This window comes from Pseudomonas sp. DWP3-1-3b3, assembly GCF_049896305.1.
Classification (GTDB): domain Bacteria; phylum Pseudomonadota; class Gammaproteobacteria; order Pseudomonadales; family Pseudomonadaceae; genus Aquipseudomonas; species Aquipseudomonas azotoformans_A.
Genome location: NZ_JAFCUA010000001.1, coordinates 491,280 through 546,011, shown reverse-complemented (window position 1 = coordinate 546,011; position 54,732 = coordinate 491,280). Strand labels below are relative to the sequence as shown.

Annotated in this window: 56 protein-coding genes and 1 tRNA gene (1 of these 57 cut by a window edge); 32 read left to right on the top strand and 25 right to left on the bottom strand. The window is 60.5% G+C overall.

Annotation, left to right across the window (positions count from 1 at the left end):
- Positions 1 to 143: 143 nt before the first annotated feature.
- The 8 genes from ACP7BX_RS02770 (at position 144) to ACP7BX_RS02735 (ending at position 8,246) form a co-directional block, all read left to right on the top strand.
- A complete protein-coding gene (locus tag ACP7BX_RS02770) occupies positions 144 to 1,217 on the top strand; it encodes a serine hydrolase domain-containing protein (RefSeq protein ID WP_426129700.1) in 1,074 nt (357 codons plus the stop codon).
- On the top strand, positions 1,214 to 1,528 hold the full coding sequence (locus tag ACP7BX_RS02765) for an amidase (protein ID WP_426129698.1): 315 nt from the start codon (positions 1,214 to 1,216) through the stop codon (positions 1,526 to 1,528). Before ACP7BX_RS02770 ends, ACP7BX_RS02765 begins: the two co-directional genes overlap by 4 nt.
- A 108-nt stretch (positions 1,529 to 1,636) precedes the next feature.
- On the top strand, positions 1,637 to 2,812 hold the full coding sequence (locus tag ACP7BX_RS02760) for a M20 aminoacylase family protein (RefSeq protein WP_426129696.1): 1,176 nt from the start codon (positions 1,637 to 1,639) through the stop codon (positions 2,810 to 2,812).
- Between the two features lie 59 nt (positions 2,813 to 2,871).
- A complete protein-coding gene (locus ACP7BX_RS02755) occupies positions 2,872 to 4,182 on the top strand; it encodes a citrate-proton symporter (protein WP_426129694.1) in 1,311 nt (436 codons plus the stop codon).
- On the top strand, positions 4,179 to 5,621 hold the full coding sequence (locus ACP7BX_RS02750; RefSeq protein WP_426129692.1) for an amidase: 1,443 nt from the start codon (positions 4,179 to 4,181) through the stop codon (positions 5,619 to 5,621). The genes ACP7BX_RS02755 and ACP7BX_RS02750 overlap by 4 nt, the downstream gene beginning before the upstream one ends.
- A gap of 64 nt (positions 5,622 to 5,685) precedes the next feature.
- Entirely contained in the window at positions 5,686 to 6,444 is a 759-nt protein-coding gene (locus ACP7BX_RS02745; RefSeq protein ID WP_071496842.1) for an IclR family transcriptional regulator, read from the top strand.
- 52 nt (positions 6,445 to 6,496) lie between these two features.
- Positions 6,497 to 7,087 (top strand): YceI family protein, encoded by a 591-nt coding sequence (locus ACP7BX_RS02740; RefSeq protein WP_426129690.1) that lies wholly within the window; start codon positions 6,497 to 6,499, stop codon positions 7,085 to 7,087.
- A 1-nt stretch (position 7,088) separates the two neighbouring features.
- Positions 7,089 to 8,246 (top strand): phospholipase D-like domain-containing protein, encoded by a 1,158-nt coding sequence (locus ACP7BX_RS02735; RefSeq protein ID WP_426129688.1) that lies wholly within the window; start codon positions 7,089 to 7,091, stop codon positions 8,244 to 8,246.
- 129 nt (positions 8,247 to 8,375) lie between these two features.
- Here the strand turns inward: ACP7BX_RS02735 and bglX are convergent, their stop codons facing one another.
- On the bottom strand, positions 8,376 to 10,667 hold the full coding sequence (bglX, locus tag ACP7BX_RS02730) for a beta-glucosidase BglX (RefSeq protein ID WP_426129686.1): 2,292 nt from the start codon (positions 10,665 to 10,667) through the stop codon (positions 8,376 to 8,378).
- 238 nt (positions 10,668 to 10,905) lie between these two features.
- Here bglX and ACP7BX_RS02725 point away from each other — a divergent pair, with 238 nt between their 5' ends.
- The 4 genes from ACP7BX_RS02725 (at position 10,906) to ACP7BX_RS02710 (ending at position 14,215) form a co-directional block, all read left to right on the top strand.
- Positions 10,906 to 11,517: a LemA family protein gene (locus ACP7BX_RS02725; RefSeq protein WP_314525716.1), complete on the top strand. Its 612-nt coding sequence runs from the start codon at positions 10,906 to 10,908 to the stop codon at positions 11,515 to 11,517.
- An 18-nt stretch (positions 11,518 to 11,535) separates the two neighbouring features.
- The gene (locus tag ACP7BX_RS02720) at positions 11,536 to 12,264 is read left to right on the top strand and encodes a TPM domain-containing protein (protein ID WP_426129684.1); all 729 of its coding nucleotides are present in this window, start codon (positions 11,536 to 11,538) and stop codon (positions 12,262 to 12,264) included.
- A gap of 28 nt (positions 12,265 to 12,292) precedes the next feature.
- Positions 12,293 to 12,910, top strand: coding sequence for a TPM domain-containing protein (locus ACP7BX_RS02715; protein WP_033902701.1), 618 nt, complete (start codon positions 12,293 to 12,295; stop codon positions 12,908 to 12,910).
- 87 nt (positions 12,911 to 12,997) lie between these two features.
- Complete coding sequence (locus tag ACP7BX_RS02710) at positions 12,998 to 14,215, top strand: class I SAM-dependent methyltransferase (protein WP_426129682.1); 1,218 nt, start codon at positions 12,998 to 13,000, stop codon at positions 14,213 to 14,215.
- Here the strand turns inward: ACP7BX_RS02710 and ACP7BX_RS02705 are convergent.
- From ACP7BX_RS02705 to ACP7BX_RS02680, 6 genes are all read right to left on the bottom strand, one after another.
- Positions 14,203 to 15,105 carry a DMT family transporter gene (locus tag ACP7BX_RS02705; protein ID WP_033902699.1) on the bottom strand — a complete coding sequence of 301 codons (903 nt, stop codon included), beginning with the start codon at positions 15,103 to 15,105 and terminating at the stop codon, positions 14,203 to 14,205. The two genes, ACP7BX_RS02710 and ACP7BX_RS02705, sit on opposite strands and share 13 nt — an antisense overlap.
- A 103-nt stretch (positions 15,106 to 15,208) precedes the next feature.
- The gene (locus ACP7BX_RS02700) at positions 15,209 to 17,767 is read right to left on the bottom strand and encodes a TonB-dependent hemoglobin/transferrin/lactoferrin family receptor (RefSeq protein WP_426129679.1); all 2,559 of its coding nucleotides are present in this window, start codon (positions 17,765 to 17,767) and stop codon (positions 15,209 to 15,211) included.
- 128 nt (positions 17,768 to 17,895) lie between these two features.
- Positions 17,896 to 18,867 carry a FecR family protein gene (locus ACP7BX_RS02695; RefSeq protein WP_269133129.1) on the bottom strand — a complete coding sequence of 324 codons (972 nt, stop codon included), beginning with the start codon at positions 18,865 to 18,867 and terminating at the stop codon, positions 17,896 to 17,898.
- Positions 18,864 to 19,403, bottom strand: coding sequence for an RNA polymerase sigma factor (locus tag ACP7BX_RS02690; RefSeq protein ID WP_314525734.1), 540 nt, complete (start codon positions 19,401 to 19,403; stop codon positions 18,864 to 18,866). The genes ACP7BX_RS02695 and ACP7BX_RS02690 overlap by 4 nt, the downstream gene beginning before the upstream one ends.
- A gap of 115 nt (positions 19,404 to 19,518) precedes the next feature.
- The gene (locus ACP7BX_RS02685) at positions 19,519 to 20,397 is read right to left on the bottom strand and encodes a dihydrodipicolinate synthase family protein (protein ID WP_426129677.1); all 879 of its coding nucleotides are present in this window, start codon (positions 20,395 to 20,397) and stop codon (positions 19,519 to 19,521) included.
- 28 nt (positions 20,398 to 20,425) lie between these two features.
- Positions 20,426 to 21,208, bottom strand: a complete 783-nt coding sequence (locus ACP7BX_RS02680) for an aldolase (RefSeq protein ID WP_033902694.1) — start codon at positions 21,206 to 21,208, stop codon at positions 20,426 to 20,428.
- 105 nt (positions 21,209 to 21,313) lie between these two features.
- Here ACP7BX_RS02680 and ACP7BX_RS02675 point away from each other — a divergent pair, with 105 nt between their 5' ends.
- Complete coding sequence (locus tag ACP7BX_RS02675; RefSeq protein WP_033902693.1) at positions 21,314 to 21,841, top strand: helix-turn-helix domain-containing protein; 528 nt, start codon at positions 21,314 to 21,316, stop codon at positions 21,839 to 21,841.
- Here the strand turns inward: ACP7BX_RS02675 and ACP7BX_RS02670 are convergent, their stop codons facing one another.
- On the bottom strand, positions 21,842 to 22,858 hold the full coding sequence (locus ACP7BX_RS02670) for a DUF4917 family protein (protein ID WP_426129674.1): 1,017 nt from the start codon (positions 22,856 to 22,858) through the stop codon (positions 21,842 to 21,844).
- A gap of 123 nt (positions 22,859 to 22,981) precedes the next feature.
- Between ACP7BX_RS02670 and yiaY the strand changes: the two genes are divergently transcribed.
- Entirely contained in the window at positions 22,982 to 24,130 is a 1,149-nt protein-coding gene (gene yiaY, locus ACP7BX_RS02665; protein WP_426129672.1) for an L-threonine dehydrogenase, read from the top strand.
- Here yiaY and ACP7BX_RS02660 read toward each other — a convergent pair.
- Entirely contained in the window at positions 24,097 to 25,284 is a 1,188-nt protein-coding gene (locus ACP7BX_RS02660; protein WP_426129670.1) for an MFS transporter, read from the bottom strand. The genes yiaY and ACP7BX_RS02660 overlap by 34 nt on opposite strands.
- 94 nt (positions 25,285 to 25,378) lie before the next feature.
- Here ACP7BX_RS02660 and ACP7BX_RS02655 point away from each other — a divergent pair, with 94 nt between their 5' ends.
- The 5 genes from ACP7BX_RS02655 (at position 25,379) to ACP7BX_RS02635 (ending at position 30,573) form a co-directional block, all read left to right on the top strand.
- A complete protein-coding gene (locus ACP7BX_RS02655; protein ID WP_426129668.1) occupies positions 25,379 to 26,053 on the top strand; it encodes an NAD(P)H-binding protein in 675 nt (224 codons plus the stop codon).
- A complete protein-coding gene (locus ACP7BX_RS02650) occupies positions 26,053 to 26,961 on the top strand; it encodes a LysR substrate-binding domain-containing protein (RefSeq protein ID WP_426129666.1) in 909 nt (302 codons plus the stop codon). The genes ACP7BX_RS02655 and ACP7BX_RS02650 overlap by 1 nt, the downstream gene beginning before the upstream one ends.
- Before the next feature lie 89 nt (positions 26,962 to 27,050).
- The gene (locus ACP7BX_RS02645; RefSeq protein WP_426129664.1) at positions 27,051 to 28,244 is read left to right on the top strand and encodes a CaiB/BaiF CoA transferase family protein; all 1,194 of its coding nucleotides are present in this window, start codon (positions 27,051 to 27,053) and stop codon (positions 28,242 to 28,244) included.
- Positions 28,241 to 29,182, top strand: coding sequence for a hydroxymethylglutaryl-CoA lyase (locus ACP7BX_RS02640; RefSeq protein ID WP_314525755.1), 942 nt, complete (start codon positions 28,241 to 28,243; stop codon positions 29,180 to 29,182). The genes ACP7BX_RS02645 and ACP7BX_RS02640 overlap by 4 nt, the downstream gene beginning before the upstream one ends.
- Before the next feature lie 59 nt (positions 29,183 to 29,241).
- Positions 29,242 to 30,573, top strand: coding sequence for an MFS transporter (locus tag ACP7BX_RS02635; protein ID WP_426129662.1), 1,332 nt, complete (start codon positions 29,242 to 29,244; stop codon positions 30,571 to 30,573).
- Here ACP7BX_RS02635 and ACP7BX_RS02630 read toward each other — a convergent pair whose 3' ends face one another.
- The gene (locus ACP7BX_RS02630; protein WP_038842331.1) at positions 30,574 to 31,062 is read right to left on the bottom strand and encodes a DMT family transporter; all 489 of its coding nucleotides are present in this window, start codon (positions 31,060 to 31,062) and stop codon (positions 30,574 to 30,576) included. It abuts the gene before it with no gap.
- A 77-nt stretch (positions 31,063 to 31,139) separates the two neighbouring features.
- Between ACP7BX_RS02630 and ACP7BX_RS02625 the strand changes: the two genes are divergently transcribed.
- The gene (locus tag ACP7BX_RS02625) at positions 31,140 to 32,048 is read left to right on the top strand and encodes a LysR family transcriptional regulator (protein WP_426129660.1); all 909 of its coding nucleotides are present in this window, start codon (positions 31,140 to 31,142) and stop codon (positions 32,046 to 32,048) included.
- 7 nt (positions 32,049 to 32,055) lie between these two features.
- Here ACP7BX_RS02625 and ACP7BX_RS02620 read toward each other — a convergent pair whose 3' ends face one another.
- Both ACP7BX_RS02620 and ACP7BX_RS02615 read right to left on the bottom strand, forming a co-directional pair.
- A complete protein-coding gene (locus tag ACP7BX_RS02620; protein ID WP_426129658.1) occupies positions 32,056 to 32,340 on the bottom strand; it encodes a type II toxin-antitoxin system RelE/ParE family toxin in 285 nt (94 codons plus the stop codon).
- Positions 32,330 to 32,569, bottom strand: coding sequence for a CopG family ribbon-helix-helix protein (locus ACP7BX_RS02615; RefSeq protein WP_426129656.1), 240 nt, complete (start codon positions 32,567 to 32,569; stop codon positions 32,330 to 32,332). Before ACP7BX_RS02615 ends, ACP7BX_RS02620 begins: the two co-directional genes overlap by 11 nt.
- A 104-nt stretch (positions 32,570 to 32,673) precedes the next feature.
- Between ACP7BX_RS02615 and fos the strand changes: the two genes are divergently transcribed.
- The 3 genes from fos (at position 32,674) to ACP7BX_RS02600 (ending at position 34,427) form a co-directional block, all read left to right on the top strand.
- Complete coding sequence (fos, locus tag ACP7BX_RS02610) at positions 32,674 to 33,084, top strand: fosfomycin resistance glutathione transferase (RefSeq protein ID WP_033902681.1); 411 nt, start codon at positions 32,674 to 32,676, stop codon at positions 33,082 to 33,084.
- 54 nt (positions 33,085 to 33,138) lie between these two features.
- Positions 33,139 to 33,780: a LysE family translocator gene (locus tag ACP7BX_RS02605; RefSeq protein WP_033902680.1), complete on the top strand. Its 642-nt coding sequence runs from the start codon at positions 33,139 to 33,141 to the stop codon at positions 33,778 to 33,780.
- Positions 33,781 to 33,899: 119 nt separating this feature from the next.
- Positions 33,900 to 34,427, top strand: coding sequence for a DUF4142 domain-containing protein (locus ACP7BX_RS02600; RefSeq protein WP_016975135.1), 528 nt, complete (start codon positions 33,900 to 33,902; stop codon positions 34,425 to 34,427).
- A gap of 55 nt (positions 34,428 to 34,482) precedes the next feature.
- On the opposite strand, the gene ACP7BX_RS02595 is transcribed toward ACP7BX_RS02600, so the two are convergent.
- The 5 genes from ACP7BX_RS02595 to ACP7BX_RS02575 form a co-directional block, all read right to left on the bottom strand.
- Positions 34,483 to 34,908, bottom strand: a complete 426-nt coding sequence (locus tag ACP7BX_RS02595) for a low affinity iron permease family protein (RefSeq protein ID WP_038842343.1) — start codon at positions 34,906 to 34,908, stop codon at positions 34,483 to 34,485.
- A gap of 81 nt (positions 34,909 to 34,989) precedes the next feature.
- Positions 34,990 to 35,490, bottom strand: a complete 501-nt coding sequence (locus ACP7BX_RS02590; RefSeq protein WP_033902678.1) for a methylated-DNA--[protein]-cysteine S-methyltransferase — start codon at positions 35,488 to 35,490, stop codon at positions 34,990 to 34,992.
- 104 nt (positions 35,491 to 35,594) lie between these two features.
- The gene (locus tag ACP7BX_RS02585; protein WP_033902677.1) at positions 35,595 to 36,005 is read right to left on the bottom strand and encodes a type II toxin-antitoxin system HicB family antitoxin; all 411 of its coding nucleotides are present in this window, start codon (positions 36,003 to 36,005) and stop codon (positions 35,595 to 35,597) included.
- 22 nt (positions 36,006 to 36,027) lie between these two features.
- Positions 36,028 to 36,210, bottom strand: coding sequence for a type II toxin-antitoxin system HicA family toxin (locus ACP7BX_RS02580; RefSeq protein WP_426129652.1), 183 nt, complete (start codon positions 36,208 to 36,210; stop codon positions 36,028 to 36,030).
- A gap of 169 nt (positions 36,211 to 36,379) precedes the next feature.
- On the bottom strand, positions 36,380 to 37,273 hold the full coding sequence (locus ACP7BX_RS02575) for a LysR family transcriptional regulator (RefSeq protein ID WP_061435651.1): 894 nt from the start codon (positions 37,271 to 37,273) through the stop codon (positions 36,380 to 36,382).
- Between the two features lie 95 nt (positions 37,274 to 37,368).
- On the opposite strand from ACP7BX_RS02575, the gene ACP7BX_RS02570 reads away from it, so the two are divergent.
- From ACP7BX_RS02570 to ACP7BX_RS02560, 3 genes are all read left to right on the top strand, one after another.
- On the top strand, positions 37,369 to 38,532 hold the full coding sequence (locus ACP7BX_RS02570) for an MFS transporter (protein ID WP_426129650.1): 1,164 nt from the start codon (positions 37,369 to 37,371) through the stop codon (positions 38,530 to 38,532).
- Positions 38,529 to 39,695, top strand: a complete 1,167-nt coding sequence (locus tag ACP7BX_RS02565; protein WP_426129648.1) for an MFS transporter — start codon at positions 38,529 to 38,531, stop codon at positions 39,693 to 39,695. Before ACP7BX_RS02570 ends, ACP7BX_RS02565 begins: the two co-directional genes overlap by 4 nt.
- A gap of 322 nt (positions 39,696 to 40,017) precedes the next feature.
- Positions 40,018 to 40,257, top strand: coding sequence for a DUF6124 family protein (locus ACP7BX_RS02560; RefSeq protein WP_426129646.1), 240 nt, complete (start codon positions 40,018 to 40,020; stop codon positions 40,255 to 40,257).
- A 68-nt stretch (positions 40,258 to 40,325) separates the two neighbouring features.
- Here the strand turns inward: ACP7BX_RS02560 and ACP7BX_RS02555 are convergent, their stop codons facing one another.
- The 6 genes from ACP7BX_RS02555 to ACP7BX_RS02530 form a co-directional block, all read right to left on the bottom strand.
- Positions 40,326 to 40,619: a DUF6482 family protein gene (locus tag ACP7BX_RS02555; RefSeq protein ID WP_426129644.1), complete on the bottom strand. Its 294-nt coding sequence runs from the start codon at positions 40,617 to 40,619 to the stop codon at positions 40,326 to 40,328.
- A gap of 23 nt (positions 40,620 to 40,642) precedes the next feature.
- Positions 40,643 to 41,167, bottom strand: coding sequence for a DUF3833 domain-containing protein (locus ACP7BX_RS02550; protein WP_426129642.1), 525 nt, complete (start codon positions 41,165 to 41,167; stop codon positions 40,643 to 40,645).
- 185 nt (positions 41,168 to 41,352) lie between these two features.
- A tRNA-Gly gene (locus ACP7BX_RS02545) sits at positions 41,353 to 41,426 on the bottom strand.
- Between the two features lie 110 nt (positions 41,427 to 41,536).
- Positions 41,537 to 42,421: an alpha/beta fold hydrolase gene (locus ACP7BX_RS02540; protein WP_426129640.1), complete on the bottom strand. Its 885-nt coding sequence runs from the start codon at positions 42,419 to 42,421 to the stop codon at positions 41,537 to 41,539.
- Positions 42,422 to 42,726: 305 nt separating this feature from the next.
- Positions 42,727 to 43,419 (bottom strand): 16S rRNA pseudouridine(516) synthase, encoded by a 693-nt coding sequence (locus ACP7BX_RS02535; RefSeq protein WP_426129638.1) that lies wholly within the window; start codon positions 43,417 to 43,419, stop codon positions 42,727 to 42,729.
- Positions 43,419 to 43,631, bottom strand: a complete 213-nt coding sequence (locus tag ACP7BX_RS02530; protein ID WP_426129636.1) for a cysteine-rich CWC family protein — start codon at positions 43,629 to 43,631, stop codon at positions 43,419 to 43,421. The genes ACP7BX_RS02535 and ACP7BX_RS02530 overlap by 1 nt, the downstream gene beginning before the upstream one ends.
- A gap of 185 nt (positions 43,632 to 43,816) precedes the next feature.
- On the opposite strand from ACP7BX_RS02530, the gene ACP7BX_RS02525 reads away from it, so the two are divergent.
- Positions 43,817 to 44,179: a hypothetical protein gene (locus ACP7BX_RS02525; protein ID WP_426129634.1), complete on the top strand. Its 363-nt coding sequence runs from the start codon at positions 43,817 to 43,819 to the stop codon at positions 44,177 to 44,179.
- 48 nt (positions 44,180 to 44,227) lie between these two features.
- Here the strand turns inward: ACP7BX_RS02525 and ACP7BX_RS02520 are convergent, their stop codons facing one another.
- Positions 44,228 to 45,340, bottom strand: coding sequence for an enoyl-CoA hydratase/isomerase family protein (locus ACP7BX_RS02520; RefSeq protein WP_426129632.1), 1,113 nt, complete (start codon positions 45,338 to 45,340; stop codon positions 44,228 to 44,230).
- A gap of 136 nt (positions 45,341 to 45,476) precedes the next feature.
- On the opposite strand from ACP7BX_RS02520, the gene ung reads away from it, so the two are divergent.
- From ung to ACP7BX_RS02495, 5 genes are all read left to right on the top strand, one after another.
- Positions 45,477 to 46,169, top strand: a complete 693-nt coding sequence (gene ung / locus ACP7BX_RS02515; protein WP_426129631.1) for a uracil-DNA glycosylase — start codon at positions 45,477 to 45,479, stop codon at positions 46,167 to 46,169.
- Between the two features lie 213 nt (positions 46,170 to 46,382).
- Positions 46,383 to 48,404: a hypothetical protein gene (locus tag ACP7BX_RS02510; RefSeq protein ID WP_426129629.1), complete on the top strand. Its 2,022-nt coding sequence runs from the start codon at positions 46,383 to 46,385 to the stop codon at positions 48,402 to 48,404.
- 193 nt (positions 48,405 to 48,597) lie between these two features.
- Positions 48,598 to 50,562: a hypothetical protein gene (locus tag ACP7BX_RS02505; RefSeq protein ID WP_426129627.1), complete on the top strand. Its 1,965-nt coding sequence runs from the start codon at positions 48,598 to 48,600 to the stop codon at positions 50,560 to 50,562.
- 258 nt (positions 50,563 to 50,820) lie between these two features.
- Entirely contained in the window at positions 50,821 to 53,052 is a 2,232-nt protein-coding gene (locus ACP7BX_RS02500) for an autotransporter outer membrane beta-barrel domain-containing protein (protein ID WP_426129625.1), read from the top strand.
- A 119-nt stretch (positions 53,053 to 53,171) separates the two neighbouring features.
- The gene (locus ACP7BX_RS02495) at positions 53,172 to 53,468 is read left to right on the top strand and encodes a carbohydrate-binding module family 14 protein (protein ID WP_426161324.1); all 297 of its coding nucleotides are present in this window, start codon (positions 53,172 to 53,174) and stop codon (positions 53,466 to 53,468) included.
- A 110-nt stretch (positions 53,469 to 53,578) separates the two neighbouring features.
- On the opposite strand, the gene ACP7BX_RS02490 is transcribed toward ACP7BX_RS02495, so the two are convergent.
- Positions 53,579 to 54,732, bottom strand: the end of a protein-coding gene (locus ACP7BX_RS02490; RefSeq protein WP_426129623.1) for a hypothetical protein. The gene runs 1,999 nt beyond the window's last position; 1,154 of the gene's 3,153 nt are visible here — the last part of the coding sequence; its start codon lies off the right edge, out of view — the gene reads right to left on this strand; its stop codon occupies positions 53,579 to 53,581.

Sequence of the window (54,732 nt, the reverse complement as noted above, 5' to 3'; positions counted from 1 at the left end):
GTTGTCCAAACTCAGGCTATGGAGGCCCGGTGTCATCTCCATGAAGTTATGGTGACGCTTGGATGACAGCCCTCTGTGTCGCAAATCTGTCATCAGCCTCGGCTAGGCTCGCGGGCTTGAATGCCCCCCTTGAGTTTGCGTCCATGGTCAGAGGCCTGCTGTGTGTTGCCCTGCTGTTCGTCACCGTTGCCGCTCACGCTGAAACCTGGCCCGATAAAGACTGGGCCAAGGGCATACCGCTTTCTGGTCCCGCTGTTGATGCCCTGGAGGCCTACGCTTTCCCGGCGCGGGACGACACCACCCGCCAAGGCATCCGCACCGATGCGTTGTTGGTGATTCGTGACGGTGAAGTGATCTACGAACGCTACGCCGCGCCCACCACCGCCAGCACCCCACATCTCACCTGGTCCGTCAGCAAAAGCCTGATGGCAGCCGTGTTGGGCGTGGCCTATGGCGAAAACCGCTTCAAATTGACCGACCCCGCCGCGCGTTTTTACCCGCCGATGAAACAGCACCCAACCGTGACCATGGCCGACCTGCTGCACTGGGCCTCGGGCCTCGACTGGCAGGAGGACTACGAATACGCGCCGCTGAAATCCTCGGTGGTGGCGATGCTTTACACCCGTGGCCGCGGCGATATGGCCGACTTTGCTGCCGACACCGAGGCTGCCAATGCACCGGGCCAAGTGTTCCGTTATTCCAGCGGCGACACCAATATCCTGTCCGCCACCCTTAAAGGCATGCTCGGGCACAAGGCTTATATGAGTTACCCGTGGGATGCACTGTTCAAGCCTTTGGGCATTCGTAATGCCACCTGGGAAACCGACGCCGATGAAACCTTCGTCGCGTCCTCTTACGTCTACCTCACCGCTCGCGACCTGGCGCGTGTTGGCCTGCTGATGGCGCGGGAGGGTCGCTGGGGCGATCAACAACTCCTGCCGAAAGACTGGGTCGCCTTTAATCGCCAGCCCTTCGACAAGTACAAAGCCGGTCAGGACGAAGCCGTCCCCGGTGGTCATTGGTGGCTCAATAAAGGTGCTCCAAGGCCCTGGCCCGACGCCCCCGCCGACACCTTCGCCGCCCTCGGTCACTGGGGCCAGGCGCTGTACGTGATACCTGACGAACACCTGGTCATCGTGCGCTACGGCGACGACCGCGACGGTAGCTATCGGCATAACGAACTGCTCAAACGCGTGCTCGCGGCGGTGCAACCATGATCCGCCGTCGGCCGTTTACCAGTGTGTTTCTGCTGCTGTTGTTCGCCTTACTGGGTTGGCTCTGGCACGAACGCGTCAACCTGCAAGCCTTCCCCGACATCATTGCGGCCTACACCGCCAAGGAGTACTGCTCGTGCCGCTATGTGGCGAACAACCCGGCGGAGTATTGCCGGGGGTATGTGAAGCAGTACGTGCCGACCAGCGCGTTCAGCGACAACCCGGAGCGTAGTGAGGTGACGGCCAGCGGTTTGGGGCGTACGCACACGGCGAGGTGGTTGGGCGACCGACAGGGGTGTCGCCTATTACCCTGAGGTTCCACAGGGTGGAACCACCTTTGATTGTCCTCTTGCCCACATCGCGGTTAGCTGGCGATGTGCAGCAAACAAGAACGGGAACACCCGCCTGTGAGGAGAATCACCATGCGCCCACACCAGCACATCCTGGATTGGCTCAGCGACGTTGCCGGCGATTTGCACGCCGTGCGCCAAGACATCCACGCCCATCCTGAACTCGGCTTTGAAGAGAATCGCACCAGTGCGCTCGTTGCCAAATCGCTGCAGGACTGGGGCTACGAAGTGCACACCGGCATCGGCAAGACCGGCGTGGTGGGCGTGCTGCGCAATGGCGGCAGCCCGCGCACCCTGGGCATTCGTGCCGACATGGATGCGTTACCCATCATCGAAAACACCGGCGCGTCCTATACCAGCCAGCACGCCGGTTGCATGCACGCCTGCGGGCATGACGGCCACACCACCATGTTGCTCGGCGCCGCGCGCTACCTGGCGGCGACGCGGCAGTTCGACGGCACCTTGAACCTGATTTTCCAACCCGCCGAAGAAGGCCAGGGCGGCGCCGAAGCCATGCTGGCCGACGGTTTGCTGGAGCGTTTTCCCTGCGATGGCTTGTTTGGCATGCACAACATGCCGGGGCTGCCGGCGGGGCATCTGGGCTTGCGTGTCGGGCCGATGATGGCCTCGCAGGACTTGCTCACCGTGACCCTCGAAGGCGTTGGCGGCCATGGCTCCATGCCACATCTGACGGTGGACCCGTTGGTCGCGGCGGCGAGCATGGTCATGGCGTTGCAGACGGTGGTGTCGCGCACTATCGACACCCAGGAAGCCGCCGTGGTCACGGTCGGCGCGCTGCAAGCGGGCCAGGCAGCCAATGTGATCCCCCAAGAGGCGTTGTTGCGTTTGAGCCTGCGCGCGCTCAATCCCAAGGTGCGTGAGCAGATGCTGGAGCGCGTGTTCGCCATCATCCAGACCCAGGCCGCCAGCTTTGGCTGCACGGTGCAGATCGAACACCGCCCGGCCTATCCGGTGTTGGTCAATCACGCCGAAGAAACCGAATTCGCCCGCCAGGTCGGCGTCGCCTTGCTCGGCGCCGACGCGGTGGACGGTAACACCCGCACGCTGATGGGCAGCGAAGACTTCGCCTGGATGCTGCAACGCTGCCCCGGCAGCTACCTGTTCATCGGCAACGGCGTGTCGCGGCCGATGGTGCATAACCCCGCTTATGACTTCAACGACGACATCCTGCTGACTGGCGCCGCCTATTGGGGCGCGCTGGCCGAGAGCTGGCTCAAGCCTGCCTGACGACCTTCTTTTTCTGCCGCTGGACCCTTTCCCACTTTTGGTTGAATGGAGTGTTCCTCATGCAGACTGCAAAACCAGGTGTGTCCCGCACCCGCCAAGTGGTGGCGGCCGTGATCGGCAATGCGCTGGAATGGTATGACTTCATTGTTTACGGCTTTCTGGCGAGCATCATCGCCCGGCAGTTTTTTCCTTCAGATGACGAGTACGCCTCGCTGCTGATGGCCTTGGCCACTTTCGGCGTGGGCTTTTTCATGCGTCCGGTTGGCGGCATCCTGTTGGGGATCTATTCCGACCGCAAAGGCCGCAAGGCTGCGATGCAGTTGATTATCCGGCTGATGACCGTGTCCATCGCGTTGATCGCGTTCGCGCCCAATTACGCCGCCATCGGTATGGGCGCGCCGTTGTTGATCGTGGTGGCGCGCATGCTTCAAGGGTTTGCCACCGGCGGTGAATACGCGAGCGCCACAGCGTTCCTGGTGGAAAGCGCGCCGGCCCATCGCAAGGGCTTATATGGCTCCTGGCAATTGGTGGGGCAATGCCTGGCCGTGTTCGGCGGCGCGGCGATGGTGGCGGCGGTCACGCATTTCTTTTCGCCGCAAACCCTCGACCTGTGGGGCTGGCGCTTGCCGTTCGTGTTCGGTTTGTTGATCGGTCCGGTGGGCCTGTGGATTCGTCGACACATGGAAGATCCAGAGGAATTCATCGAGGCACGCAAACAGGCAACCGGCACGGCGCCGAGCCTGATGCAGGTGGTGCGCGAGCATCGGCGCAGCATCCTCGTCTCCATGGGCCTGGCCTGTGGCGCGACGGTGTCGTTCTATGTGGTGCTGGTGAACATGCCGACCTTCGCCCATAAAAGCCTCGGTCTGCCGCTGGATCAAGTGCTGATGGTGCAGATGTTTGCGGTGGCACTGATGACCGTAGTGATTCCACTGTCTGGGCTGCTCTCGGATCGCCTGGGGCGGCGGCCGGTGTTGATGGCGTTCACCTTGGCGTTTTTTGTGATGGTCTATCCGCTGTATGTGTGGGTCGCTGCTGCACCGTCCATCGAGCGTCTGCTGGTGATGCAGGTGATGCTGTGCACCGCCATCGGCGGCTTTTTCGGGCCGGCACCGACGGCATTGGCTGAGCAGTTTCCCATCGAAGTTCGCTCGACCGGTGTATCGGTCGCCTATAACGTGGCGGTCATGGTGTTCGGCGGTTTCGCGCCGTTGATTGTCACTTGGCTGACCCAAGTGCTGGGCACGCCCGTCGCGCCATCTTTCTATGTATTGTTCGCTTGCGTGCTGACGCTGCTGGGCACTTACTGCATGCATGAGGCGCCGCGGGCCAAGCAACCGCAGCCGTTTTCCAAAGAGGTGAAGCCTTGAGTATTGTTGATTGGGATGCCACTGAACTGTCGCGGGCGATCCATGCGCGGCAGGTGTCGTGCGAAGAGGTGATGCAGGCCTACCTGGCGCAGATCCAGCGCTTCAATCCGACGGTGAATGCGCTGGTGTCGCTGCGCGATGCCGATGACGTGTTGGCCGAGGCGCGGGAACGTGATCGCGAGCTGGACCAAGGCCAGTCACGCGGCTGGATGCACGGCATGCCCCAGGCGATCAAGGACCTCGCGGCGACCCAAGGCTTGCGCACCACCCTGGGTTCGCCGCTGTTCGCCGAGCACGTACCCAGCGAAGACGCCATCAGCGTGGCGCGGGTGCGGGCCAGTGGCGCGATCATCATCGGCAAGACTAACGTGCCGGAGTTCGGCCTGGGTTCGCAGACCTACAACACGCTGTTCGGCACCACCGGCAATGCCTACGACCCCAGCCTCGTCGCGGGCGGCAGCAGCGGCGGGGCGGCGGTGGCCCTGGCGCTGCGCATGCTGCCGGTGGCTGACGGCAGCGACATGATGGGCTCGCTGCGCAACCCGGCGGCGTTCAACAACGTGTTTGGCTTGCGTCCGTCCCAAGGCCGTGTGCCTTATGGGCCGACGCCGGAACTGTTCGTGCAGCAATTGGGCACCGAAGGCCCGATGGGCCGCAGCGTCACGGATGTGGCGCGGTTGTTGAGTATCCAGGCGGGTTACGACCCACGGGTGCCGTTGTCGTCCAAGGAGGATCCGGCGGTGTTCGGCCAGCCCTTGCAGCGCGATTTCAAGGGCGCGCGCCTGGGCTGGCTGGGGGATTACAATGGCTATCTGCCGATGGACGACGGCGTGCTGAGCCTGTGCGAATCGGCCCTCGGCGATTTCACTGCGCTGGGCTGCACGGTGGAAAGCTGCCAGCCGGACTTTTCCATGGCGCGGCTGTGGCGCAGCTGGTTGGTGCATCGCCACTGGCTGGTGCACGGCAACCTCGGCGCGGCCTACGCCAACCCGCAGAAACGCGCACTGCTCAAGCCCGAAGCGCAATGGGAAGTCGAGGGCGGCCTGGGTTTGACGGCCCAGCAGGTGTACCAGGCGTCGGTGGATCGCAGCGAGTGGTATCGCGCGCTCGCCAAGCTGTTCGAACGTTACGATTTCCTGCTGTTGCCGACTGCCCAAGTGTTCCCTTTCGATGCACAACAGCCCTGGCCACGCCTTGTTGGCGGGCGCGAAATGGACACCTATCACCGCTGGATGGAGGGGGTGATCGGCCCGACCCTGGCCGGGCTGCCGAGCATGAACGTGCCGGTGGGGTTCAACCCCCAGGGCCTGCCCATGGGCGTGCAGATCATCGGCCCGGCCCAGGCGGATCGCGCGGTACTGCAATTGGCCTATGCTCATGAGCAACTGACGCAATGGGTGCAGCGTCGGCCGCCGACGTGCCTGGCGTCGGCGGATTGATCCGCGACCGGGCCTGTATCTTGCTGTGAACAATGATCATCCATCGGCAACAGGGAGATCGAACATGGAGACAGGCACCGTACGCTCGGTCGAGCGCGCACTGGCAATCGTCGAGTTGCTGGGCGAGCACCAGGCCCTGGGGCTGGAGGAGTTGCACTACCTCACACGTCTGCCCAAGGCCACGGTGTCGCGCATGTTGCTGACGTTGCAGGAGCAGGGCTGGGTCTATCGTGGCCTGAGTGATCGCCGTTACCGCCTGCGCGCCCAACGCCTGTTTGGTGACACCCAGCAACGCTTCAAACGCCAGGTGGTAGAGAGCGCGGCGCCGTGGCTGCTGGAACTCAGCGAGCGCACTGGGCTGGTGGTGGATTTATCCTGTTTTGATGGCGAGCGCCTGGAAGTCATGGAAAGCGCGATCCCCAGCGTGTTGCGCAAGCTATACCCCAACAATTGCCAGATCGTCGGCCAGCACGCCAGCCTGTTTCATTCGGCGATGGGCAAGGCCTGCCTGACCCAGTTACCGGCCGAAGAGGTGCAACGGTTGGCGGGGCGCGACCAGGTGGCGGCGGACGAGCAATACCAGGCCTGCGAGCAAACCCAGCACCAGGGCTTCGGCCAGCGCACCGAGGGGTATTGGGAGTATCCGGTGCGCCTGCCGTTTCTGATTCGCGCCGTGGCCCTGCCGGTGCGCGCCAACGGTCGCCTGGTCGGCAGCATGGCGTTGCATTGGCCGATGCATCAGGCGCCGGTGGAGCGGGTGTTGAACCTGCACATGGCCAGCCTGGAAGAGACGGTGCGCGAAGTGCAGCGCGCATTGGCGTAACCCTCGCGATCCGGTTAAGGTTCGTTCAGGTTTTTCGCCCCATGAGTCTTCAATGTTCAACGCTTCTGTGATCAAACCCCTGGCCTTGGCGCTGTTGGCCGCCGCCGCTGTGCCTGCCCATGCCGACTGGTACCTGGATAACGAGTCCTCGCGTCTGTCCTTCGTCACCACCAAGAACACCGAAATCGCTGAAGTGCAGCGCTTCCTGGTGTTGCACGGCAAGGTCGACAGCAAGGGCGCGGCGCAACTGGAGGTGGAGCTGGAGTCGGTCAACAGCGGCGTCCCGCTGCGCGACGAGCGCATGCGCAACCAGTTGTTCGAGATCAAGACCTTTCCCGATGCGTTGATCAACGCGCAGATCAACCTGCAGCCGATCAACGATTTGGCCCCTGGCGCGCAACTGGAATTGCGCCTGCCGTTGTCCGTGACCCTGCACGGCAAGACCCAAACCTACAACGCCGAGCTGTTGGCCACGCGCTTGGATGACCGACGCTTCCAGGTGGTGACCCTGGAACCGCTGGTGATGCATGCCGAGGACTTTGACCTGGCGCCGGGTGTGGCGGCGTTGCGCAAAGCGGCGGGGCTCAAGTCGATCAGTCTATCGGTGCCGGTGGGTGCGGTGCTGATCTTCACGGCGCGCTGACATGAGCGGCGCGGTGTTCCCTTGGCGCAGCGCCAACCGTTTCGAATTGCTGATCGACGGGCCGAATTTCTTCCCGCAGATGCTGGTGGACATTGCCCGCGCCGAGCGGCAAGTCGAGCTGGAGTTGTACCTGGTGGAAGCCGGGAGCTGTGCCGAAGCCATGGTGCAGGCGTTGGTGCTCGCCGCCGAACGTGGCGTGCACGTGCGCTGCCTGTTCGATGATTACGGCAGCCTGGCGTTTACCCTCGGGCTGCGCAAACGCCTGACCGACGCCGGTGTGGAGCTGCGTTTCTACAATCGCCTGAGCTGGCGCCGTTGGATGCGCAATCTGTACCGCGATCATCGCAAACTGTTATTGATCGACCAGAGCATCGCCTTTGTCGGCGGCACCGGCGTGACCGATGAATTCTGGACGCCGGGCGATGACAGCGCCGACTGGCATGAAGTCATGGTGCAGATCAGCGGCCCGTTGGTGCAGGACTGGCAGGCCCTGTTCGACCGCCAATGGCACGCCAACAACGCGCGCCGCGCCTGGAAACCCGCCACCCATTTCGGCTTGCCACGCTTGCCCAGGATGCCGGCCACCGGGCCGGGGCTAGGCCGCGTCGCCTACGCCGACGCCCGACAACACCGGGATATTCTGCAATCGCTGATCCGTGCGCTGAACAGCGGCAAACAGCGGATCTGGTTGGCGACCCCGTATTTTTTGCCCACCTGGGGCGTACGCCGTGCGTTACGTCGGGCCGCAGGGCGTGGCGTAGACGTGCGTTTGCTGCTCACCGGCCCGCGCACCGATCACCCGTCCGTGCGCTATGCCGGCCACCGTTATTACCCGCGCTTGCTGCGTTCGGGCGTGCAGATCTTTGAATACCAACCGTGTTTCCTGCACCTGAAAATGGTGCTGGTGGATGACTGGGTCAGCGTGGGCTCGTGCAATTTCGACCACTGGAACCTGCGCTTCAACCTGGACGCCAACCTGGAGGCGTTGGACCCTGAATTGACGCGGGCGGTGGCGGGCAGTTTCGAGCGGGATTTCGCGCAGAGCCAGGCCGTGAGCCTGGAAACGTGGAAGTCGAGGCCGCTGTGGCGGCGGGTGAAGCAGCGGGTGTGGGGGTGGATTGATCGGTTGGTGGTGAATTTGCTGGATAGACGCGGCTAGTTAAGTCAACTCGATCTAAATGTGGGAGCGTGCTTGCTCGCGAAGGCGCAGTGTCAGCCACTGAATAGTTGACTGATCTACCGCTTTCGCGAGCAAGCCCGCTCCCACATTTTTTGACCGCGTCAGGCTTTACAGCAGTTCGAACGTCTGCTGCTGCACATCCTGGGAATCCAACCCGATCTGCACATTGAACTCACCCGGTTCCGCGGCGAACTTGAGCTGGGTGTTGTAGAACTTCAAGTCTTCCTCGGTGATGGTGAAGTGCAACGTGCGCTCTTCACCCGCCTTGAGCATGACCTTCTGGAAGTTCTTCAGCTCCTTGATCGGGCGGATCATCGAGCCGGCTACGTCCTGGATATACAACTGCACAACCGTTTCGCCATCCACCTTGCCGGTGTTGGTCACGGTGACACTGGCGTCGAGCTTGCCGGTCTTGTTCAGGGTGGTGGACGACAAGGCCATGTCCGACAGGCTGAATGTGCTGTAGCTCAAGCCGTAGCCGAACGGGAACAGGGGACCGGTGGTGTCATCGAAGTACTGCGAGGTGTAGTTGCCCGGCTTGCCTGGGGTGAACGGCCGGCCGATGGTCAGGTGGTTGTAGTAGGTCGGAATCTGCCCCACCGAGCGTGGGAAGGTGATCGGCAGTTTGCCCGACGGGTTGTAGTCACCAAACAGCACGTCGGCAATCGCGTTGCCGCCTTCGGTGCCGGCGAACCAGGTTTCCAGGATCGCGTCGGCCTGTTGGTTCTCTTCCAAAATCGACAATGGGCGGCCATTCATCAGCACCAACACCAGCGGCTTGCCGGTGGCTTTCAAGGCCTTGATCAGGTCGCGCTGGCTTTGCGGGATGTTCAGGTCGGTGCGGCTTGAGGATTCATGAGACATGCCACGGGACTCGCCCACGGCAGCCACCACCACATCGGCATCCTTGGCGGCCTTGACGGCCTCGTCGATCATCACCTGGGCTGGGCGGGTGTCATCCACCACTTCCGGCGCATCGAAGTTGAGGAAGTTCAGGTAGTCGACCACGGCCTTGTCGTTGGTGATGTTGGCGCCACGGGCGTAGATGATCTTGCCTTTCTCGCCGATCACCGCGTTCAAGCCGTCGAGCAGGGTGACCGATTGTTCCGGCTTACCGGCGGCAGCCCAACTGCCCATCATGTCGATCGGCGCCTTGGCCAGCGGGCCGACCAGGGCGATGGTCGCGGATTTCTTCAGCGGCAGCGTGTTGTTCTGGTTTTTCAGCAGCACCAGGCTGCGGCGGGCGATGTCGCGGGCTTCGGCGCGATGCAGGCGGCTTTCGGCGTAGGTGTCGGCCGGGTCATCCTCGGCCTTGCCGATGCGCAGGTACGGGTCTTTGAACAAGCCCATGTCGTACTTGGCGCCGAGCACTTCGCGCACGGCGTTGTCGATGTCGCTTTGCTCGATCTCGCCGGACTTGAGCAGGCCGGGCAATTCCTTGCCGTACAGCGAGTCGTTCATGCTCATGTCGATGCCGGCCTTGATCGCCAGCTTAGCGGCTTCGCGCCCGTCCTTGGCCACGCCATGCTTGATCAGCTCGAAGATCGCGCCGTGGTCGCTCACGGCCAGGCCCTTGAAGCCCCAGTCCTTGCGCAGCAGGTCGTTCATCAGCCAGGTGTTGGCGGTGGCGGGCACGCCGTTGATCGAGTTCAGCGCCACCATCACGCCGCCGGAACCGGCCTTGATCGCCGCGTGGTACGGCGGCAGGTAGTCCTGGTACATCTTGACCGGGCTCATGTCGACCACGTTGTAGTCGCGGCCGCCTTCCACTGCGCCGTACAGGGCGAAGTGCTTGACGCTGGCCATGATGCTGTCGGCATTCGCGGGGCTTACGCCCTGGAACGCCTTGACCATCACTTCGGCGATGCGTGAGACCAGGTAGGTGTCTTCACCGAAGCCTTCGGAGGTGCGGCCCCAGCGTGGGTCGCGAGAGATGTCGACCATCGGCGCAAAGGTGATGTCGAGGCTGTCGGCGGCGGCTTCCTGGGCGGCGATGCGCCCGGAGCGGCCGATGGCGTCCATGTCCCAGCTGGAGGCCAGGGCCAGGCTGATCGGGAAAATCGTGCGGTGGCCGTGGATCACGTCGTAGGCGAAGAACATCGGGATCTTCAGGCGGCTGCGCATGGCCGCGTCCTGCATCGGACGGTTTTCCGGGCGGGTGATGGAGTTGAAGGTGCCACCGATGCGGCCGGCGGCGATTTCCTTGCGGATCAATTCGCGGGGCATTTCGGGGCCGATGCTGATCAGGCGCAATTGGCCGATCTTTTCATCGAGGGTCATCTGCTTGAGCAGGTCGCTGACAAAGGCGTCCTTGTCTTTAAGCGCAGCAGGCTTTGTTTCTGCCCATACGGGGTGACTGGCCAGAGTGGCAACAAGGCCGAGCAAACACAGCTTCTTCATGAATATCCTTTTTCGGCTCACTGCACAGCGATAACGCTGATCGGCCAAAATGTGGGGAGCGTCTATTGTTGTTCGGGTGTTGTTCAGATAAATGCAGCACACTCTGAACTCTTTTTTGCGCTGGGCATCTTTGTAGCTGATTGGCTCGATGCAATCCAGTGGTGGCGGATTATGCCCCAAGCGCGCGGTGTATAGGGTCAGTTGTAACATTCCATCAAGATTGGGCAGGAGAAACACCATGCAAGCAGCACAGGGTTACCGCTGGGGCTTGAAAGCCGCAGCTTTGCTATTCATCAGCACGGTGCTGAGCGGTTGCGGCATCAACAACATTCCCACACTGGATGAACAGGCCAAGGCGGCCTGGGGCCAGGTGCAGAACCAATACCAACGCCGCGCCGACCTGATCCCCAACCTGGTGGAAGTGGTCAAGGGCTACGCCGCCCATGAGCAAGATACCCTCACCGCCGTGATTGAAGCGCGGGCCAAGGCCACCTCGATCCAGGTGGATGCGAGCACCCTCGACAACCCGGAAAAACTCAAGCAGTTCCAGCAGGCCCAAGATGGCTTGAGCGGCGCACTCAGCCGCTTGATGGTGGTGTCTGAGCGCTACCCGGACCTGAAGGCCAACCAGAACTTCCTGGCCCTGCAATCCCAGCTTGAAGGCACTGAGAACCGTATCGCCGTGGCTCGCCGCGACTTTATCCAGGCGGTGCAGGCCTACAACACTGAGATCCGCACTTTCCCTGGCCGTCTGTGGCACAGCGTGATGTACAGCGACTTGCCGATCCGCGCCACGTTTGAAGCCACCAGTGCCGATGCCGATAAAGCGCCGCAAGTGAAGTTCAAATAAGGCTGCACTGAGGTGTCGATGCGTTTATTACGGATAGGCCTGGCGTTGTGGCTGTTGGCCTGCGTCGGTGCGGCCCAGGCAGCGCTGACCTTCCCGGCGCTGACTGGGCGGGTGGTGGACAACGCCCAGATGATCGACCCGGCCACGCGCCAGCAACTGACGCAGCAGTTGCAGGCGCTGGAGCAGACCTCCGGCGACCAGATCGTGGTGGTCACCGTACCTGACCTGCAGGGCGTGCCCATTGAAGATTTCGGTTATCAATTGGGCCGCGCGTGGGGGATCGGCCAGAAGGGCAAGGACAACGGTGCGCTGTTGATCGTCGCCCGCGATGAGCGCAAATTGCGCATCGAAGTCGGCTATGGCCTGGAAGGTGTGCTCACCGATGCGCAGTCGTGGGTGATCATCAACCAGGTGATTGCGCCGGCGTTCAAGGCCGGCAACTTCAGCAAAGGCATCAGCGACGGCGTGGCCGCGATGGTGCAGGTGGTGGGCGGCGAGCCACTGGCCGTGCCGGCGCATGTGGCGGATGCCAACTTTGCCAAGGATAATCCCGGGTTTTCCATTGGCCTGTTTATCCTGCTGATCGGCGTGTTGTGGCTGTGCAATCGCATGGGGCTGCCGGTGGGCGCTATCTTGCTGGCGATTCTCAGCAGCAGCGGCCGTGGCGGTGGCGGCGGGGGAGGCGGCGGTGGTTTTCGGGGCGGCGGTGGCGGCTTCGGCGGCGGCGGGGCTTCAGGCGGCTGGTGATGATAATAATGAGAGAGCAAGCACAACCATGGCATTACTGACTGAACACGAGCAGCGCCAAGTCGCGGAAGCGATCGCCCGCGTCGAGAAAACCACCGACGCGGAGCTGGTGACCGTGCTGGCCGCCCGCGCCGACGACTACGCCTATATCCCGCTGTTATGGGCCAGCCTGATCGCGTTGGTGGTGCCCGGCGTGGTGCATTACTTGTCGGGTTACCTGACCATGTACACCTTGTTGTTGGCGCAATGGGCGACATTCATCGTGTTGTGCCTGGTGTTCCGTTTGCCCAAGGTGACCACGCGGTTGATCCCCCGTTCGGTGCGCCACTGGCGTGCGTCCAACCTGGCGCGGCGGCAGTTCCTGGAGCAGAACCTGCACCACACCCTGGGCAGCACCGGCGTGCTGATTTTTGTCAGCGAGGCGGAGCGGTACGTGGAGATTCTGGTGGATGACGGCATTTCCAAACGGCTGGATGACGGCAGTTGGGATGTGATCGTCAAGGCGTTTACCCAGCAGGTGAAACAGGGGCAGACGTTGGCGGGGTTTATCGACTGCATCGAAGCCTGCGGCGAGTTGTTGAAGGTGCATGTGCCGGTGACGCAGACCCGCAATGAACTGCCCAATCGATTGGTGGTGCTGGAGTAAGGCGTACCGCTGGTCAAATAACTCCGTGCCCTGGCGGGCTATCCCCCCTAAAATGCCCGGCATTCCCTGCCCGAGGCGTTTTTGTTCATGTCTGTCACCGCTCAACCTGCCCGCCCTGCGCCGGATCATCACGCCCAATTCATCGAACTGCTCAGCGCAAGCCTCGCGCAAAACGCCTTTATCAAGCTGGTGCTGGCCAAGTATGTCGGTGAGGAAGCCGAGTTGCAGCGACTGATCATCAAGCCGGTCACGGTCAAGGAGCAGGCGTGCCTGTCCTTCGTCTACCGCTACAAGACCCGCGACATCACCAAGAACTTCCCGCAGGCCGAAGGTGTGGCAGCGATTGCCGCGTTGCTGCCGGCGCAGTTCAAGAACGCGCACCTGCTGTCGCTGACTGACGAAGCCCAGCTGGAATACAGCAAGAAGAACAAAAGCTCGCTGTTCAAAAGCAAGCCGCAGCAACTGCGTGAAGCGCCCTCGGCCGAGCATAACCGCGAGAAAAACCGCTTCCTCGACCTGAGCCGGCCATTCCTCGCCGACCTCGGCGTGACCGACGCCAAACAGGCGCTGATCCCGTCGATGTCGCGCAAGTGGAAGCAGATCAACAAGTTCATCGAAGTGTTCAGCCATGCGCTGACTTCATCACCCTTGAAGCTGGACCAGCCGGTGCGTGTCGCTGACTTCGGCTCCGGCAAGGGCTACCTGACGTTCGCGATTCACGACTACCTGCGCAACACCCTCAAGGCCGAGGGCGAAGTGACCGGCGTCGAGCTGCGCGAAGACATGGTGACCCTGTGCAACTCAGCGGCCGCCCGCCTGGAGCATCCGGGGCTGGTGTTCAAGTGCGGCGATGTACGCAGTGTGGCGCCCAGCGAACTGGACGTGATGATCGCCCTGCATGCCTGCGACATTGCTACTGACTACGCGATCCACACCGGCATCCGTTCCGGCGCGTCGATCATCATGTGCTCGCCGTGCTGCCACAAGCAGATTCGCCTGCAGATCCAGAGCCCACTGCTGCTCAAGCCGATGCTGCAATACGGCCTGCACCTGGGCCAACAGGCGGAAATGGTCACCGACAGCTTGCGTGCGCTGTTCCTCGAAGCCTGTGGGTATGAGACCAAGGTGTTTGAGTTCATCTCGTTGGAACACACCAACAAGAACAAGATGATTCTGGCGGTCAAGCGCGCCGAGCCGTTGGACAACGTGCAGTTGCTGGAGAAAATCCAGGCGCTTAAAGCGTTCTACCACATCACCGAACATTGCCTGGAAACCCTGCTGCGCGCGGATGGCTACCTGGCCTGATCGGCCACAGCCACGGGCGCAGGCTGCACCGCCGTCTTGCGCCCCAGCATCACCGTCACGATCACTCCACAGGCAAACAGCCAGGTGATTGGCTCGATGTGTTCGCCAAAGAACAGCGCCGAAAACGCGATGGTGAAGAAGATCTGCAACAGCTGGATCTGGCTGACCCGCGCAATCCCGCCCATGGCCAACCCGGCGTACCAGGCGAAGAACCCCAGGAACTGCGAGAACAGCGACACGTAGCCAAACGCCCACCAGGCGCGCATGGAAATCGCCCCTTGATGCTGAGCCGCCAGGTACCACACCGGCCCGATCAGCACGGGCGTCGACAGCACCAGCGCCCAGCAGATCACCTGCCAGCCGCCCATCTCCTTGGCCAATCGGCCGCCTTCGGCATAACCCAGGCCGCCCACCGCGATTGCACCGAGCATCAGCAAATCACCGGCCTGGATACTGCCGGCGCCGGTGATCAACGCGTAGCTCAACACCAGGCCACTGCCCAGCGCCGCACAGGCCCAGAAGGCTTTCGACGGCCGCTCATGGGACAGCCACGCCGCGTACAGCGCCACGCACAGCGGTTGCAGGCCGTTGACCAGCGCGCCATGGGACGCTGGCAAGGTCTGCATGGCCCAGGCCGACAGCACCGGGAAACCCAGGATCACGCCCGCGATCACCAGGCACAGCCCGCGCACCTGGCGCCAAGTCGGCCAGCGTTCGCGGCGCCACAGCAACAGCGCCGCCGCGGGGATCGCCGCGAACAACGCGCGGCCCAGGCCGTTGAGCAACGGGTGGATTTCCTGCACCACGATGCGGGTGAAGGGCAGGGTCAGGCTGAAGATGATGACGCCCAGCAGGCCGAGGGCCATGCCGGTGTTTTCGCGCGAGCTCATGAGGTAGAACCGAAATCTAGAGGGCTTCAAGGGAAGCCCATCTAGCCACATCCCCCGCTGATTGCGGGCCTACAGCTGGGTGCGGATTTATCCGTACAGTTTTTCAGAAGAAGCGGGTGATGCTGATCTTGGCATCACGGCCCTTGGTGTAGGCACGGTCGCCGCTCAGGGCCGGACGGAAGTTCTCGTTGAACAGGTTGTCCACCGTGAAGTTCACTTCGGTGCCTTTCAGGTAGGCCTGCTGTGGTTTCCATTTGGCGAACAGGCCCTGGGTGTTATAGCGCTTGTTGCCGTACTGGTCGTAGAACAGGTCGCCCACGCTGCTGCCGGGGCCGCCGGAATATTTGTCGCTGGGCAAACGCGAGGTCGCGCCGATGAACTGACCGGTCCAGCCCACTTGGGCATCCCAGGCCGGAATGTTGGTGCCGAGCACCAGTACCCATTTGGTCGGCGGAATATCCCGTGCCGCCACATCCGGGCCCCAGGGGTTGGTGTAGGCGCCTTCATGGTCACCCTTGGCATAGGCGAAGGACACCGAACCGAACAGGTAGGTGGAGTTGTAGAAGGATTCGAGTTCGAAGCCCTTGATGGTCAGGCCGCCGATGTTGCGATAGTTGGACATGGCGCCCGGCGGGCAAGCGGTGGAAATGGTGCCGCCGTTGATGGCCTGGTTCTGGCAACCGACGCCGGTGGCCTTGAAGATTTCGTCTTCGACTTTGTTGTGAAAGAAGGTGGTGCGTAGTTGCAGGTTGTCGTCGTGGGCGATCAGGTTGTCGAAGCTGCTGACCGTGCCCACGCTGATCGAGGTGATGCGTTCCGGGTCTAGGTCAACGCTAGTGGCGGTGCGGCTGCCTAGGCCTTGGACTTCGTACTGTTCGTCGATCACCGGCGCGCGCCAGGTCTTGCTCCAGTTGGCGAACAGGCCGAGGTGCGGGTTGACGGTCCAGAACACCGCCAGGCGCGGCGACCAGCCGGTGTAGGTGCGGTCGCTGTAATCGTGGCCGAAGGACGGATCGGGGTTGCTGTAGTACGGCGCATCGTTGGCTTCGCCGCGGTTGCGCACGTGGTCGTAGCGCATCGATGGGGTGATGGTGACATCACCCAGGGTCACCGCATCCTGCACGAAGAAACTGTTGGTATCGACCTTGCCGTGGGGCATGAAGCCCGGTTGGAAATGCCCGTAGTTGTAACGCGGGGTGTTGTAGGTGGTGCCCGGCATCCACATTTCAGTTTCGCGGATGTGCTTGCGGATTTGCCCGCCCACGGTGACGGCATGTTGCAGCGGACCGGTGTCAAACAGACTGACGTTGCGTACATCGAGGTTCTTGTCGGTGTAGGCGGTGTCCATTTTGCGTCCGCCGGTGGCCAGTTGGAAAAACGCCGTGGCGTCGCGTTCGTCGGTCTGGTCGGTGTTGGACTGGGAGTATTTGACGGTCAGGTCCACCAGCGGGTTGTCCAGCGGTGTGTATTCGTATTTGCCCGACCACGTGGTGTCGACCGTGTCGCGATGGGCCAGAAACCGCTTCAACGCCGCTTCGTAGCCATAGCGGTCAATGTTGGCCTGGGTGGGCGGCGTCGGGTAGCTGGCCGCCGAGAACGGTGTCCAGCGGTCGCTGTGTGAACGCGAGTAGGACAAGCCAACAGCGTGCTCTTCGGTGAAGTGGGCGTTGACCTTGAACAGCTTGCCGTCGACATTCTGCGCGGAGTTCGGCAGACGCTGGGGGTTGATCGGGTACTGATTGTTCTCGTTGGGCAGTTTGGCGGCGACCTTCATGTCGTCGCCATCGCGTTGAGTCAAATAGGCCAGTGCATCGAAACGGCCATCGTCGGTACGCCCGTACACGGCGCTGCTGTAGACCTGCTCATGGTCGTTGCTGGAGTAACCGTATTTGAGCATCGCGCCACTGTTGCGACCGTCCTTGAGCAGGTCGGGGGCATCCTTGGTGGTCATGTTGACCGTACCGCCAAACCCGCCGTTGCCGGTGAACGGCGAGTTGGGGCCTTTCTCCACCTCGATGTTTTTGATCAGTTCGGGCTCAATGAACACCGTGCCTTGCTGATAGCGCTCAAAGCCACTCTTGGTAGCGCCATCGACGGTCATCAGCACGTCTTCGGCGTCGCCGAAACCGCGAATATTGATGGTCTGGCCGCCAGGTTTCAGCGAGCCGCCCTGGCTGATGCCGGGGAGGGTCTGCAACAGGCTGGGGATGTTATTGGACTGGTAACGGTCGATGTCTTCCTGGCTCAGGGTTGAACGGCCCACGGTGCTGGAGTTGACCTCGGTACCGGTGCCAATCACGCTCAGGGCGTCCAACTGGATCACGCCGCTGTTAGTGGTCTTGCCCTCATCGGGGCGCACGACGTAGGTGCTGCCGACCTTGATCAGGGTGAACTCGCCGTTTTTCAGCAGGGTACGAATCGCCACTTCCGGCGTGAAGTCGCCGTTGAGCGCCGGCGCCTGTACGTTCTTGAACAGTTCTTCATCGAACAGCAGCTGGATTTTCGCCTGTTGCGCCACCTGGCTCAGGGACGTGGCCAGCGACTGCGCAGGCAGTTGCAGCGTGAGCGATTCGGCCTGGGCACTGAGGCTGAATACCAAACAGCTAGCGATGAGCGTCGGTCGAAGAAACAGGTGCGAAGCGTGGCAAGGCGCGCGAAACATGAAATCCCCCGGTGTGGCCAAATGGCCGAAAAGGTGTGCGTATCAAACGCAGACCGGGGGAAGACGGGGCTGCGCGAAAAAACCACACCTGCGAATGCAAAATATTCTCAAATAAGAACTTTGCAGGGTTATTTGCTTGGTTCGATCCTTACGATGCCATCGGCCGACGCCACGGTTTTCACCGGCAGCAGGGCAGGCAGGGCGTTGAGCAGGGCGTCGGGATCATTCACATCCAGATTGCCCGAGACCTTCAAGTGCGCCACGGCGTTGCTGACTTGCAGTGGTGCCTGTGGGCGATACAGGCTCAGCTCATCGATCAGGCTCGCCAACTCGCGGTTGCGAAACGACAGGTGGCCGCTGCGCCAGTCGGCGACCTCCTCGGCGGTGAGGGTCTGCTGCTGCAACGTGCCTTTGGCGTAGCTGAAGATCGCACGTTGCTGGGCGCCCAGCAGGGTGACCGGGCTTTTGGCGTCCGGCTCGAATGCGACCTGCCCATGGGCGACGCTGACCACCAGTTGCTGCTGGCTGCGGCGCACATCGAAGCCGGTGCCGACCACGCGTACATTGGCCTCGCCGGCTTGCACGAACAGCGGTCGTTCCTTGTCGGCGGCCACTTCGAGGTACAGCTGGCCCTTGTCCAGGTGCACGATGCGTTGGTGCGCGGTGAAATCCACGCGCACGCGGGTGTTGGCATTCACATACAAGGTGCTGCCATCGGGCAGGTTGAGGGTGCGCGTGCCTTTGGCGTGGGCTGCGACCTGGGTGTGATACAGCTCGCGGGGTGCGCCGATAGGCGTGGCCATGATTGCGCATAACAGGGCGGCGGCCACGGCCAGGGCAGGGCGCCATGCCGACGGTTTGCGCTTGGGCAATGCCACGGGTTTGTTCAGTTGCTGCAACTGGGCCAGGTCTGCCCACAGTTGCTCGAATTCGGCATAGGCGCGGGCGTGTGCGGGCTCGGCTTGCCAGGCGGCGAAGGCCTTGCGGTCGGCACGCCCCGCGTCATTATTGCGGTTGCGGGCAAACCAGCTGGCGGCTTGGGCATCGATGGCGTCGCTGTCTTCGATGTCGAGCACGTCGGTGTCGCTCAGGCGGTTCATTCTGGCTGCTCCGTGCCGGGTTCGTGTTGAAGGCGTCGCTTGCAATGCAGCAGGGCAAAAGCGATGTGCTTTTCCACCATGCTGGTCGAAATGCCCATGCGCTCGGCGATCTGCGCCTGGCTCAAGCCTTCGAAGCGGTGCAGCATAAGGGCTTCTCGCCTGCGGGGCGAGAGTTCGGCGAGGACTTCTTTCAACTGTTCCAGGCGTTGCAAGCGCTGCACGGCGGCCATGGGATCGTTTTGCTCGTCGGTGACCGGCTCGGCGTCCATTTCGGCCTGATCGGAGTGGGCGGTGTGCCGTACCTTCTGTTTGCGCCAGTGATCACGCAGCAGGTTGCGCGCCATCTGGAACAGAAACGCCCGTGGCTGCTCGACCTTGGCCCGGTCGCGGTAGTCCAGCCACTGGGTGAAGACATCCTGGGTCATGTCCGCCGCGTCGCTGGCGTTGTCGGTGCGCTTGCGCAGGAAATACAGGATGTCTGTATAGAACCCGCGAAAGGCATCGGCCGACAACGGGTCGGGCTTGGGACGAGACATGGATATCCTTCTTGACGAAGCACGACGTGGAGAAAGTCGTGAATGGTATCGAGAACCATTGTCATTTGTCTCGTTTATTTTGTCGGAGCCGGATATCCGGCTCCTGTCGCCTTTTTCAGACGGTTGTCAGCAGTTTTCCCAACTGTTCAATCCCGGTTTCGCCCAGTGGGAACACCGGCATACGCGGGTCACCCGCTTCCAAGCCGGTCAACCGCAACCCGGCCTTGATCGTCGCCGGCAACCCACCCTTGAGGATGAAGTCCAGCAACGGCAACTGGCGGTAAAACAGCTCCCGCGCCTGGGTCAGGTCATTGGCCAACACCGCCTCATACAGCGCTAGGTTGAGTTGTGGGATCAGGTTCGGTGCCGCGGTGCACCAACCCTTGGCGCCCGCCGCAAAGGCTTCCAGCGCCAGCGGGTTGCAGCCGTTATAGAACGGCACGTCGCTGTGGCGATGCAGTTGGTGCATGCGCTGGATGTCCCCGGTGCTTTCCTTGACCATGGTCACGTTGGCCACCTGCTTGATGATGCGCAGGATCAGGTCCACCGACATGTCCGTGCCGCTGGTGGCCGGGTTGTTGTAGAGCATGATCGGCACGCCGATGCTGTCGCCGATCGCCGCGTAGTGCGCGATGATTTCCGCTTCGCTGAGTTTCCAGTAGGAGGTCGGCAGCACCATCACCACATCGGCGCCATTGGCCTCGGCGTAGCGGGCGCGGCGTACGGCTTTGGCGGTGGTGAGGTCGGACACGCTGACGATGGTCGGCACGCGCCGGGCGATTTTGGCCAGGCTGTAGGCGCTGACTTCGTCCCACTCGGCGTCGCTCAAGTACGCACCTTCACCGGTGCTGCCCAGTGGCGCGATGGCGTGTACGCCGCCGTCGATCAGGCGGTCGATGGAGCGGCCCAGGGCGTCGAGGTCAATGCGTTGGCCGTCGGCGCTGAACGGGGTGATGGTGTAGCCGATGATGCCGTGAATGTTAGGGCTGGACATGGGAAGTCTCCGGTCGAAAAAGGGCAAGTCAGTTCAGGCAATCGGCGTGTTGACGCAGGTTCTGCCGGGCGTAGTAGTTGAACGCGGCGCCGTGGCGCTTGGGCCGGGAGATCCAGTCATGGGCCTCGCGCCCCAGTTCCGGCAGGATCGGCTTGATGGTGCCAGCCGCCATCGCCAGCAACTGCAATTTGGCCGCGCGCTCGATCAACTGCGCGATCACGCAGGCTTCCTCGACGCTCGCCCCGGTGGACAACTGGCCATGGTGCGAGAGCAGGATCGCGCGTTTGTCACCCAGTGCCGTGGTGATGATTTCCCCTTCCTCATTGCCCACCGGCACACCTGGCCAGGCCTCCAGGAAGGCACAGTCTTCGTACAGCGGGCAGAGGTCCATATGGGACACCTGCAGCGGCACTTCCAGCATCGACAGCGCGGCGATGTGGGTGGGGTGAGTGTGGATGATGCAGTTCACATCCGGCCGCCCACGGTACACCCAACTGTGAAAACGGTTGGCCGGGTTGGGGATGCCGTGGCCTTCCAGTACTTCAAGGTCCTCGTTCACCAACAACAGGTTGCTGGCCGTGATCTCATCAAAACCCAGGCCCAATTGCTGAGTGTAATAGGTGCCTTGCTCCGGCCCGCGCGCAGTGATCTGCCCGGCCAGGCCGGAGTCGTGGCCGTTTTCGAACAGGATGCGACACGTGAGCGCCAGCTTTTGCCGGACGGTCCACGTATTATCCGCCAGGGTGTTTTGCATCTGGACCAGTGCTTGCTTGACCAGTTGGTCTTTTGGGAGTGCTAATGTCTTGGCCATATCGGGTGCCCTCGGTGGCTGCAAATGACACTAACGATGCTATATGACACTTTGTGTCATTGGCAAGCACAGCTCATCGCTTACTGCATGGATTAATCGCAGCGCATGTCTATCCGTTTGAAATTATTGAGAAAAAAACTTGGCGTGACCTTGGATGTCCTGGCCGAAAAGTCCGGGATGACCAAGAGTTACCTGTCCAAGGTCGAGCGCGGGCTCAACACGCCGTCGATTGCCGCCGCGCTGAAACTGGCCAAGGCGCTGAACGTGAAGGTCGAAGAACTGTTCAGCGAAGACAGCGTCAGCCTCGACAGCTACAGCCTGGTGCGCAGCCATGAGCGGCCGGATACGTCACCGGGCTATGCGGTGCTGGCCCATCAGGTCAGCGAACGCAGCCTGCTACCGTTCATCATCTACCCGCCAGCGGAGTTCACCGACAAGACCTTCAAGGAGCATGTGGGAGAAGAATTCCTGTTTGTGCATGAAGGCCAGGTGGAGGTGGATTTCATGAACGAACGGGTGATCCTGGAACGCGGCGATGCGCTGCACTTCAATGCGCAGAAGCCCCATCGATTGCGCTCGGTGGGGCCGGTGCAGGCACAGCTATTGGTGGTGGTGCACAGCAGCGAAGCGTGATCAGCGTTCGACAGGGACGGACAGGGCAGGATGACCCAATGGATGCGTGCGCGCCGCAAAGAACTTCAGTTCTACACCCGTCCCATCGAACAACTGCGAATACCGCCGCTTCTGCTGGCGGATAAACCCCTCACTGCGCCCCGACACCGAGATCGCCAGCGTCGTCACGTTGGCCTGGCGAATCGCATCCACCAAGTGTTTATCCTGCGCTCCCAGGTCATGGCCAAAGATGCACAACGCACCTTCGTGGCTGAGCAACTGCTCATAGCAGAATGACAGGTAATCCGAGCTTCGGATTGTCTTGAGCTTCTCCTCAACCTTGCCCTCGCTGACAAACAGCGGCACATCATCGAGGGTCTTGATCGTGTTGTTGATCGCAAAGCTGCTGAGCAAGGTGCTGTCGGTGGTCGGCAGTTTGCGCGCAGTACCATCCAGGTTGCGCACCAGGTGCAGGCCGCCGTGCAGGTAGAGGATGCGCGTGGCGTCGGTGCGGGCATTGCGCAGGTCGAAGCTGGCGTCGGCGCTGCGGAACAGGTCGTCGATGCCCGGCGCGTGCAGGATGGCCCAGTAGTTGAGCAGGTCGTAGTTGCTGGTGAACACCGTCGAGTATTGCTTCAGCTCAGCGTTGATCGTCGCCAGCGTCGACGGCTGCACCAGGCGCCACGGGATGTGCACGGCATGGATGGTATTGATCAAGGCTTCCTTGATCGCGTAATAACGATTGCGCGGCGCCGCCGAGCTGACCGCCAGGGCCTTGTTGACCCGGCTGGTGGTCTTCAACGCGCCCAGGGCTTGCTCGAAACTGCGGGTTTGCAGGGCGTCGAACACGCTGAGTTCGGATTGGCTGAGGGGTTTTTCCTCAACGGTGCGGGCGTTTTCGAACAGCGAGTCGTAGGCGAAGTCTTCCCAAATGGCACGGCTCGCGCCATTGCCGATCAGAATCCCGCTGAAGTCCGTGCTGCTGCGCAGTGCGCTCCAGTCTTCAAGGTGGGCGTCAATATCCTGGAAATCCTTCATTGCGGCGGGTCTACTCGAAATCGGCTGGACGGAGACTTTATCACGGCTCGGCGTTGATCCTGATCAAGATACGGAGGCTGGCGCAGGTTGATGCTGTAGGCATAAAGCCTCTGAGGATTGACCATGAGCAGCACCTTCTTCATCCCCGCCGTCAACATCATGGGCATCGACTGCCTCGACGAAGCCATGAAAGCCATTCGCAACTACGGCTTTCGCAAGGCGCTGATCGTCACCGACGCCGGCCTGGCCAAGGCCGGTGTGGCGAGCATGATCGCCGAGAAACTGGCGATGCAGGACATCGACTCGGTGATCTACGACGGCGCCAAGCCCAACCCGAATGTGGAAAACGTCGAGAAAGGTCTGGCGCTGTTGCAGGAAAGCGCCTGCGATTTCGTGGTGTCCCTGGGCGGTGGATCGCCCCATGACTGCGCCAAGGGCATTGCACTGTGCGCCACCAACGGCGGGCATATCGGCGACTACGAAGGCGTCGACCAGTCCGCCAAACCGCAACTGCCGCTGGTGGCTATCAACACCACCGCCGGCACCGCCAGCGAGATGACCCGTTTCTGCATCATCACCGACGAAACCCGCCACGTGAAAATGGCCATCGTCGACCGCAACGTCACGCCGCTGCTGTCGGTCAATGACCCGGCGCTGATGGTTGGCATGCCCAAGGGCCTCACTGCCGCCACCGGCATGGACGCGCTCACCCACGCCATCGAAGCCTACGTGTCCACCGCCGCCAACCCGATTACCGACGCCTGTGCCATCAAGGCCATCGAACTGATCAGCGCCAACCTGCGCTTGGCGGTGCGCGATGGCAGCGACATGGCCGCGCGGGAGAACATGGCCTATGCACAATTCCTCGCCGGCATGGCCTTCAACAACGCATCCCTGGGTTTTGTGCACGCCATGGCGCACCAATTGGGAGGTTTCTACGACCTGCCCCACGGCGTCTGCAACGCGGTGTTGCTGCCCCATGTGCAAAGCTTCAACGCCAGCGTCAGCGCCAAACGCCTGAGCGACGTAGGCCGTGCGTTGGGTGCCGACGTCAAGGGCGTCACCGATGAAGAAGGCGCCCAGGCCGCCATCGCCGCGATTCGCAGCCTGGCCCACGATGTCGAGATCCCGGCCGGACTGCGCGAGCTGGGCGCCAAGTTGCAGGACATCCCCTTGCTCGCGACCAACGCGCTGAAGGATGCCTGCGGGCTGACCAACCCACGGCGGGCGGATCAGCGTCAGATCGAGGAGATCTTTCGCAGCGCCTTCTGATCTGCGTGGCAGCGGGCGACGCACACGCATGCAGCGCCCGCCAACACCAGGCATAAAACCGCCAACGGCCACGCCTGCTGACTCACCAGCAGGCTCGCCACACCGCCGATCAACGCGGCCATCAGCTGATGCATGAATCCGCTCAGGGCCATGGCGTAGGACCCGCTCACCGGCGCTTCATCATTGGCCACGGACAGGCTGATCGGATAACTCATCGATTGCCCGAACACCGCCAGGCAATATGGCAGCCACAGCAACATGGCGAGCCCGCTGGCGAACAGACTGCCGAGCAGCATCACCGCCGTTCCCAGCAATACCAGGGTGACGCCCCAGCCCATCATCCTCAGCCGACCCCTGCGAGCAACGAAGCGATTAACCATCAACGCCCCCGCGAGATACGCCGCGCTGATCGGCCAGCCCAGCCAACCATATTGCGCCGCGCTCCACTCGAAACGGCCCTGCAGGATCAGCGGCGCGCAGGTGTTGAACGCGATGATCACCCCGTAACCCAAACCACCGGCCAAGGCGGCGTGCAGAAACGGCGGATGCCGAACGATCGTGGCGTAGATGCGCCAGGCGCGGACCCGTGAGTCGACTTTCACCAGCGTCGGGAACGTTACGCGGTGCAGCACCAGCATCAACCCAACCGCGCCAATCGCCAACCCATAGAAGATCGCCTCCCAGCCGAACGCCACCTGCAACAATGAACCGGCGAACTGCCCGATACCCAAGGCCACCACGAAGGTCATGCCCAGCCACGACAAACCCTTCGCCAACAGCGCACCCCTGAAACTGTCGCGCACCAATACCCGCGCCATCACCGAAACACCGCCAGCGCCCAAGCCTTGAACCAGCCGCAATGACAGGAAGGTTTCAACGTTGAACGCCAAGGGGATTGCTGCACTGGCCAGCGCATACACGGTGAGTGCAGCCAGCAGCACGGGCTTGCGCCCAAAACGCTCACCCAGGCTGCCCCATAGCAACATCGGTAAAGCCATGCCGACCAAGTAAATCGCCAGGGCCAGGGCAACATGGTCTTCGGCGGCGGGGAGGGCGTGGGCAATGGCCGGGACGGCAGGCAGGTAACTGCTGATGCCGACCTGGGCGAGGAAGGCGGCGCTGCAGGCCAGGGCAAGGGTGGTGGTATTGTTCAAGGGCCGACTTTTCCTTTTTCAGCGGTAAGCTACAAGCTGATAGTGTGTTTGTCTCTAACGTGCGGCTAATCGTTTGTAACCAAGGAACCAACCCATGAGAGTTCTGTTATTCGGCGCCACCGGCATGGTCGGCCAGGGCGTGCTGCGAGAGTGCCTGTTGGCCGCCGACGTGCAGGAAGTGGTCGCGGTCGGCCGCACGGCCCTGACCCAGGAACACGGCAAGCTGCATCAGGTGTTGCACAGCGACATGCTGGATTTCCAGCCGCTGGAAAACCTGTTGCAAGGCTTTGATGCGTGTTTTTTCTGCCTCGGCGTTTCGTCGGCGGGGATGAATGAAGTCAAGTACACCCACCTCACCTATGACCTCACCCTGGTCGCCGCCAGCACCTTGGCGCGGCTCAATCCGCAGATGACGTTTATCTATGTGTCCGGCGCCGGTACCGACAGCTCCGAGGCGGGCAAGTCGATGTGGGCGCGGGTCAAGGGCAAGACCGAGAACGCGTTGCTGCGCCTGCCGTTCAAGGCGGTGTACCTGTTCCGTCCGGGCGTCATCCAACCCTTGCATGGCGTGCGTTCGAAGACGCCGCTTTACCAATCCTTCTATTCGGTGCTTGGCCCCCTGTTGACGTTTGTGCGACGGCTGAAACCGGGTTGGGTGGTGAGCACCGAGACGGTGGGCCGGGCGATGTTGCAGGCCGCGAGCCAAGGCGCGCCGCAGCCGGTGGTGGAGCAGGCCGAGATCAATCTGCTGGCCAGCGAGCGTCGCTGATGCTGCACAAGAGCCTGGTGCGGCGGCTGGACCTGATCACGCTGCAGCTGTTCGTTGCGGTGTTTGAGGAAGGCACGCTGACCCGCGCCGCCAACCGTGAAGCCATTGCCGTGTCGGCCGCCAGCAAGCGCTTGATGGAGTTGGAGCAGGTGCTGGGCGTCAACCTGTTCGTGCGGCGGGCCAAGGGCATGGACCTGACGGCCGCTGGCGAAACCCTGTTGCACCATGCGCGGCAAATGCTGTTCAACGTCGAGAAAATGGGCTTGGAGCTGGGTGAGCACAGCCACGGCGTACGGGGCTACGTGCGGATGCTGGCCAACCTGTCGGCAATCATTCAGTTCCTTCCGGAAGACTTGCGGGATTTTTCCGAGCGGCATCCCGAAGTGAAAACCGACCTGGAAGAGCGCCCCAGCAATGGCGTGGTGCAAGGCGTGCTGGACGGCGTGGCGGACCTGGGCATCTGCTCCAGTGACACCGACACCAAAGGCCTGCCCAGCGTGACCTATCGCCACGACAAACTGGTGGTGCTGATGCCGGCGGATCACCCGTTGGCGGCGCGCAAAACCCTGGCGTTTGTCGAGACCCTGGACAGTGATTACGTGGGCCTGCACGCCGCCAGCTCCATCAACATGCGCACCCACGCCGCCGCGCGCGAGGCGGGCAGGATGTTGCGCCTGCGCATTCATGTGCCGGGGTTCGATGCGATGTGCCGGATGGTCCAGGCGAACATGGGCATCGGTATCCTGCCGCAGAAAGCCTATGAACTGTTTGGTCGTGCACTGGGTTTGCATGCCGTGCCGCTGACGGATGACTGGTCGGATCGCAGCTTGATTTTGGTGGTGCGTGATGAGGCGCAGTTGTCGCCGGTCAGTCGGTTGCTGTTCGATTATCTGAGTGTTCGCGTTTAGCGAACGCTCCTTGCCAACTGACGGTTGGATTTCTCCTGCACCTGGCCTCTAGTCTTGGCATCACATTCCAAGAATAAGAGGTACACCCCATGACGGCTCCCCTGAGCGGTATCAAGGTGATCGAGATCGGCACCCTGATTGCCGCGCCGTTCGCCGCCCGGCTGATGGCCGAGTTTGGCGCCGAGGTGATCAAGATCGAAGCCATGGGCCAGGGCGATCCGCTTCGCAAATGGCGAAAGCTGCATGAAGGCACGTCGCTGTGGTGGTACCTGCAATCGCGCAACAAGAAGTCGCTGGCGCTGGACCTCAAGTCGCCGGAAGGCCTGGACCTGATCAAGCAACTGCTCGGCGACGCCGACGTGCTCATCGAAAACCTGCGGCCCGGTGGCCTGGAGAAGCTCGGCCTCGGTTGGGACGTGCTGCATGCCCTCAACCCCAAGCTGACGCTGGTGCGTATCTCTGGTTATGGCCAGACCGGCCCTTACCGCGATCGTCCGGGCTTTGGTGCGATCGGCGAGGCCATGGGCGGCATTCGCTACACCACGGGTAACCCGGATTCACCGCCGGCGCGAGTGGGCGTGAGCCTGGGTGATTCCCTGGCGTCGTTGCACGGTGTGATCGGCGCGCTGATGTCGCTGCTGCGGGTCAAGACGGGGCAGGGCGATGGGCAGATTGTCGATGTGTCGCTGGCCGAAAGTGTGTTCAACCTGATGGAAAGCCTGGTGCCGGAATACGACATGCTTGGCCATGTGCGCGAACGCAGCGGCGGCGCCTTGCCGGGCATTGCGCCGTCCAACACCTACCTGACGGCCGACGGTGCCTATGTGGTGATCGCCGGCAACAGCGACCCGATCTACAAGCGCCTGATGACCACCATCGGCCGCGCCGACCTGGCTGACGCGCCTGAGTTCGCCCACAACGATGGCCGCGCCGCCAAGAGCGGATTGCTCGATGCCGCGATCACCCACTGGACCAGCAGCCTGCCCATCGAGCAGGTACTCAGTGCCCTGGAAGCCGCCGAAGTACCGGCCGGGCGTATCTACTCCGTGGCCGATATCGTCAGCGACCCGCACTACCAGGCACGCAACATGTTGCTCACTGCCCAACTGCCCGGCGGCGTATCGGTGAAGATGCCCGGCATTGTGCCCAAACTCTCGGAAACCCCTGGCGGCGTGAACTGGCCGGGCCCGACGTTGGGCCAGCACACCGACGACATCCTCGGCAGCCTGGGTCTCACCGGCGCCGATATCCAACGCCTGAAAACCTCGGGGGTGGTGCAATGATTGCTGATTATTCAGACGCACTGATCGTGCAGGAAGTGTCGCCGCGCGACGGCCTGCAGATCGAGCCGACCTGGGTCGAGACGGCCGACAAGATCGCCCTGGTCGACCAGCTGTCCCTCGCCGGTTTTTCGCGGATCGAAGCCGGTTCGTTCGTCTCGCCCAAGGCCATTCCGGCGTTGCGTGATGGCGAGCAAGTGTTCCAGGGCATCGAGCGCAGGCCGGGGGTGATCTACGTGGCGCTGATCCCCAATCTCAAAGGCGCGCAGCGTGCCATCGCGTCCCGCGCCGATGAACTGAACCTGGTGATGTCTGCCAGCCAGACCCACAACCTGGCCAATATGCGCATGCGTTGCGAAGCGTCATTGGCGGCGTTTGACGACATCGTCAGTTTTGCCCGCGATTACCCGGTAAGGCTCAACGGCAGCATCGCCACCACCTTCGGTTGCCCGTTCGAAGGCAAGATTGATGAAGACCGCGTGTTGCAGATTGTCGAGGCGTATCAAGCGCTGGGCATCCAGGGCATCAGCCTGGCGGACACCACTGGCATGGCCAACCCGCGTCAGGTGGCACGCCTGGTCAAACGCGTGCTGGAGCGTGTGTCCGCCAGCGATCTGACCCTGCATTTCCACAACACGCGGGGCCTGGGCTTGTGCAATGTGCTGGCCGCCTATGAAGCCGGCGCCCGGCGTTTTGACGCGGCGCTGGGGGGCTTGGGCGGTTGCCCGTTTGCGCCGGGGGCGTCGGGCAATATCTGCACCGAAGACCTGGTGAACCTGTGTGATGAAGTCGGGATTCATACCGGTATCGACCTGCCGCACTTACTGCACATGTCTCGCCGCTTGCCCGCCTTGTTGGGACACGAACTGCCCGGCCAGGTCGCCAAGGCCGGACGCAACTGCGATCTGCATCCACCGCCTGCCTACATCGCCACGCTGTAACACTGCACCAGACAACAAAAACAATCGGGCGCCTGTGAGCAGCCCGCTGGAGAGAAACCATGAGCACTAATACGTTGGAGGCCGGCGCGCGCCCGGCCGCTGAAATCGATGCCGAAAAAGCCCTGGTCAGCAAGGTCGCCTGGCGCCTGATGCCGCTGATCATGGTGTGCTATCTGTTCGCGTTTTTTGACCGGATCAACATCAGCTTCGCCAAGTTCCAGTTGCAGGCTGACCTGAGCCTGAGCGACACCGCCTATGGCCTCGGTGCCGGGTTGTTTGTGGTGGGGTATGTGATCTTCGAAGTGCCGAGCAACATGATGCTGTACAAGGTCGGCGCGCGGCGCTGGATTGCACGGATCATGATGTCGTGGGGGCTGGCGACGGCGGCCATGGTGTTTGTCACGGCCGAATGGCAGTTCTATGCGCTGCGCTTTCTGATCGGCGCCATGGAGGCGGGTTTCGCGCCTGGTGTGCTGTATTACCTGACCCTGTGGTTCCCGCAGCATTTCCGTGGGCGCATCACCTCGATGCTATTCCTGGCCTCGGCCTTTGCGGGCCTGGTGGGCGCACCGTTCTCCGGCCTGGTGCTGGAACACCTCGACGGCGTCTTCCAGATGCGCGGCTGGCACTGGTTATTCCTGCTCGGTGGTTTGCCGTGCATCGGCCTGGGTTTCCTGGTGCTGACCTTGCTCAAGGACCGCATCGAAGACGCCCATTGGCTGACGGCGGCGGAGAAGACCTTGCTGGCGAGCCGCATCGCCAAGCATGAGCCGAACCAGCACGGTGGCTCTTTGCTGTCGGCGATCCGTATTCCTGGGTTCCTGATGCTCGGCTTCATCTACTTCCTGATCCAGGTGGCGTCCTACGGCCTCAACTTCTGGGCGCCGCAGTTGATCCGCAGTGCCGGCACCCAGAGCCCGGTGACGATCGGCCTGCTCACGGCGATTCCCTATGTGTGTGGTGCCATCAGCATGGTGGTGATCGGGCGGCTGTCGGATGCCACGGGCGAGCGGCGCAAGTTCGTCTGTGGCCTGGTGGTGCTCGGCGCGGTGGGCTTCTTCAGTGCCGGTATTTTTGCCGATCACACCACCTTCCTGATCATCGCCCTGGGTATGTTGGGCGCGGGCATCATCGCTTCGATCCCGACCTTCTGGACCCTGCCACCCAAGTTGCTGGCCGGTGCTGGCGCCGGCGCGGCGGGTGGTATTGCGGTGATCAATACCCTCGGCCAGTTTGGTGGCATTGTCAGCCCGGTGATGGTGGGGCGGATCAAGGACCTCACCGGCAGCACCACGCCGGCGCTGTATGTGATTGGCGTGTGTGCACTGTTGGCGGCAGCCTTGCTGCTGTGGGGCTTGCCGCAAAAACTGCGCACCCTCGATAAGGGCTGATCAGCCAGCGGTTGCCAAGGCGCGAGCGGGCGTGGCGCTGAACTGAATCAACACCACGCCGCCGATCAACAACAACGCCCCCAGCACGCGGGGCGTTGTCAGTTGGCGCTCCACCAGGCCGAACAGGCCGAAGTGATCCAGCACCAGCGACGCCAGAATCTGCCCGGCCATGGCCAGTGCGATAAATCCCGAGGCGCCGAGCTTGGGCAACAGCATCAACGCCAGGGAAATAAAACACACGCCAAACGCGCCACCGGCCCACATCCACAACGGCGCCTTGCTGATAAACGCCAGGCTCGGCAACGGCAGGCGCAGCGCCAGAATCACCGGCAGTAACACGATGATACTCACCAGCAACGACGCCAGAGTGGCCCACAGCGGATGGCCTAGGCCGCGTCCGAGGTTGGCGTTGATCGCACTTTGAAACGGCACCACCGCGCCGGCGATGACCGCCAGCGCCAATAAACCCACCCAATGCAGCGTAGTCATGTCGAATCTCCCAGAGGTTTTGCTGGACTCTAGGCTATTCGTCGCGCAAATTTAAATTCCAAGTTCTTATGCCGAGCATGCAGCTGATGAATGATCTGCGCCGCATCGACCTCAACCTGCTGGTGATCCTCGACGCCTTGCTCAGCGAGCAACACGTCACCCGTGCGGCTGAGCGTTTGCACCTGAGCCAGCCGGCAGTCAGCCACGCGCTGGCGCGTTTGCGTGACCTGCTCGGTGATGCGCTGCTGGTGCGCCAAGGTGGGAGCCTGGTGCCGACTGCCCGCGCGCTGGAGTTGGCCACGCCACTGGCCGAAGCCCTGGCCCAGGTGCAGGCCTTGCTGGCGCCGAATCGCTTTGACCCGGCGTCGGCCAAGCGCAGGTTTCGCGTGGCGATGTCTGACTACAGCGCGGCGATTTTCCTACCCGACCTGGTGCGAGTGCTGCGCCGCGAAGCACCGGGTATCGACCTGCAAATCATCCAGGCCAGCCGGGAGGGCATGGTGGACGGGGTGCTCAATGGCGATCTCGACCTGGCGGCTGGCGTATTCCCCGACATGCCCGCCGAACTGCGGACTACGCCATTGTTCGAAGAGCACTACACCTGCCTGGTCGACCGCGACAGCCTTGCGGCAAGCGGCACACTGGATCTGCCCACCTACCTGTCACGTCCCCATGTATTGCTGGAAATGCGCGGCAGCGGCACGCCGGAAATCGAGCGGGCGCTGACAGCGATTCGCGAGCGTCGGCATGTGGCGATCAGCCTGCCGCACTGGGGTGTGGCGCCGCAGTTGATCCGCGGCACGGACTTGATCCTGACCGTGTCTTCCCGAGGCTTGCTGGATGTTGATCAAGAGCATTTGCTGGCGGTGCCGCCGCCCTTTCATATTCCGTCGTTTGCGTTCGAGCTGGCGTGGCATGCACGGCGAGGTGGGGATTCGGGGTTGCAGTGGTTGATTGGGCAGGTGCAGGGGGTGTTACAAATCTGAGCCTTCATCACCAGGATGCGGGTGGCTGGCGCCGGGTATGGAAGATCCGCATGACTTGCAATCGGCCCTCTCGGATGCGATACGGGACAATGTAGGGCCATCTAGGCACGACCCATTCGCGAGTCCCTGGCACGCGTCCCTCTTTTCCCATCGCTGGAAATTCAGCAATCTGTTGGAGCCCAGTCAAGATTGCCTGGACAAATTCGTGGGCAGCTTTTGGATTTTCTTCAGCAATATAAGCGGCTTCTTCGTCAAGGTTCCTGAGGGCTGCCCTCAGCCAATCAACCTGCATTAGTGCGCCATTTGTCAGTGACAGCTTCTACCTCGGCAGCGGTAGCGAAATCGCCCGCATCCGCTTCTTTCAGTGCTTTTTGAATTTCCTCAATTTGCCAGGCTTCGCGCGTGAGGTATTCGCGCAATGCGTCTACCGCCAGAAAGGATTTGCTGCGCCCGGTGGCCTTGGCGAGACTGGCAAGCGTATCGGCGATATCTTCCGGTATACGTAGGGACATGACAGACATGACGACCTCGTTGTAGTGACATGTAGTGCAACATACTACATTGTCACCGTGTCCCTGGTTTCCCCCGTTCGTCAGGGGGCGTTCTGATTGTAAAAGGAGTATCCATGCTCTCAGGCTTCAACCACCTGACCCTGGCCGTCACCGACTTGCCGCGCAGCATCCGTTTCTACCGTGAGCTGCTGCAACTTCACCTCGACGCCACCTGGGACGCTGGCGCCTATCTCTCACTGCCGGGCCTTTGGTTGTGCTTATCGCTCGATCCGCTGCGCGACTCGAAGCCGGCCGCCGATTACTCCCATTACGCGTTTACCGTGGCTGCGGCTGACTTCACCAGGTTCGTAGAGCGCCTGCGAGCAGCGCAGGTAGAAGAATGGCGCGACAACCGCAGTGAAGGTGCCTCGTTCTATTTTCTCGACCCCGATGGCCACAAGCTCGAAGCCCACGTCGGTGACCTGGCCTCAAGGCTGCAAGCCTGTCGCGCCAAGCCTTATGCCGGAATGACGTTTTACCCGTAGCGCGGGAACGTGCAGAATCCATCCACCTCTTAACCCTCCGTTTGAGTCGCGCCCATGACCCCATCCTTGCTGCTCGCCGTCCTCGCTTCAGGTTTCATCTACGGTATTACCCCGGGGCCGGGGGTGTTGGCCGTGTTTGGTATCGGCGCCGCCCGTGGTCGCAGGGCCGGGGCGGGTTTCTTGTGCGGGCATCTGCTGGGGGATGTGGTGTGGTGCTCCACGGCGCTGATCGCTATCGTCGGCGCGCGGGAAGTGGGCAGCAGTGCGTTTGATGTGCTCGGCGTACTCAGCGGCCTGTACCTGTTCTGGCTCGGCTGGCGCGCGATTCGCACCCAGCGTCGCAGCAGTGATGCGCCCCAGGGCGCGGCACGGCATCCGTTCTGGCATGGCATTCTGTTCGGCCTGACCAACCCCAAGGCGTACCCGGTGGCGGTGGCGACGTTTACGGCGTTGTTGTCGAGCCGTGCCGAGTTGCTGACCTGGTCGATGCTGCCGTCGTTGATCTTCCTCAGCTTCGTCGGCGGCCTGCTGGCCTACGCGATCCTGATCGGCGTGGTCGGCGCGCAGCGGGTGCGTACGGTGTATCAACGCCATGAAATCCTGATCACCAAGCTCTGTGGTGTGATGTTTATCGGCTTCGCCATCAACGCCCTGGCGCACGCGTTGCCGGGCCTGTTTGGCAGCAAACCCGCTTGATTTGACGATGACCGTTCGTCGCACTGGCGAGTTTTTTCTAAACCTTTGCCGCCCTGAAAATTCGAATTGAGGGCGGGGTGTGTTCCCCCGCCCTTATTTTCAGCCTGGAGGAACCCATCATGAGCCGCATGGCTATCCGGTTACGCACCGCCAGTTTCGCGATGCTGCTGGGCCTCGGCGCCAGCAATGCTTTCGCCCAGTCGCCTGCTGAATTCATCGAGCAGGCTTCGGCCAAGGGTATGGCCGATATCGAAACCAGTCGCATGGCCCACGCCAAGACCTCGTCCCAGGAGATCAAGGACTACACCATCGAGGTGATCAACGAGCGCACCCTGGCCAACCAGCACCTAGCGGCCATTGCCAAGAAGCTCGACCTGCCGGTGGCACCGCGCGAAAAGATCGTCGACAAAGCCGAAACCCTGATGCCCGAACTCAAGGACGGCGACTCGTTTGATGCGGCCTACACAGCGCAGCAGGTGAAGGAAAATGAAGACGCCATCGCGCTGTTCAAACAGGAAGGCGCGGCGTCGGATGTGCCGGAAATAAAAGCGCTGGTCGACGAGACGCTGCCCAAGCTGGAAGAGCGTTTGCAGAAGGCTCGGGCCTTGGCATCGACTTACGGTAAAGGTCATCAAGGCGACGGTTAAGTTCGTCATCTGAAATAAAACAACGGCGGTTGGATCAGATCCAACCGCCGTTTTTTCATGCCTGGTTCAAATCGGTTTTGGTCGGTGCCGCATCGTCGGCGGCATGACCGCAGCTGCTGTTCAGGCTCACCGTGCCGGTGTTGCCGATGCTGCGGTATTCCTGGCGCAGTTTTTCCAGTTCCTTGCGATCCAGGCCATCCAGGCTGAGTACGGCATTCTGTGCATCCTTGGACACGCGCAGCAGTTCATCGATCTTGATATGCAGGATGTCGTTGTCGCGGTTTTGCGTGTTCTGGATCAGGAACACCATCAGGAACGTGATGATGGTGGTCGAGGTGTTGATGATCAGTTGCCACGTATCGTTGTAGTGGAAATACGGCCCGCTCAGGCTCCACGCCAGGATCAACGCCACCGCCGCGTAGAACGTGCGCGGGCTGCCGGCCCAACGGGACAGGGATTGGGAGACTGCGGAGAATTTCATGACCGTTTTCCTAGGAAGGGGTGATGAAATAATGGACCGCAGGGACTCTCTGAAATTTCTTTTTACATTTGCTGTGCGTCTTCAGAACGCCAATTCAGCCTGGCCTGTACCTTCCAGCGCCAGCAGATACTGCTTGGCTTCCAAGCCTCCCGCAAAGCCGGTCAGCCCGCCTGACGCACCAATGACCCGATGACACGGCGCAATGATCGAGATGGGGTTACGGCCATTGGCCGCACCGACTGCGCGCACGGCTTTCGGGTTGCCGATCTGTTGGGCGATCTGGCTGTAGCTGCGGGTTTCGCCGAAGGGAATGGTCAGCAAGGCCTGCCAGACCTGTTTCTGGAAATCGGTGCCGGCGAAGTCCAGTTCCAGCTCGAATTGGTGGCGGTTGCCAGCGAAGTACTCCTGCAATTGACGCTCGGTTTCCAACAGCACCGGGCTTTCAGGCGCCTCGTACAATTGTCCCAGGCGCACACGGTTGGCGCGTTCGGTTTCCCACAGGATGGCGCTGAGTTTGCCGTCGCGTGCCACCAGGGTGAGTTGGCCGACAGGGGAGGGCATGAGCTTGTATTCGTAGGGCATGATCGGGCTCCTGAAGGTGGGTGCAGTGGGAGTCTAGAGGGGAGCGCTGATCGGCAAACTACGTTTCTTGCGATCAAATTCAACGCCGCCAGTAGAGCCATTCGTTACCCCTCCTGTTGCAGCACTTTAAGCGCCGCCGACGCCAGAAACCCCGAGCGGCTTTTTTCTTCCGGATGGTGCAGTACATATTCATCGATGCGGTTCAGCAGGTAACCCGGCAACGTGATGTTGAGCTTCTGCGCCTTGCCCAGATACTTGGTGACATCAATGTCTACCACGGCCCAGGTGCAGCCTGCGTACTGGGGGTTGGCGGCATGCAGGGTGACCTTCTGCGCACTGGGAATCGGCGCACCGTCTTCGGCCAGGATCTCGAAGTGCCCTTCAATGGCTTCGCGGGCCATGGCCATGGCGTCGTCCAAGTCGTCACCGGCGGAATAACAACCAGGAATATCCGGCACTTCCACGCCCCAGGCGTGATCCTCGTCACCGGTTGAAATTGCAATCGGGTAAAGCATGTCTGTTGTCCTCCACGGACGCTTAAATCAACAGAGCTTGTTTCAAAATGCTCTTGGCGGTCTTGTCCAACAGGTCCTTCTTTGGATGTGGAATCGTCACCAGCCCCGGTTTAGTCGGGTGCTTGAAGTGATGATGACTCCCTCTGATACGCGCCAGATACCAACCGTCCGCAACGATGTGACCTATCAAATATCGGCTATCCACAACACCTCCTTGTGGTGTGTGTTGGTGGTGACTATAACCACTGAAAAGAAATTATCAACACTCTACCTACCAGTGGTCGATGACCGGTCTTTGGGGTAGGCGGTAATTAGAGTGTATGAGGGCGTAGGAATGGCGTCGGGGAGAGGTATTGCGAGGTTTTGCTATCGAGTTACCGCGTGTGTAGGGGCTGCGCAATGACGGCGAGAAACGCATCAACCAGCACACTTTTTGTTTCAGTACGGGTTAATACCAACAACTGAGCACACGCATCCACTTCCACCAGAGGCCGGTACGTCACGCCTTTATTCATCAAACTCTGCGTACATGCCGGCACCAACGCCACACCTTGTCCGGCGGCCACCAGCGCAATGATCGACGTGATCTGCCGCCCGGTCGGGCCCGGGCGCAAAGGCTGGCCGTGATGTCGATACAGCTGCTCGATGGACTGGTTGAGCCCCGATCCATAATCCGCCGGAAACAGGATCAACGGGTAGGCACTGAGCTGCGCCAGGTTGACGCTCGGCTGACGGGCCAACGGGCTCTCACTGGACACAGCGGCCACCAACCTTTCTTCGCCCAGGGACAGCGCTTGCACCGCTTCATCTTGCGGCAACAGGCGACTCAAACCGATATCCAGCCGCCCATCCGCCACCTGCGCGCCCAGGCTGCCGGAGGCACATTCCACCAGGGTCAATTGCACATCGGGAAAACGCAGGGCAAACGCCTGGATCGCCTGGCTGAACCGGTCCGACAGCGCGATCGAACTCACGTACCCCAGCGTCAGTTGCCCCGCAGTGCCCGCCGCCAGTTTGCCGGCGATCACTTGCGCCAACTCAACCTGCTCCAGCACACCACGGGCGTAGGGCAGGAACGAGCGGCCTTGCGCGGTGAGGCTGACCGTGCGACTGGTGCGATCAAACAACTTGAAGCCCAACTCGGTCTCCAGCGCCGAGATCTGGCGTGTCAGCGGCGGCTGCGCCAAGTGCAGGCGAATGGCCGCGCGGCCGAAGTGCAATTCCTCGGCGACCGTCAGAAAGTAACGCAGCTTGCGTAAGTCGAGCATCCTGATCCTTGGGTATCGATCGGTCCGAAATCGGTATTGGTTCCAGACCTGCCGGCCATTCTATAAAGACCTCACAAAATAAAACGAGAGGTTTCATGAAACCGCGCCTGCATTGTGCCCGTCTTGCCCTGTTCCTGTGTGGCTGCGCGGCGTTTCTCAACCTGTATGCCACCCAGAGCATTCTCCAGACATTCGCCGCGCAGTTTCACATCAGCGCCAAGGCGGCGGGGTGGAGTATCACCGTGACGACCTTGGCGGTGGCGATCACGGCGCCTTTCGTCAGCCGGCTGACCGGGCGCTTTGAGCAACGCACGGTGATCAGCGCTGCGGCGTTGTTGCTGGCGGTGCCTGCGTTGATGACAGCCTATGCCGGCAGCTTTGCCGAGGTGCTGGTGTGGCGGTTTGTGGAAGGCATGCTGATCCCGGTGCTGTTCGCTACCAGCGTGGCGTACATCGGCGACCGCTGGCGTGGCGGCACGGTCACGGAGGTCACCAGTCTTTACGTGGCCGGGACGGTGTTGGGTGGGTTTGCCGGGCGCTTCGTCACGGGTGTGATGACGGAGTACGTGGGCTGGCGCGAAGCCTTTGAATTGATGGCGGTGCTAAGCCTGATGGTGGGTGGGTTTATCCAGTTCCTGTTGCCGGTCAGCCGTGCGCGATCCGTGAGGGTTGAAACTGCGTTTTCGGCGGTTTTTCGCAAGCCTTTATTGGCTGCCTACGCGGTAGGTTTTTGCGTGCTGTTTTCCCAGGTGGCGGCGTTTACCTACGCAGGTTTGTATCTCGGGTTACCGCCGTTCAGCCTGGGGCCTGCGGCTCTGGGTACGCTGTACATGGTGTTCCTGCTGGCGCTGATCGTGATCCCCATCGCCGGCCGCCTCAGCAAGGCCCGGCCTCATGCTGAACTGCTGAGCGTGGCTGCGGTGCTGGGTATTACCGGCTCCGCGCTGACGCTGTTGCCCTCTTTGTGGTGCATCGTTACAGGCCTGGCGCTCAGCTCGACTGGCGTGTTCCTGGCCCAGGCGGCGGCCAACGCATTCACCACCGCGACCGCAGGTGACAACAAAGCAGGCGCCGTGGGCGTTTACCTCACCTGTTACTACCTGGGCGGCAGTTGCGGTGCGATTGTGCCAGCGTTGATTTGGGAGCGTTGGGGCTGGGCCGGGTGTGTGGTGCTGATTATCGCCTTCCAGATGTTGACCTTGTTGATCGCGCTCACTGGCTGGAAGCCCGTTAAACCTCAACTGATCGCGACGCCATGAACGACATCTCAAACCGCCGCCGTACCTTGATCGCCGGCTGCAGTGCCCATGCCGTGCATGATGGCCTTACCGATGTCATCTACGTGCTACTCCCAATCTGGCAGGCGCAGTTTGCGCTGTCCTACGCCCAGATCGGACTGTTACGCGGTGCTTATTCCGGGATGATGGCAGTGTTTCAACTCATGGCCAGCGGCGCCGCGAAACGCTGGGGCCGGGTATCGATGCTGGTGGGCGGCACAGCACTTGCCGGTGCGGCTTATCTAATGGTGGGCCAAGCCACTGGATGGGTGATGTTGCTACTGGCACTTCTGTTAGGTGGCTTGGGCGCCAGCACCCAACATCCGCTGGCCTCTTCGATGATCAGCGACGCCTACGAGGACGGTGGCGGAATCAAGCAGGCATTGTCCCAGTACAACTTTTCCGGCGATATCGGCAAAACGCTGATACCGGGTTTGGTTGGCCTGCTGCTCACCGTCATCAGCTGGCGTGCCGGCGCGACGTTGCTGGGGTTACTCGGCTTGGCGGCGGCGGGGCTGCTGTGGTGGTTGGTTCCTACGCAAGTATCCGAATCCACTTCTACAAAAAACACCAAGCCTTTCAGCGCAAGCGTCTCCGTCACCGGCCTGCGCGCGTTGATTCTCACCGGCACCCTCGACAGCGCCGTGCGCATGGGTTTTCTCACCTTCCTGCCCTTTCTGCTGCAAGCGAAAGGCGCGGGCACTGCCGGTATCGGCCTGGCCCTGACGCTGCTGTTTATCGGGGGCGCATTCGGCAAATTGCTCTGCGGTTACCTGGGGGCGCGCATCGGCATGATGAAAACCGTGTGGCTGACGGAAACCAGCACCGTGTTGCTGATCGTTGCCGCCGTGTATGTGCCGCTGGCCGGGTTGATGGCGATGCTGCCGTTATTGGGCCTGGTGCTCAACGGTACGTCTTCGGTGCTGTACGGTGCCGTGCCAGATCTGGCGGGCGCGGGGAAGCGGGAGCAGGCGTTTGCGGTGTTCTACACCGGCACCATTGGGGGTGGTGCGCTGGCGCCGGTGGTGTTCGGCGGGGTGGGGGATGCGTTGGGCGTGTCGTTGGCGGTGATGGTATTGGCGGGGGTGTTGCTGGTGACGTTGCCGTTGGCGTGGGTGGTGCGGCGGGGGATGATCGATGAGTGATAAATGCAGGATCGGGGTGTGCTCTTGAACCTTGCGGCATTGCCTACACAACGATCAGAATCGTCCGAGTTGTGCGTCTTGGGCGACCTCTTTAAGGTTCGTCTGCCGCTGCCTATCAGCGGTCGGGTTTAGTAGCTCGATAAAAAATTTCCTCGGCGTATGGCTGTCCTTGCAGTCAGGCATTTCAGTGCCTGAATCTATTGGTAGCTGTGCGCAGGGCGTCTTCGGGCGCGCCGGTTTTCGAGGAAGTTTCCGGTCTACTAACCTGCGTACAGCTGCCACCCTAACCTTTTGGGTGGTGGTCCTTACCGAGGATCAACAGATGTGTAATGACTCATGTAATCCATCCGTAAAACTGTTCAGCGTCCGTCCCGAAGCCAACACCGAAGCACTGCTCGCCAACGCCTACGAAACCATCGCCGGCGCGGGAGCCATGACCAGTGAGTTCGCCGAAACCCTGCCCTCCCAACAGCGCTACCTGGCCCTTGCGATTCAGCAAATGATCGAGTTGGGGCTGATGCTGGTGGAAGCGGCGCAGGACCGCGTGGATCAAGTCGCCTAAGTACTGAATAGGCTTGCCTTCCCAGGCCGCCCATACCAAGGGGGAGGGGAGCCAACAAATTCCAAATCTTACAGGGACGAGTCCAGCGAAAACGGAATGCGCAATGCGCCAATCGGTCCTTCCCGCACACCGCACATTTCATCGTGCACGCAGTGCTGCACCAGTGGTGGAACCCGTTGCAACAGGCTGCGCAAATGCGTGGTGGAGCCGATGCGCAGCGGCTTGGCGTCATCGCCGTGCAGTGTCATCTCAACGTTATCCAGCCTGATGCGCGCGATGTAGAAGCCACCTTCCAGTGACAGTAACTCCAGCTCGCGAACTTCACCGTTCATGGCCAACTCAGTCAGCATTTGCAGGTTCATGTTTCACCCTCACTGCGGGTCATTCATTGGCGACGAAAGAACAGCGTGACCTGGCCCCATTCGACGCCGAACTTGGTCATGCTGGAGCGGTTGATCAGGGTGTCCTCGTCCATCAGGTACATCCAGTCATCAAAGCTCACCTCGTAGACCGAACCGTCCACCGGCAGGTTGAGCCTGTAGCGCCAACGCAGCGCGTTACCTGCCACTTCGCCGATCGCCTCGCCGACCACATCACCCGCCCGGCCCTTCCAGCGCCCCGGGCCATCCGGTGTCAGCGTCCACACACGTTGTTGACGCGTGCCGTCGCTGTACAGAAAACGCTCGTCGAGAATCAAGGCGTTGCCCTCGCGCCGGCTGGCGATAGCCACTTCAAAGCGCTTGGTGACCTCACCGGAACGCTTCTGGAAAATGCCCCAGGCTTTGACGGGCTTGCTGAAGAAACGCTCCAGGTCCAGCTGCGGCTGTTGGTCAACGTAGCGCTCGACGCCTACGTTGGCGCAACTGCCCAAACTCAACACCAATACTAATGAAACCAGTAGACGTGTCATTGCTCGGCTCCGTGATTGTGCGTCAGCGCGTATGAATGATACTTGTACAAGAACATAAATTTGTACAGGTATTCCCGACGCGATGATTGATGCATCAAATCGCGGCCATAAAAAAACCGGTCATCAAGGACCGGTTTTTATGCATCCCCCGTCAAACACAACTTGACGCGAAACGAGAATTTGAGTGGAGCGGGTAGAGGGAATCGAACCCTCGTCGGAAGCTTGGGAAGCTACTGTTCTACCATTAAACTATACCCGCTCAGAGCGGCTGACTTTGTACCAGATGTTCGCGGGGATTTGAAGTTTTTCTTCAAAAATGTGTGGGTTACGTGCTTGTGGGAGCAGGCAAGCCAGCTCCCCCACAAGCGTTCAAATGGCAAAGGCATGCTGCGCCTGGCCCTGGTGATAGCGCAACCGGCTGACCTGCCGCTGCGGTTTCAAGAAGCCCACCACCGCCTCCCGGCTGTCCCGGCACGCCGCCTTGTGCTCCATGTCCAGGAAATGCCCCGTCGCTTGAATCGTACTGAAGCTGCTGTTGGCCACATGCTGGCCAAACAGCTTGGCATCCTGGGCGCTGGTGTATTCGTCCCATTCACCGTTGAGAAACAATACCGGAATGTCGATCTGCTTGGCCGCCTTGAGGTAGCACAGGCGGTCACTGTTGAGCACATGGCTGATGTGAAAGTGCATCTGCCCATACTCATGCTCGGCCAGGCTGCTCACGTGCTTGTAGTTGAAGCGCTTGAACAGTGACGGCAGGTGTTTGCCGATGGTGCTGTTGACGAGGTGGCCGACGCGGTCGCGGTCGAGGTTGCCGAGGTAGTCGACGCCGCGTTCGAGGTAGTCGCGCATCGGGGCGTTGATCACCGGGGAGAACGAACTGATCACGGCCTTCTCCACGCGACGTGGGCGATGGGCGAGGGCGACCAGGGTGGCGGCGCCGCCCCAGGAAAAGGACAGTACGTGTTCGGCGGCGAAGTGATCGATGAGTTCCAGCAGGAGCTGGCCTTCGACTTCCTTCGTCAGCATCTGCTCATGGCGGTTATGGATTTTGGAGCGGCCAGCGTAGGGCTGGTCGTACAAAACCACATTGAATTGCGGGTACAGGCTTTTCACGGTTTGGGCGAAGGATGCCGTGGTGGCCATGGAGCCGTTGACCAGGATGATGGTCTTTGCAGCAGCGTCCGCGCGATAGAACTCCGTGTAAACCCGATACTGACCCTGTATATCCAGCACAGCGATTTCTGGCCTCATGTCGTAAGACTCCTGGCAAGCGGGTAGAGCGCGCAGATCACTCTGCACGAGCTTTGTGACAGGTAGGCATACGCCTGGAAAAGGAGGGCCCATGTCGGTCCGATGACGGCTGGCCGACGGCTATTGTTATGGCGGGCTGTTTGCCTGAGAGGCCCGTAGATCAAGCGCGGGCGGGGCAAGGTGTTTCTTGGAGGTTATAGGCGACTCGCCAGTCATATTTAAACTGGTGATCCTGATTCAAGCAGCAGAGGCGCTACCCCGCAAGGCGACAGGACGGTTTTTTGCCATCACCGGCCGAACGGTCGTCAGACCTGTCGGATTTCGTCGTCAGTCAGCGCCCGATACTGGCCCGGCGCAAGGGCCACATCCAGCACCAAAGGGCCCATCCGCTCGCGGTGCAGGCCGATCACCTTGTTATCAAAGTGCCCGAACATGCGTTTCACTTGGTGGTAGCGGCCTTCGACAATGCTCAGCCGTGCGGTCGTCGGCCCAAGCAATTGCAGTTCGGCGGGTTGGGTGGTGAGGTCTTCGAATGCGAAGTACAGACCCTCGGTAAAGGTACTCGCATATTCAGGGCCGATAGCCTGCTCGGTCTCTACGAGGTAGACCTTGGGCAGTTTGGTCTGTGGCTGCGTCAGTCGCCGCGACCATTGGCCATCGTTGGTGATCAGCATGAGGCCGGTGGTGTTGAAATCCAGACGACCGGCAATGTGCAGCTCATGTTTGTCCGGCTCATCCAGTAAATCCAGCACGGTTGGGTGCTGTGGGTCCGCTGTGGCGCTTACGCAACCCTGGGGTTTGTGCAGCATGAAGTAGCGCGCCGGTTTGCCGGCTTGCAACACTTCATCGTCAACGCACACTCGGCTGAATTCCCGCACCTCATGATGAGGATCACTGACGGCAACACCATCCACAGACACACGCCGTTCAACCAGCAGCAGGCGAACTTGCTGGCGATTGAAGCGCGGCAGGTTACTGAGGAAACGGTCAACCCGCATTATTTCGGCTCAGCTGCGCGTAACTGCTCATCCACTTGGGCACAGCGCGGGCACAGGCAGGCCGTGTTGCGCAGTTCCATGGGCAGGGCTTCGAGTACCGCCGGGTCGATGTTGACGCTAAAGCACCAGCAGGCTTGGTCGGCTGTGCGCGGGTCGGCCAGGGTGCAGTCGTTGCGCGCGCCGCAGGCGGGGCAGTGAGTGGGGGTGGTCATGGTGGGTTCAGGCAACATCGCGGAAGTCCCCGCACGATACCAGATCGTCGGAAACAGATGTTTCAACCTATGTCCAAAACGCACCAGATTCAGTTTTTGATGTCCCATATTTTGTCATCCGGCGAAAGCTGGATGCCGCCCTCCAGCGTCGCTGGAGGTGCTCTTCCGCGGTCCAGGAGGCCGCCATGTATCGACGATTGCTGCTCAGCGCTTTACTCGGTCTGACCCTTTGCGCTTGCGTGCCCTATTACGATGGCGGCCAGAGCTATTACCGTTCTGAGGTCTACACCTCACCGGCACCGGCGTATTACTACGGCGGCGGCACGGCGTATCAGTACCGCCGTGATTACTACCCCGCGCCGCGCTACTACGCGCCCCAACCGCGCTACTACTCGGCCCCGCGTTATTACCAGCCTGCTCCGCGTTACTACGGGCCGCGTGCCGGTTACCGGCCTTATCCGAACCAAGGCTGGGGCGGCGACCGGTGGGGGAATGGCGGGCGCGGACGCGGTTCCGACCATGGAGGGGGCCGAGGCGGTCACCGTTGACAGGCCTGTATTACAAGCGGCGCATGAAGCGCCGCTTTTTTATGGGCGTCAGTAATCCGACAAGTCCGCCAACGGATGGCGGCCTTCCCACGCTTTGTTGAAGTGCGCCTGCACCACCGCCTCCGGAACCGTATTGATATCCGGCCAATGCCAACGGGGCGTCTGGTCCTTGTCGATCAACCGCGCGCGCACCCCTTCGCTGAATTCCGGGTGACGGCAGCAATTGAGGCTCATCGTGTATTCCATCTGGAACACCTGCGCCAGGGACAGGTGCCGGGCACGCTGGATCTGCTCCCACACCAGATGAGCGGTCAGCGGGCAGCCTTCGCTCAGCGTCTTACCGGCTCGGCTGAACAGGGGATCGGCGTGCTCACGCAGTGGGCTCAAGTTGCGCCAGGCACACCGCACATCGCCCACGTCCAGCCATTCGTCGATCTGGGCCCGGCGCGGCAGCCACTGCGCTTCGGGTTGCTGGTCGACAGCTTTCTGGGCCAGCGCCTTGAGCAGGCTGTTGAGTTGCATCGCGGTCTGTTCCTGCCAGTTCAATTGCAGCAAACCGTCGAGCAATTCGTCTTGCTGATCATCGCGCAGGAAGCGGTCGGCCAGGCCCAGATCCAGAGCGTCGCGGCCATTGATAGGCGCGCCGGTAAGGCCGAGGAACAACCCCAGCTTGCCCGGCAGGCGCGACAGGAACCAACTGGCGCCGACGTCCGGGTACAGGCCGATACTGATCTCCGGCATGGCCAGCCGGCTGCTCGGTGTCACGATGCGCACCGTGGCACTTTGCAACAGGCCCATGCCGCCACCCAGCACGTAGCCGTGGCCCCAGCAAATCACCGGTTTTGGGTAGGTGTGCAGGCGATAGTCGAGACGATACTCCGCCGCAAAAAACTGTGCGGCCAGGTCAGACACCACACCCGGCTGTTCAAGGCAGGCCAACGCCAGGCTGCGCACTTCTCCGCCGGCGCAAAATGCCTTGGGGCCGTTACCGCGCAGCAGCACACAGACGATGTTCGGGTCTTTGGCCCAAGCATCCAGGCGTTCGCTCAGCGCCAGGATCATCGGCAAGGAGAGCGCATTGAGGGATTTTTCAGCGTCGAGGCTGGCGATGCCGATGCGGGCACCGTCGCTGCCGGTCAGCTCTTCGAAGTGCAGGTTCATCGTGACCTCAATCGATAAGGTGAAGGATGAGTATGATCGCTTCGTAGGAAAGCGCCGTTGGTGTGTCAGATCAATTGACAAGCGGGGTCGGCTTTCCTAGGGTTCGCCTCATTCTTTTTTACAAGACTATTCAACCATGACCGAAGACGACCGTATCAAACTCGAACCCAGCTGGAAACACGCCTTGCGGGATCAGTTCGAGCAGCCGTACATGGCCCAGTTGCGCGAGTTCCTGCGCCAGGAACATGCCGCCGGCAAAGAGATCTACCCGCCCGGCCCACTGATTTTCAACGCGCTCAATTCCACGCCGTTGGATAAGGTCAAAGTCGTGATCCTCGGCCAGGACCCCTACCACGGCCCCGGCCAGGCCCACGGTTTGTGCTTCTCGGTGCAACCGGGCGTGCCGGCGCCGCCGTCGCTGGTCAATATCTACAAAGAACTCAAGCGCGACCTGAACATCGACATCCCCAACCATGGCTACCTGCAAAGCTGGGCCGACCAGGGCGTGCTGATGCTCAACACCACCATGACCGTCGAGCGCGCCAACGCCAACGCCCATGCGGGCAAAGGCTGGCAGTTCTTTACCGACCGCATTATCGAGGTGGTCAGCGAGCATCAGCCGCACCTGGTGTTCCTGCTGTGGGGCGCCCATGCCCAGGGCAAGCAGAAGCTGATCGATGCCACCAAGCACCTGGTGCTGACCTCGGTGCACCCGTCGCCGCTGTCGGCGTATCGCGGGTTTCTGGGGTGCGGGCATTTCAGTCGCACCAACAAGTTTCTTGAGCAGAATGGCGAGACGCCGATTGAGTGGCGGTTGCCGTCTATCTGATGGCCGTGAGGAGGGCAAGCCTCCTCCGCTCACGCAAGTCATTGTTTGACGGTGCTTTGGTCGTGCGTTCCACGTAAGCCAAGCACTTGCGGCCCGATCCTACCTGTTAGTTCTGACAGTATCCGTTTCGGGTTCAATCGCATTAACTCCTCTCTCTGGCCTCTGGAATCGATGGCCAACAACCCTCACTGAGGCTTGCCGAGGAGAGTAGACATGCCAAAACCTGAACCCATTGGAGTGACAAACGCCGGCATTCTGGAGTTGCACGCACCGTTGGCGCCTGACTCGCTGGATTTGATGCCTGACGATGTCGGCCGGAAAATACCGGTGTCGTTTCAAAGCACGGGACTGCGCGTTCAGGTGCCTGAACTCCCACCCGGCAGTGATAGTCTCGACTCAGGCGATATAACGGTATTCAACTGGTATTGGGATGACGTTCTGTTTGCGACCGAAAAGCTGGAGGCGCCCTATGACGAATCCGACCTGCCTGATGTCGATGCCGTGGCGCCTTCATATCTTATGGATGTAGGTGGGCTGCACCGTCTGAAATACGAAGTGGTCTTGAGAGAAAGCAGCAGTAATCCTGGCGTTCCCTCATTCATAACCCTGTTGGACAGCGACAAGGTCGGCCCGAATCAGGGGCAGCGTGGACCGCGGTTGCGGTTTTCTGCGGTGATCGACGCCGAGGGTGTCACTGATGAATACCTGGATGATCCGGCCAATGGAGATCGGGTAGTTGGCACCATCGCTCCCCTCTGGTTGGACGCCCGTTTAGGCGACGTTGTTGAGGGGTATTTGACACTGCTGCCCTTTCGTAAACCTGCGCGAAAACGTGACCGTCGTCTGGACATTGTTGCCACCACCGAGATCACACAAGCGCACAAAGACGGGACTCTACCCGTTGAATTACATTTCCCCGGTAACATCCTGCGCGGGCTGAAAAATGCCGAGTACAACGCCCACTACTATCTGCGCGATCGCTCGGGCCGCGAGTCTGGCCCTTCCCTTACGTCCCCTCTATTGATCAATTTGACGCCGACGCCCGGCGAGTTGCGCGCGGTTCAGATACCTCAATTGGCGGACGGCCTGATAAACCTCGATGACGCCCGCCAAAAACCGGATGGCGTGTACATGCAAATCCTCGAAGTGTACGGCGCCGCGCCGGGGGATTTTCTGCATCCTTTCTGGGACCGTATCCCCCTGACCTCTATCAAGATTGCCGCGATTCAGGCGTGGCCTATCACCGTCCCCATTCCGTATCCAGTGTTGGCGAGTGGCGGTTATGAGTACACACCTGGAGTGATCCGAGCGGAATACGACTGGCAGCGGGGGACTGCGTCCGCGAGGCCGTCTGTCACCCGGTTTGTTCCGGTCAACCTGACCGTGGCAGGCAATGTGAGCCCTGATAATCCAGACCCGCTCAACCGCTTGCTGCCGGTGGTGACGGTCAAAGGTAAAGACGGTGACAACCAGTTGAGCGTGAATGACGAAGGGCTGCGCGTACGGGTGGTGGCCCCTCTATACGACAATCCGAAACCAGGAGAATGGCTGGAGTTGATGGCGGGCACCCATCCAGCACCTATTGCAACGTATGAAGTAAAACTGGGGGACACGGCCGGGAAGGAAGTCGAATGGTTTGTCGACTGGGCAATCATTGAGCTTCTGGGGGGCGGGCTGGTCCCGTTTTTCTACTGGACCTTCAACGGCGTTAACAGGCAGCGGGCACGGGATACGCAGGTGTTGATCAACATCATCCCGATTGTGGGGTTGAAAGACCTCGAGTATGTGGGGGTGACCTACGGCCCAGGCCCGGATGCCGGCTTTATCAGTTGCCCTTTGCGGCCGTGGGTTAACGGCGTGGGCGTCTGGATTCCGGGAGACGCAAGCCGGTTGGCCTGGGGCGATGAACTGAGATTGCACTGGGCCAGTTATGCGCATCCGGCTGGCTTTGCCGGTGCGGTCATCCCTGAAACCATCCATACCTTTACGCACACGCTGACCGGGAATGAACACCGCGACGGATTTACCTTCCAGGTGCCTTTTGTTCCGTACATCAAGGCGCCGGGTCTGGTAGAACCGGCGCCGGGCCAGACTCATCCTCGCCATGGCTCGGCTGTCGCGCGCTATCAGGTCATCAAACCCTTAGGCGCTGGCATGGGCTATTCCGGTCGCAAGTTGGTGTACATCACGTTGATTCGGCTGGCTGGCAAGCCGCCTTGTCTTTCGGATGATTAAAACGTTGCGTAACTGTCAGATCTGACAGTTATGCAGCCGTTTAAAACGCTATTCAATGAACGAGACGTCATCAGGTTTGTGAAGCCAGGCCCGTTGAAAGTCAGTTGTTTCTTCGAGCAATAACAACCGGGTGTGTGGTCAAGCATGCCTTGTATACCCGGACAGATACCTATCCCTATCAGGAGTTAGAGTCATGTCCAGTAATACACAAAAACCCATCAACAAAAGCTGCGATGAAGAACAAGGGCCGATGGAGGATTGGGAGGACCCCGTCCCCAACCCTCTTTTTTCTCCGGCGCCGGTTATCAATGGTCTGCTACCCGCTGTTCCGGGTGATAACCACCGTGATGTGGTGCCCAGGGCGATGCAAGAGGCGGGTGTGGTACTTAATCTACGTCCTTGGGAACGCGGGCTTTTTAATGCGTTCGAGCCGCTCACGGTCTCTGTTAATGGCCGGCCTGTATACATCACTAGCTATGAAACGAGTGTTGCTCTGCCTGATCCTGTGGTTGTCACCATGGGGCCATTAGATGCTCTTAAAGAAAATGGCCTCAAGGACATCAGCGTCCATGTACGTAATGCAAGCGATAACGACATCAATTACAACATCAGGCGGGTGTATGTGGACTCACGGGACCCAAATGGCAATAGAGAGCCTGTGGTCCCGATTGAATTTGAAGACTATGGCGCGCAATTGACCCCCGCAGACCTGGCGGGGAAGCTGGGTCTGGAATTCACTATTCCCGAGCCTGCAGAGCGGCGCGGCGGTGACATGTACAGTGTCCACGTGGACACCCTGACAACACACATAGAAGATGACGTCCCCCTGACGGGCCCTATCACGGGGATCATTCCCAGTGCAATGATCCTGGCAAGAGCTGGAGTAATCCCGGTTACCTACAGGCTGACTGATCGTTCAAATAACTCGACGGGACTCTCTGATCCGGCCTACGTGAACGTCGCCCTCAACAACCCGCCAGTATTCGGTCCTATCAGCGTTTTGGAGGCGCCGCTGGTTGACAAAGAAGAAGCCCGCAATGGTGCAACGGTACGCCTGCAAAGCATTGCAGGCCACTTGCCCACGGACTTCCTGAGAGTGATGTGGGGAACGATAGAGATCTATAACCAGGCCATCGGCTCGACCGGTGGGCCAATTGATATTCCAGCCCTTTATGCTGCCATTGCGGCCGGTGGTAGTTTTTACACTGCGGATATTCAGCTTTTTGTGGATCGCACTGGCAGCCCCACCTTCCCATCCGCCATCGTTCAAGTGGATGTCGACCTGCGTGAGCCAGGTGACAGCCAAAACCCCGGCCCAGGTCCTGTGGACCCGACACTCGCCCGGCCTTTACTGTTGGGCGGCGGGCCTCTGCCGCGTCCAGACAACCGTATCTCAGACAAGGACCGTAACTTTAATGCAACGGCTACTCTTGCGTTGCCTGCAGGATTGACAACGGGCGACTTCATCGACTTGATCTATGGCCCCAACGGCGATGTGGCATCCACCTATCCCGTCACAGGCTCGGAGCCAGCGGGTTTCCAAGTGCCTTTTACCGTTCTCTGGACGCTCATCGAATCGCTTGGCAATAACCCCGCCCTCCCGATTTATTGCAAGATCCGGGACGCTGTCAATTACAAACACACCCCGACTCAAAATGTGGTTGTGGAAATTTTCAATCTGGCAGGGCTGGCCGATCCTATTTTCAATAACGCGCAAGCCTTGCCATCCCACCCTCATGCCACTTGGTTTATCAATTGCCCACGGAGCCCATGGTTGGGCGTTCCAATCAAAGTCTTGGACCCTGCAATACTTCAAGTGGGGGATAAGGTCACGATCGAGGCTTACCGGTACGCCTATGTCCCCGCTGCAACACCTATCGGTGCGCCTATTGGGATCCCAGTGACAACGGCTGAGTTCGACATCGACAGTACCCATGTAAACCTGGGCTTGATCGTGCCTTTGGATTTGAGTGCCTGGTTCAAGGATTACACGGGTACGCTAGGTCGGGGCTATGTCGGTGTGCGTTGGACACTCTTCCGGCCGTCCACAGGGGATCGCGGGCATTCCATGGAAGTCAGGGCGCTTTGGGACCTGGTTGCGTCTGGCACGCCGCCTACCTGTGTACCAGGCGCAACACGCCGTAGCGGAACGATTTGATCGCCACGGCCCCATTCGCCTCTGTGAGGCGGTGGGGCCTTTTACTGCAGTAACCTATCGTCGTTAAGAAGGGGATGTTAAGAAAAGTCCTACGTGTTCAGGGAATACAGCTCTTTAGTCTCAGCGCCGTGGAAAACGGAAACCTATTCGATACGGGTTCCGGGTTCGAACTGGTATTTACTTCTGAGACTACAACGTATGAAACCTATTACCCCTCATCATTTTCGTTATTCGCGTTTATCGACAGCTGTAAAATTCATGGCTGTTGCACCGCTGTATCTTTTGAGTGAACAGGCGCTGTCGGCGGTCATCGTGGACGGCAATGTTGGCACTGGCCAGCTTGATGTTTATCCCGGAACAGGTGCGCAGGCCTATATCGCGCAGAACAATGCGGCCCTCAACATCCACAACCACGCCATCGTTCAAGAGATACAGGCTGACAACGGCTCGACACTGACTATTACGGGGGCTACGGTGAGCTCGACGCACACCTCCCAGGCCGCTGTCGCCCTCAGTAACTCGAACGCCACGATCACAGACGCGAGCATCACCAGCTACACCAGTGGCGGGTTGAACGTTGCTCACCAACCCGGTACCACCACGGGCTCTCATGCTCAAGTCAGCAGGAGTGAAATTACCGGCGCGACTTACGGCGCAAACGTGACCTCCCACAGTCTGTTGGAGCTGAATGACGCCAAGGTGACCGGCAGCAGCCAACAGGGTTTGAGACTGTTAGGGGGAGCAGCTATTGCCAGGAACAGTGAAATAACGGGGGCGACGGCTGGAGTCGTGATGGCGCGTGAGAGCTCGACGGCTTTTGAGTCTCCCCACTTGATCCTGGACGGTTCGCGTGTCGAGGGGCTAAGTGGCCCGGCAATCTCCGTGTTGAGCCCTATCACGGCCGAAATTGATGTGACCAATGGTTCATCCTTGAGCGGTCACAACGGCAATATGCTGGAGCTGAGCGGTGGCGGCTCGGCCAACATGCGCGTAAACAACAGTGCGCTCGACGGAGATATCCAGGTGGGCACAAGTAGCGCCCTGGATTTGAACCTGGATTTCGCCTTCATGAAGGGCGACATCACCAACAACGGCGGCAGCGCCAACGTTGGCCTCAACAATGGCTCGGTGCTGACCGGGCGCCTGGACAATGTCGACAAACTGTCGGTCAACAGTGACGCCACCTGGGTAATGGTGGATGGCCAACAGGCACTCAATGCGTTGTCGATGAATGGCGGTAACGTCAAGTTCGGCGAGTCCGGAGCCTTCTATCAGCTGGACGTGGCCAACCTGTCCGGCACCGGTGGTACGTTCATCATGAAGGCGGATTTCGGCTCGCTGACCGGTGACTTCCTGAACGTAACGGGTACCTCTGCCGGCAACCATCAATTGCTGCTTGCCGCCACGGGGGCCGACCCGTTGAACGAGCGCCTGCACATGGTGCACACCGCCGACGGTGTGGCGAATTTCAGTCTGGTGGGCGGTCGGGTCGACCGCGGTACTTATTCTTACGACCTGGCAGCGGATAACCAGAATCACGATTGGTACCTGGACCCGGACAGCAAGGTCATCAGCCCGAGCACCAACTCGGTGTTGGCGTTGTTCAACGCGGCGCCGAGCGTGTTGTTGGGGGAAATGACCAACCTGCGTACGCGCATGGGTGAACTGCGTTTCAACGGCGGCCAGACGGCTGGCCTGTGGACCCGTGCCTACGGCAACAAGTATGAGGTGTCCAACGACAAGACCGGCCTGGGTTATAACCAGAACCAGCGCGGTTTCACCCTGGGCGCGGATGCACCGGTGGAGGCCGGTGACGGGCAGTGGTTGATCGGCGCGATGGCCGGCCACAGCCAATCGGACCTGGACCTGAACCTGGGCAGCAAAGCCACCATCAACAGCTACTACGTGGGCGGCTATGCAACGTGGCTGGACAGCGAAAGCGGCTTTTACTTCGACGGCGTGCTCAAGTTCAACCGCCTGCACAATGAGTCCAACGTGGCCATGAGCGACGGCAAGAAGAGCAAGGGCAACTACACGCAAAATGCCACGGGCGCTTCGGCCGAGTTCGGTCGTCATATCACGCTGGATGACGGTTACTTCGTTGAACCCTACGGCCAATTGGCGGCGGTGATCACCCAGGCCCAGAGCTACACATTGGACAATGGCCTGCAAGCCAAAGGGGATCGTTCGAGTTCGGTGATCGGGGAGTTGGGCGTCACTGCCGGCAATAATATCCAACTCGACAGCGGCGGCGTGCTGCAGCCCTACTTGAAAGCGGCGGTCACCCATGAGTTCGACCAGAGCAACAAAGTGTTCGTCAACGACAATTCGTTCAACAACGACCTGTCGGGCTCGCGCTTGAAGCTGGGGGCGGGTGTGGCGATGTCGGTGTCGCAGAGCTTGAGCCTGCATGCGGACCTGGAGCGCAGCGTGGGCAAAAACATCAAGCAACCCCTGGGTGTGAATGTGGGGCTGCGCTACGCGTTCTAAGCGTTGTTGGTGTCGCACTTTCCGCTTGTCGGGCAAACCGCCAACCTGTCAAATCTGACAGTAGGCGGTTTGTTTTTTTGGGTGCTAACTGGATGGGCATTCCTAATCAGGAGATTCCCATGCATCATTTTATTAGTAAGAAAGTTATGCGTACCGTCCCCAAGGTAGTACTGGCGACAGGCGTGGCGGTACTGCTTGCCGCTTGTTCCACCGGCCCCTCCGAGACGGTCTCGAGTGAGTACCCCGGACTTGATCCCGCCTGCACCAGCGCAGGTTATTTTAAAAGTATATCGCCCGGTTGGTATTATCGGTGTGTGTGGAACGGCAGTATCAATCGCTGGATAAAATACCCAAACCAATGCCCGGCTGGGCAAGAGTTTGATGTGGCCCTTAAACGCTGCGTACCCAAGCAATAATGCATTGATAGGCCTCTCTTCCTGACGGAAGAGAGGCCTTTTTTATTGCCTTGAGAATGGTGATGTCGGGTGGCGATATCGCCACCCGACAGAGGTTTTGAACAATGAGCCTATGGCCGCTCCACAACCAAAATATCATCCAGCGAGAACTCTGCCGGTGAGTAGAAACTGTAGAAGTAGATGCGCATAGCTAAGAATTGAGAGGGAACCCCGGCAGGCAATGAAAAGGTTCTGGAGTGTGAGGTCCACACACCAGGCTGAACATGCACGAACGATTCTGAATGGGTGCCAAACTCTAGGAAGACTTGGGGTTGATAGGGATTGCCGTCAACCTTCATTTTGAAGCTTAAGTCGTAGTATTTACCGCTTTTAATGTAGAAGGTTTTGATAAGGCCGGGCTTCAGAGGGCTGCCATTATTCAATTTTACATACCAGAAATTGTTGTTGCTGACATTTCTGATCACGCCCGTGCCATTGACGATGTTGACCCAGGCGTTCCAGGACAACAATTCAAAGTCTGTGAAATCATAGAGCCGAAGCGCTTTGATAATGTAGTCGCTCAACGGAAAGGGCTTGGCGTTCAGTTCATTTGAATCACCATCGAAAGTGACGGCTGCCTTTGCCGTAACCTTGCTGCCATCTGCGAGTGCGGTAAACCAACTGCGCATCGCCTTTTCATTCACTATCCCGTTGTCGGCTTGAGTCTGGTCGATCTGATGGCCGTTCAACAATGTCAACGGAGTTGCACTCACACTGTGGAGCCTGAGCCAGATACGTTGGTCTTTTCTGCTCAGCAGCCACCGCGCCAGGCTCACCCAGCAATCGGTGGTGAATGCATTCAAGTCTACGGTTGAGCCCGATGGCAGGCCATTGAGTCTTGGCTGCGGCAGTGGATTGCCGCCGGGTAGCTCATCGAAGTCCAGCACGCGCAGGTTCAACACCCTTGAGTCATCGGTGACGCCGTTGGTGGTGACGTGATACTGAATACGCAGGACGCTCCCAATGTGGTCGCCGATCACACTGTTGGGGAATTTGAAATCGACGAAACCAGCCGTCGGGTTGCCGTATTGGGGGGTTATGGACGGCAGCGTCGCACCGGCTTTGCCCAGCAGTTCAGGTTTGATGAGATCGGCTGAGGACATCGGTGCAAACTGCACGCGAAATGTCACCTCTGGAGTGTTGTCAGCAATGACCGGGTTGATGGTCGCGTTCTCATCGTCCACGGGGGTGCTGTTATAAACGAAAGGTGCGGGTAAATGGCGCA

Coding starts and splice junctions, on each gene's coding strand:
- ACP7BX_RS02605 (WP_033902680.1), top strand. CDS start 33,139: ATGACCCCATCCTTGCTGCTCGCCGTCCTCGCTTCAGGTTTCATCTAC.
- ACP7BX_RS02555 (WP_426129644.1), bottom strand. CDS start 40,619: ATGAACCTGCAAATGCTGACTGAGTTGGCCATGAACGGTGAAGTTCGC.
- ACP7BX_RS02525 (WP_426129634.1), top strand. CDS start 43,817: ATGTATCGACGATTGCTGCTCAGCGCTTTACTCGGTCTGACCCTTTGC.
- ACP7BX_RS02600 (WP_016975135.1), top strand. CDS start 33,900: ATGAGCCGCATGGCTATCCGGTTACGCACCGCCAGTTTCGCGATGCTG.
- ACP7BX_RS02670 (WP_426129674.1), bottom strand. CDS start 22,858: ATGAAGGATTTCCAGGATATTGACGCCCACCTTGAAGACTGGAGCGCA.
- ACP7BX_RS02570 (WP_426129650.1), top strand. CDS start 37,369: ATGAAACCGCGCCTGCATTGTGCCCGTCTTGCCCTGTTCCTGTGTGGC.
- ACP7BX_RS02530 (WP_426129636.1), bottom strand. CDS start 43,631: ATGACCACCCCCACTCACTGCCCCGCCTGCGGCGCGCGCAACGACTGC.
- ACP7BX_RS02760 (WP_426129696.1), top strand. CDS start 1,637: ATGCGCCCACACCAGCACATCCTGGATTGGCTCAGCGACGTTGCCGGC.
- ACP7BX_RS02520 (WP_426129632.1), bottom strand. CDS start 45,340: ATGAACCTGCACTTCGAAGAGCTGACCGGCAGCGACGGTGCCCGCATC.
- ACP7BX_RS02770 (WP_426129700.1), top strand. CDS start 144: ATGGTCAGAGGCCTGCTGTGTGTTGCCCTGCTGTTCGTCACCGTTGCC.
- ACP7BX_RS02645 (WP_426129664.1), top strand. CDS start 27,051: ATGACGGCTCCCCTGAGCGGTATCAAGGTGATCGAGATCGGCACCCTG.
- ACP7BX_RS02625 (WP_426129660.1), top strand. CDS start 31,140: ATGCAGCTGATGAATGATCTGCGCCGCATCGACCTCAACCTGCTGGTG.
- ACP7BX_RS02640 (WP_314525755.1), top strand. CDS start 28,241: ATGATTGCTGATTATTCAGACGCACTGATCGTGCAGGAAGTGTCGCCG.
- ACP7BX_RS02575 (WP_061435651.1), bottom strand. CDS start 37,273: ATGCTCGACTTACGCAAGCTGCGTTACTTTCTGACGGTCGCCGAGGAA.
- ACP7BX_RS02495 (WP_426161324.1), top strand. CDS start 53,172: ATGCATCATTTTATTAGTAAGAAAGTTATGCGTACCGTCCCCAAGGTA.
- ACP7BX_RS02635 (WP_426129662.1), top strand. CDS start 29,242: ATGAGCACTAATACGTTGGAGGCCGGCGCGCGCCCGGCCGCTGAAATC.
- ACP7BX_RS02675 (WP_033902693.1), top strand. CDS start 21,314: ATGTCTATCCGTTTGAAATTATTGAGAAAAAAACTTGGCGTGACCTTG.
- ACP7BX_RS02690 (WP_314525734.1), bottom strand. CDS start 19,403: ATGTCTCGTCCCAAGCCCGACCCGTTGTCGGCCGATGCCTTTCGCGGG.
- ACP7BX_RS02620 (WP_426129658.1), bottom strand. CDS start 32,340: ATGCAGGTTGATTGGCTGAGGGCAGCCCTCAGGAACCTTGACGAAGAA.
- ACP7BX_RS02615 (WP_426129656.1), bottom strand. CDS start 32,569: ATGTCTGTCATGTCCCTACGTATACCGGAAGATATCGCCGATACGCTT.
- ACP7BX_RS02710 (WP_426129682.1), top strand. CDS start 12,998: ATGTCTGTCACCGCTCAACCTGCCCGCCCTGCGCCGGATCATCACGCC.
- ACP7BX_RS02655 (WP_426129668.1), top strand. CDS start 25,379: ATGAGAGTTCTGTTATTCGGCGCCACCGGCATGGTCGGCCAGGGCGTG.
- ACP7BX_RS02745 (WP_071496842.1), top strand. CDS start 5,686: ATGGAGACAGGCACCGTACGCTCGGTCGAGCGCGCACTGGCAATCGTC.
- yiaY (WP_426129672.1), top strand. CDS start 22,982: ATGAGCAGCACCTTCTTCATCCCCGCCGTCAACATCATGGGCATCGAC.
- ACP7BX_RS02700 (WP_426129679.1), bottom strand. CDS start 17,767: ATGTTTCGCGCGCCTTGCCACGCTTCGCACCTGTTTCTTCGACCGACG.
- ACP7BX_RS02680 (WP_033902694.1), bottom strand. CDS start 21,208: ATGGCCAAGACATTAGCACTCCCAAAAGACCAACTGGTCAAGCAAGCA.
- fos (WP_033902681.1), top strand. CDS start 32,674: ATGCTCTCAGGCTTCAACCACCTGACCCTGGCCGTCACCGACTTGCCG.
- ACP7BX_RS02630 (WP_038842331.1), bottom strand. CDS start 31,062: ATGACTACGCTGCATTGGGTGGGTTTATTGGCGCTGGCGGTCATCGCC.
- ACP7BX_RS02550 (WP_426129642.1), bottom strand. CDS start 41,167: ATGACACGTCTACTGGTTTCATTAGTATTGGTGTTGAGTTTGGGCAGT.
- ACP7BX_RS02765 (WP_426129698.1), top strand. CDS start 1,214: ATGATCCGCCGTCGGCCGTTTACCAGTGTGTTTCTGCTGCTGTTGTTC.
- ACP7BX_RS02740 (WP_426129690.1), top strand. CDS start 6,497: ATGTTCAACGCTTCTGTGATCAAACCCCTGGCCTTGGCGCTGTTGGCC.
- ACP7BX_RS02595 (WP_038842343.1), bottom strand. CDS start 34,908: ATGAAATTCTCCGCAGTCTCCCAATCCCTGTCCCGTTGGGCCGGCAGC.
- ACP7BX_RS02650 (WP_426129666.1), top strand. CDS start 26,053: ATGCTGCACAAGAGCCTGGTGCGGCGGCTGGACCTGATCACGCTGCAG.
- ACP7BX_RS02535 (WP_426129638.1), bottom strand. CDS start 43,419: ATGCGGGTTGACCGTTTCCTCAGTAACCTGCCGCGCTTCAATCGCCAG.
- ACP7BX_RS02725 (WP_314525716.1), top strand. CDS start 10,906: ATGCAAGCAGCACAGGGTTACCGCTGGGGCTTGAAAGCCGCAGCTTTG.
- ACP7BX_RS02705 (WP_033902699.1), bottom strand. CDS start 15,105: ATGAGCTCGCGCGAAAACACCGGCATGGCCCTCGGCCTGCTGGGCGTC.
- ACP7BX_RS02540 (WP_426129640.1), bottom strand. CDS start 42,421: ATGAGGCCAGAAATCGCTGTGCTGGATATACAGGGTCAGTATCGGGTT.
- ACP7BX_RS02565 (WP_426129648.1), top strand. CDS start 38,529: ATGAACGACATCTCAAACCGCCGCCGTACCTTGATCGCCGGCTGCAGT.
- ACP7BX_RS02735 (WP_426129688.1), top strand. CDS start 7,089: ATGAGCGGCGCGGTGTTCCCTTGGCGCAGCGCCAACCGTTTCGAATTG.
- ACP7BX_RS02505 (WP_426129627.1), top strand. CDS start 48,598: ATGTCCAGTAATACACAAAAACCCATCAACAAAAGCTGCGATGAAGAA.
- ACP7BX_RS02695 (WP_269133129.1), bottom strand. CDS start 18,867: ATGAACCGCCTGAGCGACACCGACGTGCTCGACATCGAAGACAGCGAC.
- ACP7BX_RS02590 (WP_033902678.1), bottom strand. CDS start 35,490: ATGCCCTACGAATACAAGCTCATGCCCTCCCCTGTCGGCCAACTCACC.
- ACP7BX_RS02685 (WP_426129677.1), bottom strand. CDS start 20,397: ATGTCCAGCCCTAACATTCACGGCATCATCGGCTACACCATCACCCCG.
- ACP7BX_RS02510 (WP_426129629.1), top strand. CDS start 46,383: ATGCCAAAACCTGAACCCATTGGAGTGACAAACGCCGGCATTCTGGAG.
- ACP7BX_RS02560 (WP_426129646.1), top strand. CDS start 40,018: ATGTGTAATGACTCATGTAATCCATCCGTAAAACTGTTCAGCGTCCGT.
- ung (WP_426129631.1), top strand. CDS start 45,477: ATGACCGAAGACGACCGTATCAAACTCGAACCCAGCTGGAAACACGCC.
- ACP7BX_RS02585 (WP_033902677.1), bottom strand. CDS start 36,005: ATGCTTTACCCGATTGCAATTTCAACCGGTGACGAGGATCACGCCTGG.
- ACP7BX_RS02500 (WP_426129625.1), top strand. CDS start 50,821: ATGGCTGTTGCACCGCTGTATCTTTTGAGTGAACAGGCGCTGTCGGCG.
- bglX (WP_426129686.1), bottom strand. CDS start 10,667: ATGAAGAAGCTGTGTTTGCTCGGCCTTGTTGCCACTCTGGCCAGTCAC.
- ACP7BX_RS02720 (WP_426129684.1), top strand. CDS start 11,536: ATGCGTTTATTACGGATAGGCCTGGCGTTGTGGCTGTTGGCCTGCGTC.
- ACP7BX_RS02755 (WP_426129694.1), top strand. CDS start 2,872: ATGCAGACTGCAAAACCAGGTGTGTCCCGCACCCGCCAAGTGGTGGCG.
- ACP7BX_RS02715 (WP_033902701.1), top strand. CDS start 12,293: ATGGCATTACTGACTGAACACGAGCAGCGCCAAGTCGCGGAAGCGATC.